Source organism: Glaciihabitans arcticus, from assembly GCF_004310685.1.
Lineage (GTDB): Bacteria > Actinomycetota > Actinomycetes > Actinomycetales > Microbacteriaceae > Conyzicola > Conyzicola arctica.
Genome location: NZ_SISG01000001.1, coordinates 1,809,027 through 1,864,731, shown reverse-complemented (window position 1 = coordinate 1,864,731; position 55,705 = coordinate 1,809,027). Strand labels below are relative to the sequence as shown.

Here is a 55,705-nt window from a genome sequence, read left to right as displayed (position 1 = left end):
GTCTCGGCCGCCGAGGCGGTGGCGCTCGGCCTGCTGCTGGGCGTCATCCCCGGCCTGCTGTCGGTGTATCTCGGGCGCGCCTTCGAGTGGATCACCCTGCGGCTCATGGACAGCCTCATCACGCTGCCGTTCCTCGTATTCGCGATCGCGCTCACCGCCCTGCTCGGCAACGGGCTGCACCAGGCGATGTTTGCGGTGGGCATCCTCGTGGCGCCCGGCTTCTACCGGGTGAGCCGCGCGGCAGCGCTCGCTGTCGTGAGCTCGCCGTACGTCGAGGCCGCGCGGCTTGTCGGCGCATCCCCGCTCTGGGTTCTGCGCACCCACCTGTGGTCGAAGGTCGCACCGACGGTCGCCGTCACCACCGCCAACATGATGGGTGCCGGGCTCGTGATCGTCTCCGCCCTGACGTTCCTCGGCATCGGGGTGCAGCCGCCCGAACCGACCTGGGGCGGCATGCTCGCGACCGACCTCGGCTACCTCTACCAGCGGCCGTACGGGCCGTTCATCCCGGCCGCGCTCATCATGCTCACCGTCGGCGCCTTCAATGGGCTCGCCGATGCCCTGCAGGACTCCTCCCGCGACTCGCGCACCGTCGTTTCCAGCACCGTCGCCCGCATCCGAAAGGTCGCCCATGTCTGACCCGTTGCTCTCCGTTGCTGACCTGCGTATCGCCCTGCCGAACGGCACCGAGCTCGTGCGCGGCGTCTCCTTCTCAGTCGAACGCGGCGGCTCGCTCGGCATCGTCGGCGAATCCGGCAGCGGCAAGTCCCTCACCTGCCGCGCGGTGCTCGGCATCGTCCCCGAGGGGGTGGCCGTGACATCCGGCGACCTCGCATTCGACGGCGTCGACCTGCGCTCGCTGTCCTATGAACAGTGGATGCCGCTGCGCGGGCGTCGCATCTCCGCCGTGTTCCAGGACCCGGGTTCGTATCTCAACCCCTCGATCCCCGTCGGCAGGCAGCTCGCCGAGGCTCTCCGCGCGTCGTCCGTGCTCACGCGGAAGGAGGCGCGCACCCGCGCCGTCGAACTGTTCGCCTCGCTCGGGCTGCGCGACCCGCACCGCGTCGCCGGCCAGTACCCGCATGAACTCTCGGGCGGGATGCTGCAGCGCGTGCTCATCGCCATTGCCATCTGCGCCGACCCGCAGCTGCTCATCGCCGACGAGGCGACCACCGCGCTGGATGTCACGGTGCAGGCCGAGGTGCTCGATGTGCTGGCCGACCTCGCCGTCACCCGCGACCTGGCCATCGTGCTCGTGTCGCACGACCTCGCCGTCGTGGCGCAGGTCTGCGAGAACGTCGTGGTGATGCGCGACGGCGTGATCGTGGAGGCGGGGCGCACGGCCGAGGTGCTCGGCAACCCGCAGCACGAGTACACGCAGCTGCTGGTCACCGATCACGAGCGCTACGGCATTGAGAATTACCTCGCCGCGCGGGAGCTGCTGCATGTCTGAGCTCCTAGAGGTCTCCAACCTTCGCGTCTCACTAGGCCGAGGCCGGGCGCGCACTCAGATCCTGCACGGCGTGGACCTCAGCGTTGCGTCTGGCGAGATCGTCGGGCTCATCGGCGAGACCGGATCCGGCAAGACCACGCTCGCGCGCACCGTGCTCGGGCTGGCACGCATCGACTCCGGTACCGTCTCGCTCGGGGGCACCGACGTCGGATCGATTCCCGGTCGGCACCTACGCGCCTTCCGCCGGGCGGGACTCGCCCAGTACGTCTTCCAGGACCCGCTGCAGAGCCTCGACCCGCAACTCACCGTCGCTGCGTCCGTCGGGGAGGGACTCGCTGTTCGCGGCGGACTCCGCCGTGAGCAGCTGAGCGCGCGGATGCTCGACGCGCTCGACCTCGTCGGCCTCGACCCGTCCTTCGCCGACCGGCTGCCCGCCGAGCTCTCGGGTGGACAGCGGCAGCGGGTCGCCATCGCGCGGGCCATGGTGCTCGAGCCCGGCCTGCTGATCTGTGATGAGCCGGTCAGCGCCCTCGACGCTGCCAGTCGTGGCCAGGTTCTGGAGCTGCTGGCCGGGCTGCCGTCCGTACGCGAGCTCGGGATGCTGTTCATCTCGCACGACCTCGGCTCCGTGGCATCCATCACCGACCGCATCGTTGTGCTGTATCGCGGAAACGTCGTCGAGTCGGGCAGCACCGAACGCGTGCTCAACGACCCGCAGCACCCTTACACGCGCTTGCTCGTCGGCTCCGCGCCCACCCTCGGCGGGGGTGCGGCCGACCGCGGCACCCGTGCACAACTGCGGGCGCTACTCGCCGACCACACCTGATCTTCAACAACAGCACAGGGAAAGAAGAAATGACCATTCGCATCGTCGGCGTCGCCGGGAGCCTCACCGCACCGTCGCGCACCATCGAACTCGTCGAGCAGATCGTCGCCGAGATCGGGCGGCACCTGTCTGTTGAATCGGAGATCGTCCGAGTCGACGAACTCGGCCCCGCCTTCGCCGGAACCCTGCACCGCCGCGACCTGACGAGCGAGGTGGAGCGGGCCGTCGTCGCGATCGAGACGGCGGATGTGCTCGTCGTCGCGAGCCCCGTCTACCGCGCATCGTTCACGGGACTGTTCAAGCACCTCTTCGATTTCGTCGACCAGTACGCGCTCGTCGACACGCCCGTGCTGCTCGCCGCCACCGGCGGAAGCGAGCGGCACGCCCTCATCATCGATCACCAGTTCCGGCCGCTGTTCGCGTTCTTCTCCGCGCTCACGTTGCCGCTCGGGGTGTACGCGCACGACTCCGACTTCACCGACTACCTCATCTCCAGCCCGCGGCTTCGCGAGCGGCTCGAGAAGGCGGTGGCGAAGGCGGTGCCGCTGATCCGCAGCAACCTGGCCGAGCGCGAGGAGATCGCGCGCACCCTCGCCGGCCTTGTCGAAGCTGTGCCGGAGCGCGATCCGCGGGCGCCGGTGCGGTTGTTGGCGTGAGCTAAGCGTGCAGCACCTTGCGGATACGCTGCACCGACACCGGTGCCGACGTCGGAAGGTGCTGGGCGAAGAGGCTCAGGCGCAGCTCCTCGAGCATCCAGCGCGCCTGCCGCAGGAAGTCGGCGGCGTTCGGCTGCAGGGGCAGGTCACCGCCGGCGGTCAGGTAGAGCTGCGTGGCATCCTCGATCTCGGCGAGCCAGGCGCGGTCGCGTCCGGGGTTCTCCTGCAGCTTCGCCACGCGGTGCGTGATGGCGCTCAGGTAGATCGGCAGGCGCCGCAACTGCGCGAGGCCGGTTCGGCCGACGAAGCCGGGGTGCACGAGCGATGCCAACTGGGCGCGGGCGTCGGCGAGGGGCGCCATGAGCTGCACGGAACTCGCGCCGCTGATCGCCTTGTCGGCTTCGCGGGCCTTCGCGAGAATCGTGCCGACCTGGCTCACCGCCTGGAACATCGCCTCGACGAGCCCGGCTGACACCGTATCCCGTGCCTTCTCGAAGTCGGCGCGGGTGAAGATCGTCGCCTTGTCCACAACGGCGTCGATGCAGGCCACCATGCAGTCCTCGAAGAGTTCCGCATTCGAACGGTACGGGCTCGTTGCGAGGGCGAGTTTCTCGGCGGAGGTCAGGTGCTGCTGGATGTAGGCGGTCGGTGCGGGGATGGCGAGCAGGAGCATCCTGCGCACACCGGCACGGTGCGCGAGACGCTGGTCGGCTTCGGTCGCAAGCAGGCGGATATCCACGGTCTTGCCCGCATCGACGAGGGCGGGGAAGGCGCGCACCACACCGCCGCTGTGGCGGGTCTCGACGCTACGCGGGAGGGCGTCGAAGTCCCAGCCGGTGAGTCCCTGTCGTTCGAGGGCATTGCGCGGTGCAGCCGCCACGGGCACCGCAGTAACCCGCGCCACCGAGTCCCGCGTGCGGCGGGAGAGCTTGAGGCGCAGCGACGAGAGATCCTTGCTGCGGGCGACGATCCCGCCACGCTCGTCGACGACCGCGAAGGTCGCTCGCAGGTGGTCGGGCAGCCGGTCGATGTCGAAGTCCTCCGGGTCGACGGGCGTGTAGGTCTCGGAGCGGATACGGCCGGCGAGAAACTCGACGAGCGACATCTCGTCCACGTCGGGGTCGGCGGGGATCGCATCCACGAACTTGCGTGCCCAGTCGTTCGCGGGCACAACGTTCCGGCGAATCGGCTTGGGCAGCGTCTTGATGAGTGCGGCGACGAGTTCCTCCCGCAGCCCCGCGACCAGCCAGTCGAAGCCGGTCGAGCGCACGGAAGCCAGTAGTGGCAGGGGGATCAGCACCGTCACTCCGTCATCCTCTGCCCCCGGTTCGAAGCGGTAGGTCACGGCGAGGCGCTGCTCGCCCTGCCGCCACTCGCTCGGGAACTCGCGCTCGTCGATGACCGGCACCGACTCCTCTTCGACGAGAAGGTCGCGCGTGATCGTGAGGAAGTCGGGCGCGTCAGCGCGAGCCGTGCGCCACCAGGTGGTGAACGCCGTGAGGCTCGCGACATCCCGGGGTATGCGCTCGTCGTAGAAGCGGTAGATGGACTCGTCGTCGAAGAGAATGGTGCGACGGCGGGTGCGCTCCTCGAGTTCCTCGAGTTCGGTGCGCAGCGCGCGGTTGGCACGATCGAACGCGGTCAGGCGGCGGTCGGTGCGGGAGAGGTCCCAGTCGCCGTCGACGAGCGCGTTGCGAATGAACAGGTCGCGCGCGTACGGCAGATCGATGCGCGCGAACTGCACGGTGCGCTTCGGGATGATCGGCACGCCGTACAGCGTCACCCGCTCGTTCGCGACCACCGCGCCCTGCTTCTTCTCCCAGCGGGGCTCGCTGTAGCTGCGTTTGACGAGATCCCCGGCGATCGACTCGGCCCACGCCGTGTCGATCGATGCGTTCGTGCGCGCGAACAGGCGGCTGGTCTCGACGAGTTCGGCGCTCATGATCGCGTTCGGCTGCTTCTTGGCGAGCGCTGAGCCGGGGAAGATCACAAAGCGGGCCTGGCGGGCGCCGACGTAGTCCTTCTTCTGGAGATCCTTGATGCCCAGTTGGCTGAGCAGCCCCGCGAGGATCGAGCGGTGGATGCCGTCGGGGTTCACGTGCGGCTCTCCGACGTGCAACCCGAGCGGTTTGGCCATGCGGGAGAGCTGACGGTAGACGTCCTGCCACTCGCGCACCCGCACGAAGTTGAGGTACTCGCTCTTGATCAGCTTGCGGAACTGGTTGCCCGAGAGCTCCCGCTGCTTCTCCTCGAGGTAGTTCCAGAGGTTCAGCAGGGTAAGGAAGTCGCTCGTCTGGTCGGTGAAGCGGGCGTGCTGCTGGTCGGCCTGCGGGCGGCTCTCGAGGGGGCGCTCTCGTGGATCCTGGATGCTCAGCCCCGACACGATGGCCATCACCTCGCGGGTGGTGCCGTGCTGCTTCGACTCGAGGATCATGCGGGCGAACCGCGGGTCGATCGGCAGCTGCGTGAGCTGCTTGCCGATGCGGGTGATCTTCGCCTCGCCCTCCACCGCCGACCCTCGGTCGCTGGCTCCCTCGGCGCTGGGGTCGCGCAATCGCTGGCGCGATTGTCCTAGCTCCACCGCGCCGAGCTCCTTCAGCAGGTCGAGGCCGTCCTTCACGCCGCGGGAGTCCGGCGGCTGCAGGAAGGGGAAGCGCGCGATGTCGCCCAGCCCGAGCGAGATCATCTGCAGGATGACCGCAGCCAGGTTGGTGCGCAGGATCTCGGGCTCGGTGAACTCGGGCCGTTTCTCGAAGTCCTGCTCGCTGTACAGGCGGATCGCAATGCCGTCGCTCGTACGACCGGAACGCCCGGAGCGCTGGTTCGCGCTGGCCTGGCTGATCGCCTCGATCGGCAGCCGCTGGATCTTCGATCGCACGCTGTACCGGCTGATGCGCGCCGTGCCCACGTCGATCACGTACTTGATGCCGGGAACCGTGAGGCTCGTCTCGGCGACGTTGGTGGCGAGCACGATCCGGCGGCGGGTGCCCGCGCTCGCGGAGGGCTGGAAGACCTTGTGCTGGTCGGCGGTGCTGAGCCGCCCGTACAGGGGGAGGACCTCGGTGCCCGGGAGGTTCCTGCCCTTGATGGACTCTTCGGCATCCCGAATATCGTTCTCGCCGCTCAGGAAGACCAGCACGTCGCCGTTGCTCTCGGCCGCCAGCTCGTCGAGGGCGGCGTTGATGCCGTCGAGCGGGTCGATGGCGGCGGTGGGAGCGTCGACGGTGTCATCGTCCGCCTCGACCGCGTCGGGGACCAGCGGCCGGTACCGGATCTCCACCGGGAACGTGCGGCCCGAGACCTCGATGATCGGGGCGTCGTCGAAGTGGCGGCTGAACGACCCTGGATCGATGGTCGCCGAGGTGATGATGACCTTGAGCTCGGGCCGCCGGGGGAGCAGCTGCTTGAGGTAGCCGATCAGGAAGTCGACGGTGAGGCTGCGCTCGTGCGCCTCGTCGATGATGATCGCGTCGTATTTGCGCAGCTCGCGGTCGCGGTGGATCTCGTTGAGCAGAATTCCATCGGTCATGAGCTTGATGCGGGTGTTCTTGCCGACCGCGTCGGTGAAGCGCACCTGGTAGCCGACGAGGCCGCCGATCTGCTCGCCCAGCTCCTCGGCGATGCGCTCGGCAACCGTGCGCGCTGCGATGCGTCGCGGCTGGGTGTGGCCGATGCTGGTGAATCCCGACTCGAGCAGCATCTTCGGGATCTGCGTTGTCTTGCCCGAGCCGGTGGAGCCGGCGACGATGACGACCTGGTTCTCCGCGATGGCGCGCAGGATGTCCACGCGCCGCTGGCTGACCGGCAGCTCAGGCGGGTAGGTGATCTCGATCGGGATCTCGGGCTGGGACATAGCCTTCCATCTTAAGCCGCGGCGGCTTGGTGCGCTGTCGCTGGGCGAGCAGCACCCCGCCGAGCACCAGCGCGACACCGATGAGTTGCCGCCAGCCAAAAGCCTCCGAGGCGAGGATTACGCCGAGCGCGACCCCCGTAACCGGATTCAGCAGGCCGATGATGCCGACGCTCGCCACCGGCAGGTTGCGCAGGGCGACGAGCCACGCCACGTTGGCGACGGCCGTCGCGACGATGGTCACGTAGAGGAAGCCGAGAATGGCGGGCGGCTCGAGTGCCGGCGGTGCGCCCTCCACGAGCGCGGCGACGGGAAGCACGAGCGCGGCACCGGCTATGAGCTGCCAGGACGTGAGCGCCAGCGGATCCACCCCGGCGCCCCACTTCTTCGCGAGGATGAACCCGACCGACGACATGATCATGGCCGCGAGCGACGCGAGGATGCCCCAGGGACTTAGGGCAGTGACATCCGACAGCAGCATGATGCAGACGCCGGCGATGCCGATCACGGCACCTGCGATCGACACGAGTCGCGGGCGCTCGCCGAGCAGCGGCCAGGCGAGCAGGGCCATCACGAGAGCGGCCAGAGCCATGAGCGTCGAGGCGATGCTCGAGGGCAGCAGCTGGGCGGCAACGTAGACGAGGATGAAGAACGCGCCGACGTTGAGGAAGCCGAGCACCACCGACTTCCACCACCACGAGCCGTGCGGCAGCTTGCGCGCGATCAGCAGCAGGATGAGACCAGCCGGCAGCGCGCGGATCACGGCGCCCCACAGCGGTACATCGGCGGGCAGGAGTTGGCGAGTCACGAAGTAGGTGCTGCCCCAGGCGATGGGGGCGATGGCTGCGACGAAGATCCAGCGCCATTTAGTTTCCATGGAAGGTATTATACCTTCTGTGGAAGATATTATGGGGGTATGGACCATGTCTCCCGCATCCAGGACGACTGGCGCCGCGAGCGCCCCGACCTCGACGTCGCCCCGATCGGCGTCATCGGCCGCCTGCACCGCCTCGCGAACGCGCTCACCGAGGAGCTCGTCGCCGTCTATCGGGAGTTCGGCCTGAGCGAGGGGGAGTTCGACGTACTCTCTGCGCTGCGTCGCGCCGGCGCCCCGTTCGAGCGCGCACCCGGCGATCTCGCCCAGCACACCATGGTCACGACCGGCGCGATCACCAAACGCATCGACCGGCTGGTGTCGGCCGGGCTGGTCACGCGTCGCCAGTCCGAATCCGATGGCCGTGGCCGGGTCGTCGCGCTCACGCCCGAGGGTGTCGAGCTCATCGACCGCGCGGTCGAGGCGCACCTGGCCAACGAGAGGCGGCTCGTCGACATGCTCGGAGCGCCCGGGCCCTTCGAGCAGACTCTCACCGACTGGCTCTCACACTTCGAACAGCGTTGATGCCCGCAAACAGGCCGAAGGCGTTCAACGCAGCGCTGGTCTCGTTCGTCGAGTCGCTCTAGAAGGCCTTGCCGGGGTTGAGGATGCCATTCGGGTCGACGGCCGCCTTGATGGCGCGGTGCAGATCGAGCACGCGTGGGCCGAGTTCGTCGCGCGCTCCATCGAGCTTGAGGAGCCCTACGCCGTGCTCCCCGCTGACGGTGCCGCCGAGGTCGAGGCAGTCGCGGATGATCTGGTCGAACGCGGCTTTGGCCCTGACCTTGACGTCGTCGTCGCCCTCGGTGGCGATGATGAGCGGGTGCAGGTTGCCGTCGCCGGCGTGCGCGATGTTGGCGATGACGACGTCGTGCTCGGCGGCGGTGGCCTGGATGCGGCGCAGCATCTCGGGCACGGCTCCGCGCGGCACGCAGACGTCTTCGGTCAGCACCGGGCCGAGTCGTTCGAGCGCCGGATAGGCGAGGCGTCGGGCGAGAAACAGGTCGTCGATCTCGCTGCCTTCACCGGACCCATCGGCGCCGCGGCGCACGTCGAGGCTGCCGGCGGCGGCGAAGATCTCGGCGATGCGGTCGGCGAGAGCGGAACCGGTGTCCCCGGTCTCGTCGACGGTGGCGAGCAGGAGGGTGTCGGCGTTCTCCGGCAGTCCGAGGCCCTGCCACTCGTCGACGGCCTTCAGGCACATGCTGTCGATGAGTTCGAGCGCTGACGGGATGATGCCGGCTCGGCTCACGTCGGCGACGGCGTCACCGGCGGTCTGCAGTGAGGGGAAGTAGCCGATGACGGCACGCTGCTCGCGCCCGGCGAGGGGGAGGAGGCGCAGGGTGAGTTCGGTGATGATGCCGAGGGTTCCTTCTGAGCCGACCATGAGCCCGGCGAGGTCGTAGCCGGTGACGCCTTTGGCGGTGCGGTGGCCGAGGCTGACGATCTCGCCGTCGGCGAGCACGACTGTCATGCCGAGCACGTAGTCACGGGTGACGCCGTATTTGACGCAGCAGAGTCCGCCGGCGTTGGTGGCCGCGTTGCCGCCGATGGTGGAGATGCGATGGCTCGCCGGGTCGGGCGGATACCAGAGCCCTTCCTCGGCGACGGCCTCCCTCAGGTCGTTGTTGAGTACGCCGGCCTGCGCGACGACGTATCGCTCGGCCGCGTTGATCTCGGTGACGGCGGTCATTCTTTCCAGCGAGAGGATGACGCTGAGCGCGGTCGCGTTGGCCCCGCCGGACAGGCCGGTTCCGGCGCCGCGAGCGATAACGTGAATGCCGGCCTTCGCGGCGAGCTTGACCACGCGCGAGACGTCGTCGTTGCTCTCTGCCAGCACCACCGCCAGCGGGAGCGCGTACTCGGCCCACTCGGCATCGTCGTGGCTGTAGCGCTCGAGCTCCTCGGCCTCGGTGAGGACCTGGTCGACTCGAAGAATATTGCGCAATGCGACTGCCACAGATGGAACCGTGCTCATCTTTCGACCGTACACCGCCGCCCGGGCGGCATCACCTCGCGCCCAGCTTCGCGCGCGGCACAGTTGATTTTCCCACCGACCGCTCGCTCCATCCAGCCCCCGCGGATCACGGCGCGGTTCCCGCCCGGCAGCCGCGATTTCCGTATCCCAACTCTCCTTTACCTAAAGACGAGTTGGGATATGGGAATCGCAAGTACCTCGCTCCCGCCAGCGTCTCCTTCACAAGCGCGTGGGGACCGCGACCGACCCCAGAACTGTTGTCGGCCGACCGGTTCTCCGCGCGCGCGGTTAGAAATGATGGATGAACGTGTTCGAGGTTCTCGCTCACCCAATCCGGCACCGGATTGTCACGATCCTGGCGTCGGGCGAGCACACGTCGGGCAACCTCGTGGACGTCATTTCGCACGAACACCGAGTGACGAAGGCGGCGGTGTCGTGGCACCTGGCCGTGCTGCGCGACAGCGGGTACGTGATCGTGCGGCAGGAGTACACGGAGCGGTGGTACCGACTGGATGAAGACGTGATCCGGAGACTGAGGAAGGAGGTGCGCACGATCGTGAAGGTGTGGAGGCGGCGCATCGGAGACGTCGACGGCACAGACCCGCTCGCCGCATTCTCGCGCAAGCGTATACAGAAGGCTCGCAGAACGGCAGGCGACACGTCTAGAGTGGGGGCAATGTATACACAGGGCGTGATCTAGGGATGCGCGCGAGTGATGTTGCCTACGAGAGCCTGCGCCGGGACATCCTGCAGCTGGTGCTCGAACCGGGCGCCGCGCTCGCAGAGGTCGAGCTGAGCACGCGGCTCGGCATCTCCCGCACGCCCGTGCGCGAAGCCCTCGCCAGGCTCGTCGCCGAAGGGCTTGCGGAACCGGTCGGTGGCCGGGGGCTCATCGTGTCGCCGCTCAGCTTCGACAACGTGACCGAGCTCTTCGAGCTGAGGCAGGCGCTCGAGCAGCAGGCGGCATCCCTCGCGGCAGAGCGCCGCGACCCCGCGGCCTTCGAGGCGCTGCGCGACGAACTGGCGACGATCAACACGACCGATCTGCCCGCCTACTTCGAGGCGGTTCGCGCTTTCGACGCGGCCGTCGACGCGGCGGTCGCCAACCCCTACCTCGTCGCCGCTCTCACCAGCGTGCGCACCCACCTCAGCCGCATCCGCCGCCTGTCACAGGACAACCCGGCGCGCCTCGCCGAGGCCGCCCGCGAGCACCTGCTCATCATCGACGCCATCATCGCCGGAGACGCCCGCCTCGCCGCGAGCGCCACCAGCGTGCACCTCACCCGAAGCCTCCGCTCCATCCTTGAAACTCTGACGGTTAGGACCCCATGAAGAATCACCCCGTACGCGTACACCGCAGCGACGAGAACCTCGCCCGCGAGGGCCAGCTCGCCTGGAAGATCGCCGAAGTCGCGAGTGAGAACGTCGCCGTGAGCGACGACGTCACCGACATGGTCATCAACCGCATCATCGACAACGCCTCGGTCGCCGCGGCATCCCTCACGCGTGCGCCCGTCGTCGCCGCGCGCGCACAGGCGGAGGATCACCCGTACCAGCCCGGAGCGACAGTCTTCGGCGTGACCGGCCGCTTCAGCCCCGAGTGGGCCGCCTGGGCGAATGGCGTCGCCGTGCGTGAACTCGATTACCACGACACCTTCCTCGCCGCGGAGTACTCGCACCCGGGCGACAACATCCCGCCCATCGTCGCCGTCGCCCAGCACACCGGACGCAGCGGAGCCGACCTGCTGCGGGGCATCGTCACCGGCTACGAGATCCAGGTCGACCTCGTGAAGGCGATCAGCCTGCACAAGCACAAGATCGACCATGTCGCGCACCTCGGCCCGAGCGCCGCCGCCGGCATCGGCACCCTGCTCGGCCTCGACACCGAGACGATCTTCCAGGCCATCGGGCAGGCGCTGCACACCACCACTGCCACCCGCCAGTCCCGCAAGGGCGAGATCTCCACCTGGAAGGCGCACGCCCCCGCCTTCGCAGGCAAGATGGCCGTCGAGGCCGTCGACCGGGCGATGCGCGGCCAGACGAGCCCCACCCCGATCTACGAGGGCGAGGACGGCGTGATCGCCTGGCTGCTCGACGGACCGGACGCCGCCTACGAGGTTCCGCTGCCCGAGCGCGGCGAGACGCGTCGCGCGATCCTCGACAGCTACACGAAGGAGCACTCGGCCGAGTACCAGGCGCAAGCCTGGATCGACCTCGCGCGCAAGCTCAAGCAGCAGTACCCGCACCTGAGCGCCGAGACCATCTCCAGCGCCGTGCTGCATACCAGCCACCACACCCACTACGTGATCGGTTCGGGCGCGAACGACCCGCAGAAGTACGACCCGACGGCCAGCCGCGAGACGCTCGACCACTCGATCCCGTACATCTTCACGGTCGCGCTACAGGACGGCGAGTGGCACCACGAGCGCTCCTACGCTCCCGAGCGTGCGGGCCGCCCCGACACCGTCGCGCTCTGGAATCGGGTGACCACACAGGAGGACGCCGAGTGGACGCGCCGCTACCACTCGCTCGACCCTGCCGAGAAGGCGTTCGGCGGTCGGGTGGAGATCGAACTCACCGACGGCACCCGCATCGTTGATGAGATCGCTGTGGCGGATGCGCATCCGCTCGGCGCTCGCCCCTTTGCGCGGGCCGACTACATCACCAAGTTCCAGCAGCTCGCCGCGCCGGTGCTCGAGAGCACAGAGATCGAGCGCTTCCTCGATGTTGCGCAGCGCCTGCCGTACCTCACCGCTGGGGAGCTCGCCGGTCTCACGATCACCCCGGCGACACCGTTCGCCCCCGGCCCGAAGGGACTCTTCTAATGCTGTACGCCTCCACCCCCGCTCACGAGAAGCGCCGCCTGTTCCGCGAGCGTCTCGCGGCCGGCGAGCTGTTGCGCTTCCCGGGCGCGTTCAACCCGCTGTCCGCGAAGCTCATCCAGGACAAGGGGTTCGAGGGCGTCTACATCTCGGGCGCCGTCATCTCCGCCGACCTCGGCCTGCCCGACATCGGCCTGACAACGCTGACCGAGGTCGCGACCCGCGCGCAGCAGATCGCGCGCATGACCGAGCTCCCCGCCCTCGTCGACGCCGACACGGGATTCGGCGAGCCGATGAACGTCGCGCGAACCGTGCAGACGCTCGAGGACGCGGGGGTGGCCGGCCTGCACATCGAGGACCAGGTGAATCCCAAGCGCTGTGGGCACCTCGACGGCAAGGCCGTTGTGGACGAGGACACGGCGATCAAGCGCATCCGCGCGGCGGCGGACGCGAGGCGCGACCCGAACCTGCTCATCATGGCGCGCACGGACATCCGGGGCATCGACGGCCTGCAGGCCGCGATCGACCGCTCGAAGCAGCTGGTCGACGCGGGGGCCGACGCGATCTTCCCCGAGGCGATGACGAGCCTCGAAGAATTCGAGGCCGTGCGGAACGCCGTCGACGTGCCGATCCTCGCCAACATGACCGAGTTCGGCAAGAGCGAGCTGTTCACCAACGAGCAGCTCGCGAACGTCGGGGTGAACATCGTGATCTACCCGGTCAGCCTGCTGCGCCTCGCGATGGGTGCGGCTGAACGCGGCCTCGATACCCTCGTCGCCGGAGGCACTCTCCAGCCTGAGGTGGGTAGCATGCAGACGAGGGCTCGCCTCTATGAACTGCTCGACTACGAGGCCTACAACTCGTTCGATTCGTCCATCTACAACTTCAAGGTGCAATCATGACCGAGATCCACAAGGGCCTCGCGGGCGTCGTCGTCGACACCACCGCGATCTCCAAGGTGAACCCCGAAACCAATTCGCTGCTCTACCGCGGCTACCCGGTGCAGGAGCTCGCCGCGAACTGCACGTTCGAGGAGGTCGCCTACCTGCTCTGGCACGGCGAGCTGCCGACGCCCGTGCAGTTGGCCGAATTCGAGACGCTCGAGCGGTCGCTGCGACCGCTCGATGCCGCGGTCAAGCGGGTCATCGACGAGCTGCCCCTCACCGCGCACCCGATGGACGTCGTTCGCACGGCCGTCAGTGTGATCGGGGCGATGGATGCAACGCTCACCGAACCCGGCGGCATCGCGGATCCCGAACTCAACCAGAAGCGCGCGATCTACCTGTTCGCCCAGCTGCCGACGATCGTCGCGTACGACCAGCGGCGCCGCCGCGACGAGCAGCTCATCGAGCCGCGGGAAGATCTCGGCTTCTCGGCCAACTTCCTGCACATGACCTTCGGTGATGTTCCCGACCTCGTGGTCGTCAACGCGTTCGACGTCTCGATGATCCTGTACGCGGAGCATTCGTTCAACGCGAGCACGTTCGCATCCCGAGTCGTCACCAGCACCCTGGCCGACCTGTACTCGGCGGTCACGGCGGGCATCGGCGCCCTCAAGGGGCCGCTGCACGGTGGAGCCAACGAGGCGGTGATGCACGTCTTCGAGGAGATCGGCACCGCCGAGCTCGTCGGGCTCTGGCTTGATCGCGCGCTCGAGGAGAAGCGCAAGATCATGGGCTTCGGCCACCGCGTCTACAAGAGCGGCGACTCGCGGGTTCCGACCATGAAGGCGGCGCTCGACACGCTCATCGCCGAGTACGACCGCCCCGATCTCATCGAGCTGTACGACGAGCTCGAGAAGCAGATGACGGAGCGCAAGAACATCCTGCCCAACCTCGACTACCCGAGCGGTCCCGCGTACCACCTCACGGGTTTCGACACCGAGATGTTCACGCCCCTGTTCGTCGCCGCCCGCATCACCGGCTGGACCGCTCACATCGCGGAGCAGCTCGCCTCCAACGCCCTCATCCGCCCGCTCAGCGAGTACAACGGTCCCGCCGAGCGTCACGTCACCGAAAGGTCACTCTAAGTGTCTGTCCCCACCATTGAACTGAACTCCGGCCACACGATCCCGCAGCTCGGCTTCGGCGTCTTCAAGGTCGACCCGGTCGAAACCGAGCGGGTCGTGTTCGACGCACTCGAGGTCGGCTACCGCCACTTGGACACCGCGCGCATCTACGGCAACGAGGCGGGTGTGGGTGCAGCGATCGCGAAGTCGGGCATTCCGCGCGACGAGTTGTTCATCACCACCAAGCTGTGGAACGACGACCAGGGCACGCAGTCCGCGCACGACGCCTTCGATCGCAGCCTCGAGCAGCTCGGCCTCGACCGGGTCGACCTGTACCTCATTCACTGGCCCTCGCCGAAGACGAACAAGTTCGTCGAGAGCTGGCTCGCGATGGAGGAGATGGCAGCAAGCGGCCGCACGACCTCGATCGGTGTCTCGAACTTCCTGCCGCACCACCTGCAGCCGGTTCTGGATGTCGCGACCGTCGTTCCCGCCGTGAACCAGATCGAGCTGCACCCGTACCTGCAGCAGCGCGACGCCGTGGAGTTCGGCGCCGCCAACGGAATCGCGACCGAAGCGTGGAGCCCCCTCGGCCGCGGGCACCTGCTCGAGGACGCCACCGTGGCCGCGATCGCCGAGGCGCACGAGCGCTCGATCGCCCAGGTGCTGCTTCGCTGGCACCTGCAGAACGGCTACATCGTGATCCCGAAGTCGACGCACAAGGAACGCATGGCCGAGAACTTCGACGTCTTCGGCTTCGAGCTCTCGGAGACCGAGATGGCCGGCCTCACCGCCCTGGAGCGCGACGGCCGCATCGGCAGCCACCCGAACGAGGTCGACTAGCACCGGGTCGACTAGAGCGTCACCGTCTCGCCACGCGGCGTTTCGACGAGCACCCCGGTGTCGCCGAACGCCGCCTCGAGCGACGCGCGGTTCTCGCTGAAGTGCTCCCAGTCGTCGGTGTGCAGACCGACGACGATGGGCGCGCGCAGCAGGGCTGCTGCGGACACGGCGTCGGCCGAGGTCAGGGTGAGGTTGGCGTCGATGCCGGGCACACGCGCGGCGCCCGCGAACAGGATGGCGATGTCGACACCGTCGAAGCGGTCGGAGATCTGCTCGACGAGCGGCAGTGACGCGTTATCCCCGCTCACATAGACGACCGGTTCGCCGGGTGCCTCGAGCACAAAACCGATGACGGGGCCGACGAGCGGTTCGCTGCCGGGAGGGCCGTGCAGCGCGGGTACGGCAGTGATGGTGACGGCGCCGATCTCGTGTGTCTCCCACGAGTCGAGGCCGACGACCTTTCCGCCGAAGAGGTCACTCGCGGCCTGCGGGGTGCTAAGGGTCGTAATCCCACTCGCAAGCAGTTCGAGGCCCTCCCAGTCGAGGTTGTCCTTGTGGCCGTGGTGACTGAGGAGCACGAGGTCGACGGTGCCGAGATCGCTGCGCTGGATGGCGGGACCGGCTGTCTTGACGAGCGTTGTCTCGCCCGGCTCGACGTAGGTCTGCGGGGCGTCAAAGGTCGGATCCGTCACAATGCGCAGTCCTGCGTATTCGAGGAGAGCTGTGGGTCCGCCTATCCAGGTGAGGGTCGTCGTCGACATACCCTGAGACTATGGCAAATCGTCTGGCCGCTGCTGTGAGTCCCTACCTGTTGTCGCACGCCGATAACCCGGTCGACTGGTTCGAGTGGGGGGAGGAGGCCTTCGCCGAGGCCGCACGCCGTGATGTGCCCGTTCTGGTGTCGATCGGCTACTCCACCTGCCACTGGTGCCACGTGATGGCACGGGAGAGTTTCAGTGATCCGTCGATTGCTGCGTACCTCAACGAGAACGCCGTCGCGATCAAGGTCGACCGCGAGGAGTACCCTGACGTCGACGCGAGCTACCTTGCCGCCGCGAGCGCCTTCACGCCCAATCTCGGGTGGCCGCTCAACGTCTTCGTGACTCCGGCCGGGCAGGCCTTCTACGCCGGAACGTATTGGCCCCCACAGCCGCTCGGGCAGCACGTGTCATTCCGGCAGATTCTCGACAGTGTGTTCGACGCCTGGGCTAACCGTCGCCCCGAAGTCGACTCCAACGCCGCGCACGTCACGGCCGCGCTGACCGCCGCCTCCGTTCGCACCCCCGGAATCCTCCCGCGCGAGTTCGACTCGATGGTGTCCCGGCTCGCCGCGCAGGAGGACACCGCGCACGGTGGCTTCGGCGCGGAGCCCAAGTTCCCGGTCGCGACGGTGCTGGGCTTCCTGCTGGACGCTCCGGATGCCTCGGCTCACGCCCTCGCGCTGCGCACCCTCGACGCCATGGCGGCCTCTGCACTGCGCGACCCCGTGGAGGGCGGGTTCTTCCGCTACTCCACGCGTCGCGACTGGACCGACCCGCACTACGAGCGCATGCTCTACGACAACGCGCTGCTGCTGGACGCGTACGCACGCGTGGGGCGGGCGGAGGTGGCATCCGGCATCTCACGGTTCCTCATGGACACACTTCGGCGGCCGGCCGGCGGCTTCGCGTCGGCGCAGGACAGCGAGAGCGTGATCGATGGGCGGCGTAACGAGGGCGGCTACTACGGGGCCTCTGCTGACGAGCGGCTCGGGATGCAGCCACCCGCCATCGACGGAAAAATCCTGACCGGCTGGAACGGTCTCGCCATCGCGGCTCTCGCCTCGGCGGGGGCGCGGCTGGGGGAGCCCTCGTGGATCGCGGCCGCTCGTGAAGCGGTGGAGTTCCTGCTGGCCAACCACTACCGCGACGGTCGACTCGTGCGCGCCTCGATCGACGGACGACTCTCGCCCGCCCCGGCGACCCTCGAGGACTACGGGATGTTCGCGGGCGGGCTGCTCGAACTCGCGCTCGCGACCGGCGAGGTGCGCTTCGCGGTTGCGGCGCGCGAGTTGGTGGACGCGTGTCTCAGCGACGACGGCTTCACCGTTCCGGGGGGCGCGGAAGCGCTGCTCGCCAGCCAGGGCCTCGCGGTCGAGACCGACCCGAGCGAGGGCGCTTACCCGAGCGGAACGTCGGCGATGGCCGCGGCCGCGCACCAGCTGTTCCTGCTCACGGCCGACCGCCGGTACCTCGACGCGGCAACGCACGCGATGGAGCTTGTGTCCACATTCGCGGTGCAGCAGCCGATCGCGTTCGGGGCGGCGTTGTCGGTGATGGTCGGGCTCGCGGCTCCGGCCCGACAACTCGTGGTCGTCGGCGACTCCCCGGAGATTGTCGCCGTGGCGCGGGCCGCCGAGACCTCGATCACGGCCGTGGTCACTGCCGAGCAGAGCGCAGCATGGGCTTCTGCCGGGTTCGAGCTCTTCGAGGGGCGTGGCGCGGCAGAGGGTTCCACGACCGCCTACGCCTGCACGGACTTCGTTTGCGCCCTGCCCGTCACCTCCGCGGAGGCGCTGCGCGGGCTGATCGGGTAGCGAGCCGTGAGGCTAGGCGCTCGCCACAACGGGCGCCGCTGCATCCGCCACCCACTCGGAGAGCGAGCCGTCGTACACGGCGACGTTGTTGTGCCCGAGCAGGGTGAGTGCCAAGGCGTCAGAGGTAGCTGCGATGCCGGCCGCGCAGTAGACGACGATGCGGGGCTCGGTGAGCACCGGGGCGAAGGTCGAGCGCAGTGCGTCCTCGCCGAGCAGGGCGTTGCTCGCGCGATCCACGAGGCGGCCCGCGGGTGCACTGATGCTGCCCGGGATGTGCCCGAGCCGGGCGCGGTGGCCGGCTTCCCCGCTGAACTCCTGCGGGGGCAGGCCGCACACCAACCCTGCGTTCTCCGTGCCTGCCACAACCCCCTCGACAAAGGCCTTGTCGACCCACAGGTCGGGACGCTCGGAGGCGGTGAACACGGCCGGGACCGGCTCGACGTGGCCGACGTCGGTCTCGCGCTCCTCCGTCGTCCATTTGGTGAGTCCACCGTCGAGCACCGCCACGTTGTCGTAGCCGAAGGCGCGGAACAACCACCAGACGCGGGACGCCCACTGGCCGACCGCCGAGTCGTAGATGACGACCGTCGTCTCGTTGGAGACTCCGACGGATCCGGCGGCGGCAGCGAACAGTTCCGCGTCGGGACGCGTGAACGGGAACGCCCCGGTCGGGTCGGAGAAGACGTCGAGGAGGTCGGCAAAGACCGCTCCGGGCAGGTGCCCGTTGAGCAGGTACTTGTCGAAACCGCTCAGGTAGGTGGGCTTGCCGCTCGGCAGGACCGAGGGAACGACCGTCGCGTCGAGCACCACGAGGTTGTCGGCTCCGAGGTGATCGGCGAGCCACTGGGTGGAGACGAGAGGGGAGGAAACGGTCATGCACTCACGGTAACGAGAGGCGGGGACATCCGCCTCCGAACCAGCAACCTGACGTAATGCTCACCTAAGGTGAGGGCATGAAGCGACTGATCGCGGCCCTCACGCTGACCCTGGTGCTCGCAGGCTGTTCCGTATCGACCGGCCCGAACCCGCTCGGCCTGAACAACAAGGCCGAGCCGCAGACCTACGACTGCAGCGGCGACGACACGACGTTCAACGAGCCGGGCGTTACCTATGTCGTGAACGGCAGGTGCGGTGTGGTGACCGTCGAGGGCGAGGGCATCAGCGTGGGCATCGCTCGCGCAGAGCGCATCAACATCCGTGGGGATGACAACGAGGTGACCGCGGGAATCGTCGGCTCCGTGCTGATCAACGGACAGGGCAACGAGGTCGACGCGGGTGGCGACGACACGATCACGGCCGTGGAGATCGCGGGAGACGGCAATCGGGTTTCTGCGGTGACCATGATCGAGTCGGTGGTCGTGAACGGCAATGACAACCTCACCGAGTCGCAGAACGGCATCGGCACCGTGGCCGACAACGGCACCGGCAATTCGACCGACTAGAGCGTGTCGCAGGACTGCGACACGTCGGCGCTCGCGCTGCGACATCCCCTCAATAGGCTCGGAGACATGAAGAAGACACCCGCCCCCCTGGCCATTGCCGCCCTTATCGCCGCGACCCTGAGCGGGTGCGCGTTCCAGTTGCGCGACCCCTCCGAAGTGCCGGCAGGTGGTAACACCCCGATCGAGCAGAACGAAGAGAGCGAGAATCCCGGCATCGCTGCCAGCGGCGCGTGCGACGACCGCGCCATCGTCGTCGACCAGGATGGCGCTCGACTCGTGCTGACCGGCCACTGCGCCTCGGTGACGATCACCGCCACCGACGTCGCCGTGAATATCGAGACGGCCGACAGCGTCACCATCTCGGGCTCTGAGATCACGCTGCTGGCCGAGGAGATCGGCGACGCCGAGGTGACCGGGATGAACGTGGCAATCAATCCCGATCGGGTCGAGTCCATCGACCTCGGCGGTGAGTTCAACACGCTCATCACGAAGTACGCGGGCACCGTCACGATCTCGGGCGACAACAACATCGCCAACTGGGACGAGGGCGCTGGATCCGCGACGGACACCGGCACGGGCAACACGATCGTCGGCCCCTAGCGCCAGCCGAACTACGCCAGCGGCAGCCGCACCGTCGCAACCGTGCCCTCACCCGAGCGCGATCGCAGGTCGACCGCCCCGCCGTGGCGTTCGATGATCGCCTTCACAAACGGCAGGCCGAGCCCGGAGCCGGGCTGGTCGATCGCCTCGCGTCCGCGGGAAAGCTCCTCCCACACACCGCTCAGCTCGTCGTTCGGGATGCCCCGGCCCGTGTCCGCGACCTCCAGGGTCACCCATCCCGCCCCCTCGGCTCCACGGATCTCGATGTCGTCCCCGGCGGCCGAGTATTTCACCGCGTTCGCGACCAGGTTGTACAGGGCCAGGTACAGCAGGTCGTAATCGCCGCGCACGGCAGGCAGCGGTCGCGGTGCTCGCGGGAAGCCGAGCGTGATGGACCGGGCATCGGCGCCCGGGAGGTCCAGCGCGGCATCCCGAACCTCGGCGGCGACGGCCGCGAGGTCGATCGGGGAGAGCTCGAGCTCTACGGCGCGCACCTCGGCCAGCTTGCGCAGGTCGGTGATGACGCCGGAGAGGCGCACGGCCTGCCCGGTGATGCTCGCCACCACCGGGTCGGCCGCGTCGAGGTTGGAGAGCCCGGCGCGGATCGCGGTGAGCGGGTTCTTCAGCTCGTGGTCGAGACGGGAGAGGAACCGGCCCTGGTTTTCGCGCTGGCCATCGGCTCCGGCCCGAAACGCGCGCTCGACGGCACGCGCACGCGAACGCTGCAGCAGGATGACGCCCAGCAGCGCGACGCTCGCGAGAAGCCCGACCCCGAACCACAGCCACGGCACCGAGTGCACCACCACGAGTTCGCGCCGGTCGCCCACGAGCAGCGCATAGACGGTGATCGCGGCGCCGAAGATGACGGGCAGAAGGGCGAGCAGGATTCTCACGCGCGCTCCACCCGTCCCACGAAGCGGTACCCCAGCCCCTGTGCTGTTTCCAGCCAGCGTGGTGCGGAGGAGTCGTCATCCAGCACCCGGCGAAGCTCCGCGACGCGGTGATCGACGGCGCGGCTGGTGACGGGGAAGTCGAAGCCCCACACGGAGGCGAGGAGGCGGTCGCGGCTGAGCACCTCGTCGGGGTGGGTCATGAGGTACTCGAGCAGCGCGAACGCCTTCGGGGTGAGGGTGACCTCGACGCCCGCGAGCCAGGTGCGCCGGGACATCCGGTCGACCGACAGGTCTCCCGAGACGAGACGCTGCGTGCCGGCGAGGGACGATACGCCCGCTGCGGTGCGACGCAGAATGGCGCGGATGCGCGCGACCAGCTCCTGCGGGTCGAACGGTTTGTTGAGGTAGTCGTCGGCGCCCTCCTCGAGAGCCGCGGCGCGCTCGTAGCTCTCGCCGACCTGGGTGAGCAGCACCACCGGCGTCCAGTGGTCGGCGGCACGCAGGCGCCGCAGCACCTCCCGGCCATCAAGCCTCGGCATCATCACGTCGAGCACAACGAGGTCGGGTGAGAGGGTGGCGACGGCCTCGAGGGCGAGTTCGCCGTCCGCCGCCAGCGAGACCTCGAAGCCCGACCGCTCCAGGAACGGCCCGAGATTGTCGCGGATCGCCGCCTCGTCGTCAACGAGTAGCACGCGGGGGCGGGTGGTCACGCAGCTAGGTTAGCGAACGGCGAGACGTTCGGCCCGAACGCGGGCGAGCACGAGCGCGACCCCGCCGACCGCGAGGCAGACCTGCCCGAGCACGCCGAGCGGGAAGAAGATGTGCCGGGTCAGGAAGAGAAGGGCGCCGATCGCGATGATGATGGTGCCCGGGATGGCGCGCAGCCCACTCGTGTAAATCGTGAACCCGCCCGCCACGAGAACCCCCGCGAGCAGGAACACGCTACCGACGAGTCCGAGCTGGTCGCCGAGCTCGTAGACGGTGCCCTTCGCCATGTCCATGCCGGCATGCTGCAGGCCACCGGCGCCAATGCCCGCGAGCACGTCGAGGCCGGTGTAGAACGCCGCGTAGAGGAAGCCGAGCACGCCGGCCACCCAGCTGACGACGGCGTTGCGTCCGCGCACGATCAGCCACGGGATGAACCCGAGCAGCGGGAACACGGCAAGGATTCCGATGTGCAGGTCGCGCCAGTACAGCGCCGAGGCGTCGTTGAGCGTCGTGGGGTGCGTGATGCCGACGACCGCGAGCACAAGGGTCGGAACGGCGATCGCGAGGCAGGTGAGGAGCGTGCGGCGGGTCATCCTCGCATCGTAGTTATCGAAGCTGCGCGTCAGCGAACCGTCTTGCGCGCCGTGATGACGCCGGTGTCGAAACCGAGCAGGTGCAGTCCGCCGTGGAAGCGGGCGTGCTCGATCTTGATGCAGCGGTCCATGACCACGGTGAGGCCCTGCGATTCGCCGTAGATCGCGGCTTCCTGGTTCCAGATGCCGAGCTGAACCCAGACAGTCTTCGCGCCGATGGCCAGCACCTCGTCGATCACGGCCGGGATGTCGCTGCCCTTGCGGAACACGTCGACGATGTCGGGAACCTCGGGCAGGTCGGCGAGCGACTTGTACGACTTCTGGCCGAGGATCTCGTCAACCATCGGATTCACGAAATAGACCCGGTAATCGCTCGACTGCAGCAGGTAGGTGGCCACGAAGTAGCTCGAGCGGGTCGAGTTCGGCGAGGCGCCGACGATCGCGATCGACTTGGCGGCGCGCAGGATGCCGAGACGCTCCTTCGCGGTCGGACCCTGCCAGGTGCGCTGCGTCTTGAGCAGCTTGGCGAGGGGGGAGTCGGCGGGCAGCTCGCAGCTCAGTCCGTTGGCGAGAACGCTCGTGACTGTGTCCGGTGCAGTGATCGTCATGGGTCAGCCCTTCGTTGCCGCGTCGAGTGCCTGGTCGAGGTCGTAGATGATGTCTTCGGGATCCTCGATACCCACGCTAATACGAACCAGTCCCGGAAGTACGCCGGCCTCCACGAGCTGCTGCTCGGTGAGCTGTGCATGCGTCGTCGACGCGGGGTGGATGACCAGGGTCTTGGCGTCCCCGATGTTCGCGAGGTGGCTCGCGAGGTTGACGCTCTCGATGAAGGTCTGGCCACGTTCGCGACCCCCGGCAACGCCGAACGAGAACACCGAACCCGGACCCTTGGGCAGGTACTTGTTGGCGCGGTCGTGGTGCGGGTGCGCGGGGAGTCCGGCCCAGTTCACGAATTCGATGCGCGGGTCGGCGTCGAGCCATTCGGCCACGATGCGGGCGTTGTCGACGTGCGCCTGCAGGCGGAACGGCAGGGTCTCGACGCCCTGCGCGAGCAGCCAGGCCGAGTGCGGGGAGAGGGCCGGTCCGATGTCGCGCAGCTGCTCTGCGCGCAGGCGGGTGAGGAAGGCGTATTCGCCGAAGTTGCCGTGCCAGTTGAGGCCGCCATACGAGGGCACCGGCTGGTCGAACAGCGGGAAGTGCTCGTTCGCCCAGTGGAAGCGCCCGGACTCGACGACCACACCACCGAGGGTCGTGCCCGCGCCGCCGAGGAACTTGGTGGCCGAGTGAACGACGACGTCTGCGCCCCACTCGATCGGACGCGACAGGTACGGCGTCGCGATGGTCGAGTCGATGATGAGCGGGATGTGGTGCGCATGCGCGACGTCCGCGAGACCCTCGAGGTCGGCGACCTCACCGCTCGGGTTCGCCACGATCTCGGCAAAGATCAGCTTCGTCTTCGGCGTGATGGCTGCCGCGTAGTCGGCGGGGTCGGAGGAGTGCACGAACGTGGTCTCGACGCCGAAACGGCGGAGTGTGACATCCAGCTGCGTGATGGAGCCGCCATAGAGATTGGCGGACGCGACGATGTGGTCACCGGCGCCGGCCAGCGAGGCGAAGGTGATGAACTGCGCGGAGAGGCCGCTCGCGGTCGCAACCGCGCCGAGGCCGCCTTCGAGCGAGGCGACGCGCTCTTCGAACGAAGCGACGGTCGGGTTGCCGAGGCGGGAGTAGATGTTGCCGTACTTCTGCAGCGCGAAGCGAGCCGCGGCGTCGGCCGTGTCATCGAAGACGAAGGCGCTCGTCTGGTAGATCGGCAGGGCGCGAGCACCCGTCACCGCGTCGGGGATGTTGCCCGCGTGAATTGCCCTGGTGCGGAATCCGTACTCTCTGTCAGCCATGGATTCAGGCTACCGCCGGGCGGATGACGCCACGTGACGCCGTGTCACCCCACGTAACGCTCAGGTCGGGTCACTACCGTGCTGCACCATGCGAAAACTCGTCTACTACGTCGCGACATCCATCGATGGCTACATCGCGTCCCCGGCGGGCGACTTCTCGGCGTTCCCGATGGAGGGCGACCACTTCGCGACCATCTTCGGCGAGTTCGCCGACGCGCTGCCCGCCCCGGCCATCGCGGGCCTCGGGCTCAGCCCGACCGGCGAGCGCTTCGACACCGTGCTGATGGGCTGGAACACCTACGCTGTCGGACTGCCCGACCTGCCGGACCCGTACCCGCACTTGCGCCAGTACGTATTCTCGCGCAGTCATGGCCCGGCGGATGTCGCACCGGGCATCACCCTCGCCGCCGATCCGCGGGCTCTCGTTCGCGAGCTCAAGGCCGAAGAGGGCGGTTCCGACATATGGCTGTGCGGCGGCGCGCAGCTCGCCGCGGACCTGGTCGACGAGATCGACACCCTCATCCTCAAGGTGAATCCCGTGTTGTTCGGCAACGGCATCCCGCTGCTGGATGGCGTCTACCAGCCCGCGGATTTCGCGCTCGTATCGAGTCGGAGCTTCGAGTCCGGCGTGCTGATCACTACCTACGAAAGGGTCTAGCGCCAGGTCGGCAGCCACCAGTGCCCGGCGAGAAACTGGTAGTCGAGTTGGATGCCCGCCCAGAGCGGCCAGAAGTACACACTCACCACCACGGCGAGCAGCATAAACGCGCCGACGAGGGCGAAGCCGCGGTTGCGGTACCAACCCGGGTCCCGCGCGTCGCCGAGCACCAGCCCCATCTCGAAGACGAGACCGAGGATCATAAACGGCTCGAAGGCGATCGTGTAGAACTGGAACACGGTGCGCTGCAGGTACATCAGCCACGGCAGGTAGCCAGCGGCCATGCCGATGAGGATGAGCCCCACCTGCCACTCGCGGAAGCGCACCAGCCGGTAGAGAAGGAACAGGATCGCCGCGGTCGCCGCCCACCAGATCAGCGGGTTCGCGATGCCGGTGATCGAGGTGCCGCAGAGGTCGGTGATGCAGCCGTTCTGGCCCTTCTCCGCCCCCGAGTAGTACATGCTCGTCGGGCGCACCATAAACAACCAGCTCAGCGGGTTGGCCTGGTAACCGTGCGGACGCTGCTCGCCCACGTGGTAGTTGTAGGTGCTCACCTGGTAGTGCCAGAAGCTCTGCCACTCGAGCGGCACCCAGGCGAAGAACCCGGTCGCGGCGTTGCCGGGGTCGGTCGCCCACTGGCGGTAGTACCCGCCCGTCGTCGTGAACCAGCGCGTCCACGTGAGCAGATAGGTCACCAGCGCGATCGGGACTGTCAGCACAAAACTCGTGGGGGCCTGCTTGAGGATCGTACTCGTGGCCCAGAACGCGATGCCGGCGCGGCGGCGGGCGAGGGCATCCACCACCAGGGTGTAGATGGCGAACACGGCGAGGAAATACAGGCCGTTCCACTTGACCGACGTCGCGAGGCCGAAGGCCAGGCCGGCCGAGATCAGCCACGGGCGCCACCACAGCGCAGGACCCCAGTCGAGCGGTTTGCCGAGTTTCTGCCGCTGGGCGATCCAGGCCTCGAGCCGCCCGCGACTGTGCTCACGGTCGAGCAGCACCGCGCCGAAGCCGAGCAGCACGAAGATCATCACGAAGTTGTCGAGCAGCGCGACCCGGCTCATCACGATGGCATTGCCGTCGATCGCGAGCAGGCTGCCGGCGAGCACGGCGAGCAGCGTCGAACCCATGAGCTTCTTCGCGATGAGCATGATGAGCACGACCGCGAGAATGCCGACGATCGCCGTGCTGATGCGCCAACCGACGCTGTTGCCGCCGCCGAGCAGTGCCATGCCGATCGAGATGAGGTACTTGCCGAGCGGCGGGTGCACCACGAACGAGCCCTCGGTGAGGTAGCCGTCGGCGGTGCCCGAGGCGAAGCCGTCGTTGGCGCCGTCCGGCCACTTCGACTCGTAGCCGAGGTTGACGAGGGTCCAGGCGTCCTTCACGTAGAAGGTCTCGTCGAAGACGAGCTCGTGCGGGCTCCCGAGGTTCCAGAGGCGGGTGATGGATGCCACGAGCACCACGAACGCCGGAGCCCCCCAGTTCCACAGCGCGCGTGCCCTCGCGCCCACCGTCACGCGCTCCCACCAGTCGTCGACACGCGATCGCGGTTCGGGCGGCGCGGGCGGAGGTGGGGGAGCCCCCTCGGCCGACAGCAGTCGCCCGAACTCGCCGTCGCTGTCGCCGTTCGTCACACCGGCAATGCTACGGTCGGCCTCGCCCTCGCCCTCACTCACGCGGGCGCCTCCTCGATGACGGCGGCCTCGGGCTCTCGCCGCTCCCGCATGCGCACGGCGCCGATGGACGCGCAGATCACGAGGGCGATGCCGCCGGCCTCGAGCCAGCCGATGTGCTGCTGCAAAATGAGGAAGCCGGCGAGCGTCGCGATGCCCGGCGAGGTCGCCATCAGGACGGAGAAGGTGGCTGCGCTGATGCGCCGCAGGGCGATGAGTTCGAGGGCGTAGGGGATGGCGGAGGAGAGAAGGGCCACCGCCGCGCCGAGGCCGAGCACCGCGGGGTGCAGGAGGGTGGCTCCGGCCTGCGCTATCCCGAACGGCAGAACGGCGAGAGCGCCGATGGCCATGGCGATCGCGAGGCCGCCGAGCCCCTCGATGATCTCGCCGGTGCGTCGCGAGGAGAGGATGTAGAGCGCCCAGGTCACCGCGGCGCCGAGCGCGAAGAGCACGCCGACGAGATCGAGATCGTGGAAGCCGCCCGAGCCGAGCAGCGCGACGCCCGCGAAGGCGAGTACGGCCCACAGCCAGGCGATGGCGCGACGCGCGACGATCACGGAGAGCACGAGCGGGCCGAGCACCTCGATCGTGACGGCCGCGCCCAGGTCGATGCGCGAGATGGCCTCGTAGAAGAGCAGGTTCATGCTGCCCAGCACGAGTCCGAAGACGGTGATGATCACCCAACTGCGACCCGGGATGCCCCGCAGTCGCGGCCTCGCGACGGCGAGCAGGATCGCGGCGGAGAACACCAGCCGCAGTGTGACCATGCCAGCTGGCCCCACCTGCGGGAACAACAGCACGGCGATCGAGGCGCCCACCTCCTGGCAGGCGAGTCCGATGATCACAAAGCCGACCGCGCCCAGGGGCACTCGGGCTGTCGCGGTGGTCGGCACCCGGCAAGCCTAAGCTGGGCGGGTGATCATCCTCGCCGCGACGCCCATCGGCAACCTCGGCGACGCGTCGAAGCGACTCATCGAAGCCCTCACCAACGCGGAGGTCATCGCCTCGGAGGACACCCGCACCACGATCCACCTCATGCGCGCGCTCGGCATCGAGAACCGGCCCCGGCTGATTCCGCTGCACGAACACAACGAGACCGAGAAGGCCGTCGAGATCGTGGCCCTCGCTCGTGATCTGGACGTGCTTGTGCTCTCCGACGCCGGAATGCCCGCCATCAGCGACCCCGGGTTTCCGCTGGTCGCTGCTGCGGCCGCCGCGGGCGTGACGGTCACGGCGCTCCCGGGACCGAGTGCGGTGCTCACGGCGCTCGCCGTGTCCGGGCTGCCGACGGATCGGTTCAGCTTCGAGGGTTTCCTTCCGCGCAAGAGCCGCGTCACCTACTTTGCCGCTCTCGCGAGGGAGGAGCGCACCATGGTCTTCTTCGAGTCGCCCAATCGCCTGCCCGCTGCGCTCGCCGACATCGTCACGGCCCTGGGTGCGGATCGTCGCGTTGTGGTGTGCCGCGAGCTCACGAAACTCCATGAGGAGGTGTACCGCGGCACCGCCGCCGACGTGGCGCAGCACTTCGCCGAGGGCGCCCGAGGTGAGATCTGCATCGTCGTGGAGGGGGCTGAGCCCGCGACATCCGACCTGCCGACAGGGATCGCCCAGGTGCTGGCGCTCGTCGGCGGCGGGCTGCGACTCAAGGAGGCGGCCTCGGAGGTCGCGGAGCAGACCGGGCTCTCGAAGCGCGAGCTGTACGAAGGCGCGCTGGCTAAGAAATAGCTACGAGGTGCACTCTTCGGACTCGGTGTTGCCTCGGGAGAACCCGAAGACTCCCGTGGCCGTCCGGGTGTGGCTGATGCCGTAGTTGCCGATGTAGTCCACGGAGAAGTCGCGGGCCCTTCCCAGTCCGTCGTCGGTGGCGATACCGAAGACGACATTCGTTGTTTCCCCGGGCGGCACCATGGTGCCCCCGACGGGATGGAGCGCGTAGGTGTCCATGGCCTCGGGCGAGTACTCGACGCTGCCGACGTTGTTGCCCGAACCGTCGATCGGGTTGATCCACGTTCCCTTCACAGTGACGCCCTCGAGCGACTCGACTCGCGCCGACGTCAGTTCGATCGCGTCCTTGCTGTTGTTGCTGATCGGCATGCCCACCAGCACGTCGTCCATGTAGTTCGAGTCCGCGCACATTCCGCCGGCGTCGGCCTGCAGGTCGGACGGCGAGAACACGGTCGCGACGAACCCCGTCCCGGCCGCCAGCGCGAGCACGGCGCTGCCACCGACGATAACCCGACCGATGTTCATGATCGAAGGGTAGGGGTGAGGGGGATGATTTAGGAAGAGGCGCAGGCTCTCGCTAGTTGTATGTTGCCATTGCGTAGGAGCTGCTCGCGCAGGGCGTCATCAGGATCCACGGCGATGTGCTGCTCGCCGTAGACGTCCTCCCAGAGAACGGTGCTGGTCGAGCCCGCCTCGGTTCCGCTCTCGACAGGGAAAGCGAGAATCGCGGGCGAACCACTCTGCACCGGGGGAGTCGTGAGCGCTGGAAGTTCTGCACCACTCGGAACAAGAATGCAGGACACCCGGCGATCGCTGTAGCTGGCATCGGAACCCGCGACCGCGGCACCGACCAGCCACACGGCGCACGCCAGCACCACGAGCGTGATGCGCGGCAGCGTCGGCATGCCGTCAGCCTAGACCCGGTGTAACACGCGAGCCCCGACTTTCCTCGACCTTTAGGATGGAGCAATGGCCGCCGGAGACTCCTTCTATATCGCGACGCCCATCTTCTATGTCAACGACGTGCCCCACATCGGCCACGCGTACACAGAGGTTGCGGCTGACGTTCTCGCACGATGGCACCGCCAGTCGGGTGACGACACCTGGCTGCTGACGGGAACCGACGAGCACGGCCAGAAGATCCTGCGCACTGCCGTCGCCAATGACACGACGCCGCAGGCGTGGGCCGACAAGCTCGTCAACGAAGCCTGGCTTCCGCTGCTCGAGACGATCAACATCCAGAACGACGACTTCATCCGCACCACCGACGAGCGCCACGAGGCGGCCGTCACGATCTTCCTGCAGAAGCTCTACGACGACGGGTACATCTACTCGGGCGAGTACGAGGGCTACTACTGCGTCGGTTGCGAGGAGTACAAGCAGCTCGACGACCTGATGGAGACGCCGGACGGGGACTATGCCGGCCAGCTGGTCTGCAAGATCCACGGTCGCCCCATCGAGGTGCTCAAGGAGACCAACTACTTCTTCCGCATGAGCGACTTCCAACAGAAGCTGCTCGACCTGTACGCAGCGCGCCCCGACTTCATCCAGCCGGAGAGCGTGCGCAACGAGATCCTGCAGTTCGTCAAGCAGGGGCTCAGCGACCTGTCGATCTCCCGGTCGAGCTTCGACTGGGGCGTGAAGATCCCGTGGGATCACAGCCACGTCGTCTACGTATGGTTCGATGCGCTGCTCAACTACATCTCCGCGATCGGCTACGGCACCGACGACGAGACATTCAAGCGTCGCTGGCCCGCCACACAGCTGGTCGGCAAGGACATCGCCCGCTTCCACGCGGTCATCTGGCCGGCCATGCTCATGGCCGCAGGCCTCGAGGTGCCCAGGCAGGTCTTCGGACACGGCTGGCTGTTGGTCGGCGGCGAGAAGATGAGCAAGTCGAAGCTCACCGGTATCGCTCCGAGCCAGATCACCGACACCTTCGGCGTCGACGCCTTCCGTTACTACTTCATGAGCGCGATCAGCTTCGGGCAGGACGGCTCGTTCAGCTGGGAGGACCTCAGCGCCCGCTACCACTCCGAGCTCGCCAACGGTTTCGGAAACCTCGCCTCCCGTGTGATCGCGATGATCAACCGCTACTACGACGGGCTCGTGCCTGCGCCGGGTGAATACACGGAGGCCGATCTCGCCATCCAGAAGATCGTTCGGGATGCCGCGGACAAGGCGGATGCGTCGATCGAGAAGCTGGCGATTCACGAGGCGATCGCCGCGATCTGGACGATCGTCGATGAACTGAACGGCTACATCACCATCCAGGAGCCGTGGGTTCTCGCGAAGAGTGACGAGACGCGCGAGCGCCTCGGAACCGTTCTGTACACGACCGCGGACGGGCTGCGCGCCCTCGCCGTGCTGCTGTCGCCCGTCATCCCGGAGGCGACTGCGAAGCTCTGGACGGCTCTCGGCGCTTTTTCAGGTCTTGGAGAACTCACAGACCAGGTTGTGGTGGATGCGGGACACTGGGCCCAACTGCCCGTCGGGAGTCGAGTCGGCTCGCTCGACGCGCTGTTCCCACGAATCGAGACTGCAGGAGAGTGACCCCCATGGGCGAGCACATTCGGAATCGACACCTCTCGGAGGATCGGGACCTCGAGTATCCGCCCATCCCCGAGGCGCTGACCGTCGGTGTGTACGACAACCACACGCACCTGGAGATCGCCGACGGCGTGAACCCGATGGAATACCGCGAGCACCTCGATCGAGCGTCGAGCGTCGGCGTACGCGGTGTGGTGCAGGTGGGTGGCGACCTCGAGACGAGTCGCTGGTCGGCCGAGATCGCCGCTCACGAGCCGCGGGTGCTCGCCGCCGTCGCGATCCACCCGAACGAGGCGCCGCGCTACGAAGCAGCCGGTGAACTGGATGCGGCTCTCGCCGAAATCGACGAGCTTGCGGCCCGACCGCGGGTGCGGGCCATCGGGGAAACCGGGCTCGACTTCTTCAGAACCGACGAGAGCGGACGGGCGTCGCAGCACAAGTCCTTCGAGGCGCACATCGAGATCGCGAAGAAGCACAACCTCGCGCTGCAGATCCACGATCGCGACGCTCATGACGCCGTGGTCGAGACGCTCCTGCGCGTCGGAGCCCCCGAACGCACCGTCTTCCACTGCTTCAGCGGCGACGCGGACCTCGCTCGCGTGGCCGCCGACAACGGCTGGTACCTGTCGTTCTCCGGCACCGTCACGTTCAAGAACGCCGACAACCTGCGCGAGGCCCTCGAGGTGATTCCGCGCCACCTGCTGCTCGTCGAGACCGACGCCCCCTACCTCACGCCGACTCCCTTCCGTGGCCGGCCGAACTCCCCGTACCTCATCCCGTACACGCTGCGGGCGATGGCGAAGCACCTCGAGACCGACGTCTCGATGCTCGCCGCGCAGATCTCGTCGACCACCGAGTTCGTCTACGGACTCTGGGATGCGGAGCCCGTCACGGAACCGGTCTTCTCTTATGACCGTATTGTCGACTGAGTGAAACCTAAGAAACTCCTCGGGCCGGCCGAGATCCGGGATCTCGCCGCCCTGCTCGACATCCAGCCCACGAAGAAGCTCGGGCAGAACTTCGTCATCGACGCGAATACGGTGCGCAAGATCGTCGCAACGGCCGGCGTCGTCGGGTCGGAGACCGTCGTCGAGGTGGGGCCGGGGCTGGGGTCTCTGACCCTCGGGCTGCTCGAGACCGGGGCATCCGTCGTAGCAGTGGAGATCGACGAGCGCCTCGCCACCCAGCTGCCGCTCACCGTCGAGCTCATGCAGCCCGGCGCGAAACTCACTGTGATCACCGCTGACGCGCTGCGTATCCCTGCGCTTCCGGATGTGCCGAGCGTGCTCGTCGCCAACCTGCCGTACAACGTCTCCGTGCCCGTCCTGCTGCACTTCCTCGAGCACTTCGACTCGCTGAAGCGCGGACTCGTCATGGTGCAGGCCGAGGTGGGGGAGCGCGTTGCCGCAGCCCCCGGATCCAAGGTCTACGGCTCCCCGAGCGCCAAGGCCGCCTGGTACGGCACCTGGCGCACGGCGGGCAAGGTCAGTCGCCAGGTGTTCTGGCCGGTGCCGAACGTGGACTCGATCCTCGTCGGATTCGACCGGCACGAGCAGCCCGGCACCGAGGCCGAGCGGCTCGCCACCTTCGCCATCATCGACGCCGCGTTCCAGCAGCGACGCAAGATGCTGCGCCAGGCTCTCGCCGAACTGTTGGGCGGTTCAGCGACGGCATCCGCCCGCATCGAGGCGGCCGGCCTGCCGCCGACAGCCCGCGGCGAGGAGCTCAGCGTGCTCGACTTCCTGGCGATCGCGCGCACCGCCTGAGGCGGGAGCCTACCCGCTGCGGAGGGTGTCCCAGACCGTCTACGTCACTCGGCTAAGGTGTGATTCATGACCGTCGCGACTGCTTCTCCCGTCGTGCACGCCAGAGCGCCGGGCAAGATCAATGTGTTCCTCAAAGTGGGTGCCCTGCTGGAGGACGGCTACCACGATGTGGCCATCGCCTACCAGGCGGTCTCCCTCTACGAGGATGTGCGTGCGAGCCACGCGGACGACTTCTCGGTGGTCACCACGGGCACCGTCGACATCTCGCGGGTGCCGAGCGATGGATCCAACATCGCCATCAAGGCGGCCCGTCTCCTCGCCCGAATGACCGGGTACCGCGGCGGTGTGCATCTCGAGATCGACAAGCACGTTCCGGTGACCGGTGGCATGGGCGGCGGTTCGGCGGATGCAGCAGCCACCCTTCTGGCCTGTGACGCTCTCTGGGGCACCCAGGTTCCCCGCGAACAGATGCTCGACCTCGCCGCCCAGCTCGGCGCCGACGTTCCCTTCGCCCTCACCGGAGGCACGGCCATCGGTACCGGCCGCGGTGACCAGCTCAGCCCGGCCCTCGCGAAGGGGCAGTACCAGTGGGTGCTTGCCCTCGCCGACTTCGGGCTTTCCACGCCCGCCGTGTACAGCGAGCTCGACACCCACCGTGACCGCCACGCGCAGGACATCTTCCCGGCAACGGTCGCGCCGACCGTCGACTCGAACGTGCTGCAGGCGCTGCGCGCGGGCGACCCGCACATGCTCGCCGAGACGCTCTACAACGACCTCCAGGCTCCCGCGCTGCACCTGCAGCCCTCGCTCGCGGCCGTGCTCGAACTGGGTGAGCAGAATGGCGCACTCGCCGGCATCGTCTCCGGCTCGGGGCCGACCGTGGCCTTCCTCGCCGCCGACCTGGACAGCGCGCTCGAGCTGCAGATAGCCCTCTCCGCTGCGCGGCTCACGGTCGTGCGAGCGACCGGTCCGGTGCACGGCGCGCGCCTGGTCACGTCGTAGGGCTTCCTCACCGCTTGCGGACGTATTATTCGAGGATGAACCCGCGCGCGATAACCCTGTGGGCCGCGCTCGTCGGCGTGGTCTCCGCCGTTGTGGCACTTGCCGTGGCCGAAGCCGTCGCCCTACTGGTCGCCCCGAGCAGCGCCCCGCTCTTCGCGGTCGGCTCCTTCGTGATCGACATCGTGCCGCCGTGGGTGAAGGATGCCGCGATCGCCCTGTTCGGCACAGCCGACAAGGTCGCCCTGCTCGTGGTGCTGGGCGTCGTGGTGATCGCCCTCGCGTGCGCTGCGGGCATCGTCGAGTACCGCCGCCCACCGTGGGGCAAGGTGATCCTGCTTGCTGTGATCGCCGTCGCGCTCCTGGCCGTGCTGACCCGCGCCGAGTCGACCGCAATCTGGTCCGCCCCGACCCTTGCTGGGCTGCTCGCCGGTGGGCTCACCCTGCACCGCGTGACCCGTCGCCTGCATCGCTGGGAGGAGTCCTCGCCCGAACTGCCCCTCGGCGGACCGGACGAGACGACGCGCGGGCGCATCGACCGCCGCGGTTTCCTCACGATGGTCGTGGCGGTTGCGGGTGCCTCCGCGGTCGTCGGAATCGGCGCGCGCATGGTCAACGCGAGTGTCACGGCCGTCACCGCCATCCGAGAGGCCGTCACCCTGCCGAAGCCGGCCGTGGTCGCCCCCGGGGTTCCCGCGGGCGCAGAGCTCGGCCTCCCGGGCCTCAGCCCCGTGATCTCCGACAACGAGGGCTTCTACCGCATCGACACCGCCATCCAGGTGCCCTCCGTCGAGACCGCCGACTGGAAGCTGCGCATCACCGGCATGGTCGAGAACGAGATCGAGGTCACGTGGGATGAGCTGCTCGCTCTTCCGATGATCGAGACCTACGTGACGCTCATGTGCGTCTCGAACGAGGTGGGCGGCACCCTCGTCGGCAACGCGAAGTGGCTCGGCTACCCGATCCACAACCTGCTGGCGCGCGCGAAGCCGCTGGCCGGCGCCGACATGGTGCTCTCCACGAGCATCGACGGCTGGACGGCCGGCACGCCCCTCGAGGTGCTGCAGGACCAGGACCGCGACAGCATCCTTGCGGTCGGGATGAACGGCGAACCACTTCCCCTCGAGCACGGCTTCCCCGTGCGCATGGTGGTTCCCGGCCTCTACGGCTACGTCTCGGCCACCAAGTGGGTGACGGAATTGCGAGTGACGCGGTTCGACGACGAGAACGCCTACTGGACGAACCGGGGGTGGAGTGCTCTCGGGCCCGTCAAGACGTCATCCCGAATCGACGTGCCGCGCGACGGTCGCAGGATCACCGCAGGGACCGTTCCGATCGCGGGCGTCGCCTGGGCCCAGCACACCGGCATCGACGGCGTGGAGGTGCGCGTCGACGGCGGACCGTGGCTGGCCGCGAAACTCGCGACCGCGATCTCGGCCGACACCTGGGTGCAGTGGGTGTACGAGTGGGACGCGACGCCGGGCCAGCACGAGATCCAGGCACGGGCGACCGATTCCAGTGGCGGGGCGCAGAGCGGAGACGACTCGATCGGGGTGGTCCCGAACGGTGCCGAAGGCTGGCACACCGTGTCGGTCAGCGTGAGCTAGCGGCGCTCGAACCGCAGCACGTTGAGGTCGGCCATCGTCTCGCTCGAGACGAGGCGGAAGCCCTCGGCCTCGAGGAACTCCGTGGTCGCCGGGCGGCGATCCCGCGTGATGCTTGTGATCAGGTAGGTGACTTCCGCGCCGTCGAGCCGGTCGAGATGCTCGGCGAGCTTGCCGCGCTTCTCCCACAGGCGGTACGACTCGGCGGCCGGCGTCTCGAGCGTGACATCCACCGTGCCCTCGAATGCGGCGGGGTAGGCATAGGAGACGACGCGGGCCGTCGCGAGTGGGTGGCGCTTGAGATTGCCCCAGATGATCGCGGTGGTGGTGCCCGGCGCATCCAGTGCCCGCTCGGCGCCGACGGTGTCGGCAACCATCGACCACGCGGTGTTCTGCTTCGCCTCGACCTCTCGCAGCTCGCCGAGCTGCGGAATCGCGAGACCCAGGAGCGCCGCGATGGCGAGCACCGCGAGGCGACGTCGCGGGAGCCAGTCGATTGCGGCGCCGATCGTCAATGCCACGAACGGCATCGTCAGGGCGACATAGCGCGGTGAGTACAGGTCCATGTCGGTAAAAGCGGTGATGCCGAGCAGGATGATACTCGGCACCACCAGTACGGGGAGCAGCACGGCGGCGAGCGAACGGCTCGCGGCGGTGCGCAGGAGGGCGACGGCGCCCACGGCGAGCAGGATCCAGCCGACCCAGGCGAACGGTTCACTGTCGAAGAAGAACTGCTTGACGAACACGTAGTCGAGGGTGCGCTTGGAGATCTCGGGGATCCACTGCACCTGCGCGGCCTGGCTGCGCACGAACAGGATGAACGGCGACAGCACGAGCGTCGCGGACCCCGCTGCGATCACCCAGTCGCGCAGCACCGTGCCACGAAGGGCCGGCGGGCGACGCAGCCACCACACGGCCATCGTGATGGCGTGGGCGACGACGACGAGGGCGACGTAGACGAACAGCACGCAGGAGAAGACGACCACGACCGCGTAGACGATCCAGAGGCGGGTGCTGGGGCGACTGACGGCCCGCACGAGCAGCAGGGTCACGAGCACGGCCAGCGCCGTGGAGAGGGCGAACGAGCGGCCCTCGCCGCCCATCCAGATCGTGCGGGGCAGGATGGCGAAGACGAGGCCGGCGATCACGCCGAGCGTGGGGCGGCGGAACTCGCGGGCGAGCAGCACGATCAGTGCGGCGGCGGCTCCCACGGCGATGGCGCTCGGGGCGCGCAGGGCCAGGGGCGAGTAGCCGACCAGTTCGAAGACCGCGTGGATGATGAAGTAGTAGAGCGCGTGGACGGCATCCACTGTCTGCAGCATGTCCCAGAGCTGGGCCCAGCTACGTGTCGTCGCGGTGACGGTGGCCGCCTCGTCGTACCAGAGGGACGGGCGGGTGATGCCGATCAGCGAGACGAGGAGCGCGACGGCTCCGACCGTGAGCGGGGCGAAGGCCCGGTGACGGGATACCGCATCCAGCACCTCGATGGGGGTGCGACGGGACGGGGTGACGATGGGGATGGAACGTGTCTCACGCTCGAGCAGGCCGGTCATGTCGGACCCTTTCGTTGCGTGAGGCGGATGTGAAGCGGAGGAGACGCACTATTCGAGGCTAAGTGACGAAAGGCCCGCTCCACGTATGCGGAGCGGGCCTCTCAGGCAATGGTGCAGATTACGCTGCGGCCTTTGCGGTGATCTTCGCGATGCCGACGACCAGCTGGTCGGTGACTGCGTCGGTGCCGTAGGTCTCGTTGAGGAGAGCTGCAGCGTCCGGGCTGATCAGAACCGTGGTGCCCTCGAGCACTGCGTTGCCGTCAGCGTCTTCGGCCAGCGGGTTCAGCGTGGTGCCGTCGAGGTTGAAGAGGTAGACGTCGTTGCCGACGAGCTCTCCGTTGGCCTCAACCGTTGCGAACAGCTGCGACGTTCCCGGGTCGATGCGGAAGTCGGTCAGGTCAACCTTGATCGTTCCGTTGTCGAGCGAGATACCCGAGCCGTCGTGCTCGATGGAACCCTGGACGTAGGGACGGTAGTCCTCGGCCGGGTCGTAGTAGTCAACGTTTCCACCGGTGATCGGGAAGGCGAGGACGCCCTCTGCGCTCAGCGTTGCGTCGCCGATGACTCCGGGGGTGAGGCCGAGCGAGGTGATTGCTTCGAGGAAGCCTGCGTCGAGCGTGACCTGGGTGTCAACACCGGCGAGCTCGGGGATCGAGGCCAGGGGCGTCGGGTCTGCCTCAGCGGCGGGAGCGTCGGGGGTGTCGGTCTCGGTGTCGGCCGGAGTCGAGCAGCCGGCGAGGCCGACAACCAGAAGGCTTGCGGCGGCGATACCGATGGAGAGCTTGTGGAACTTACGCATGATGTTCATCCTTTGTGAAGTGGTGACTGTCGGTGGTGATGGAGGTTCGCCGCCACCCCACAAAGGGTTTGGTGCAATGTAGCTCTGTTACCGTTTTGTTACCAAACCGGATTGTTCCGAATGTGCCCCGATGCCAGTAAACCATTGGGGTCGGAGGCGATAAACGGTGACCAATCCGACTATCAGGATTGCCCCAATCATGCTCCAGCGGGCCACATCCACGGTGGGAAGCAGCAGGCGGGCGGTCAGTGCGAGGGGCACCGCGAGCCACTCCCAGCGTCCCGACATGGCCACCATCGGCACCAGCAGCAGGGCGTACCAGGGGTAGCGCGGGGTGACCGCCATCAGCACAACGCCGATCATGATGGTCTGGCCCAGCCACGGGTTGGTCGGATCGGTTTTCCACCAGACGAGCGCCGCCGTCACCGCGACGATGAGGCCCACGATGATGACGCCGGCGATCCCGTCGGCGAACCAGGAGAACAACACGAACCGGTCGCCCGACTCGTAACCCTCCTCGCTGAGGTAACCGGGCAGGTAGCCGAGCACGCTCGGCCCGCTCGCGATCACATAGGGAACGTAGAGAACGGCGAAGGCCGCGATCGACCCGACGATGACCTTCCAGCCCTGTCCGCGCAGCAGGGCGGGCGCACCGATCACCGGGATGAGCTTCGCGGCGATCGCGGCACCGAGTGCGATACCGCCCCGCCAGCGTCGTCCCTGCGACACGAGCACTGTCGCGACGACGAGCAGGAACGCTCCCACGATGTCGATATGCGAGTTCGTCACCGCCTCGGTCGCTACGAGCGGGCACCACGCCCAGAGCGCGGCCCAGCGCACGTCGAGCTCGCGCCGGCGCAGCTCTCGCACGAGCAGCGCCGTCATCGCGATGCTGAGCAGGGCGCCGAGCGCCTGCATCGGCCAGTATTCGGCATCCGGGCTCACCAGCGCCCGCACGCCCGCGAACACCAGCTCGCTCGTCGGCGGGTAGATGGTCGGCACCGGCGCGCGATTGAGAGCCGTGCAGAGGATGTCGCCGGTACCTACCTCTGTGGAGGTGAGAATACGCGACCCCACACACTCGAGCTCGCCGTCCGCGCCGGTGACCGGTGCGGGGAACAGCCACTCGGGCCGCAGCCCCTCCAGTGCCGGGTCGGCGGGCACGTACTCATAGGGCGAGTGCCCGGCGTTCTGCACGATGCCGTCCCACGCGTAGCGCGCCGAGTCCGTGCTCGTGTTCGGAGGCCCGAACATGGCGGCACCCGAGATAGCGATCGATCCGGTGATGATGAGGATGACGGCCGCGCGCGCGGGTACTGCCCGCAGCGCGAGCACGGCGAGGGCGAACACGATCCAGAGCCCGGCTGTGACGTAGACGATGGGTGCGACATCCCCCTTCTTCTCGTCATAGAAGGGGAGGAGGGTCACCGAGAGCGCCGTGCCGACCGCGAGGGCGGCGACGAGGATCCCTGTCAGGAAGGTGCGCACACTTCCTATACTGTCGGAATCGCCCTCGGTTCCGAATAGCCTGAGAGACAGCACGACGAACGAGGGGCGTAACCGGATGATCGCGTGGCGAGTGCAGAAGCTCCTCCACCAGATCCGCAGCGCGCTCGCGGCTCCCTCCCGTAACGCCCGTACGGCCGTCGTCATCGGCCGCCTGCTCGGGCTCGCCTTCCTGATCTGCTTCGGTACGGGAATCTTCAGCCACTTCCTGCAGGAGCCGCTGCCCTGGATGGTGTTCCCGACCAGGCCGATCTTTATCTACCAAGTGAGCCAGGGCATCCACATCACGGCCGGCATCCTGTGCTTCCCGCTGTTGTTCGCGAAGCTGTACTCGATCTTCCCCGAGCTGTTCCAGACGCCGCCGATCCGCTCCTTCCCGCAGTTTCTCGAACGCGCCTCGATTGCCGTCTTCGTCTCCACCTCGATCGTGCAGATCGTCACCGGTCTTCTGAACACATACCAGTGGTACGCGCTGTTCCCCTTCCCGTTCCGCCAGACGCACTACGCGCTGTCGTTCGTGATCATCGGCTCGCTCGCGATCCACATCGCCGTGAAGCTGCCCACGATCCAGAAGTACTGGCGCCGCAAGGACAACGTCGACGAGAAGGGTGCGCTCGTCGTGCACCAGGAGTATGTCGACCAGCCCTCGCCCGGATCCGACGTGCCGAGCCGCGGCCTCACCGGCAAGCTCTTCAGGTGGATCGACGAGAACCCCGAGCCGGCACCCGAGACCAACCGACGCGGCTTCCTCGTCATCGTCGGCATCGCCAGCGCCGCCGTGGTGACCTTCACCGCCGGACAGTCCTTCCGGGTGCTCGACGTCGCCAACATCTTCGGCCCGCGCAAGAACGGCATCGGACCGAACGCGCTGCCCGTGAACCGCACGGCCAAGGCGGCGAAGGTGACCGAGACAGCAGTCGCGGCGAGCTGGGTGCTGAGCATGGTGAACGGCGACGTCATCCGCACCTTCACGCGCGAGGAGCTGCACAAGCTGCCGCAGTACGAGGTCGAGCTGCCGATCGCCTGCGTCGAGGGCTGGAGCCAGATGGCGAGTTGGAAGGGGCCGCGCCTGCGCGACCTCGTCGCTGCCGTCGACGGCAAGGCAGGCACGAGCATTCGCGCCACGAGTCTGGAGCAGGACAGCAACTATGCGGTGATGGACATGCCACCGGAGTACGTACAGGACGAACTGACCCTCGTCGCCCTCGAACTCAACGGCGAGGAACTCGACCTCGACCACGGCTACCCCGCCCGCATGATCGCCCCCGGACGCCCCGGTGTGCTGCAGACCAAGTGGCTCAGCAGAATCGAGATGACCTAGTGAGCTCCACCCGGAAGATCCAGATCGCCCTCATCGTGGTGGGGGTCGGGCTGCTCGCGGTCGGCGGCCTCACGCTGCTCGATGACGTCAACCCCAAGCGCTACCTCGGCCTGGCCACCTGGTTGCTCGGCGCGCTCATCGTTCACGACGGCATCATCGCGCCCACCGTGTTCGCGATCGTGCTGCTGTTCCGCCGGGCGAGCAAGAGTGTGCCGGTCGTGCTGCTGCTGATCGTGCAGGGTGCGCTCGTCGTCGGCTCGATCATCGTGCTGATCGTGGTGCCCGAGATTCTCAAGAAGGCCATCGGCTCCGCCAACGCGACACTGCTGCCGCTGGACTACACACTGAACCTCGTGCTGTTCCTCGCGGTGCTCGCCGTGCTCACGGCCGGAGCGGCCGGCGCCTACCTCGCGCTGAGGCGGCAGAAGGCGCGTTCGCCGCTGACCCAGGACTGACGAAGCTCGAGCCCGTGGCGGGCACCGAGTTCGACGATCGCGTCGAGTCCGATCTCGGCCCACGGGAACGACTCGCTCTCGCCTCCGCGCGTGTCGAGAAGCGTGGCGGTGAACTGGATGTCCCGGCTCTTGTCGGAGTGCAGCTCGACCACGAGGTCGCCGGTGGGCGTCAGAAGCTGGGTACAGCGCTCGAGGAGCGCCGAGACATCCCCACCGATGCCGACGTTGCCGTCGACGAGCAGAGCCGTCTGCCACTCGCCCTCGCGGGGGACCGCCTCGAAGATGGAGCCGTGCAGTACGTCGAGCCCGGCCTCGCGGGCGATCTCGATGGCCGTCGCGGAGACGTCGATGCCGAGCACCTCGAGTCCGACGTCGCGCGCGGCGCGCACCATACGTCCGGGGCCGCAGCCGATGTCGAGAAGTGGCCCGGTCGCGGCGCGCAGCAGGCTGAGATCCGCGTCGTCCGCCTCGGCGTTCCACCGCGAGACGTCCATGGTGGTGCGGGTCAGCAGGGAGCCCTGCGACTCCTGCTTGACCAGGGTCACCGGGGCGTTGCCGCGTAGGGCGTTCGCGTAGGGCTCGTCCCCGCCGGAGCCGAAGGTCGGCTGGGTCGGGTAGGTGGAGTCGTCGTAGCTGGTCACGAGAGCTGCCCGAATCCCGCCAGCGTTGCAGCGAAGGTTCCGTCGGGTGCGATGCGCGCCACCTCGCGCGCGGAGATGATCGTGTCGACATCGGTGAGGGTCGGCAGCAGGGACACCCTGAGGCCGGCATCCGCGAGTCTTTGCTGCTGGATAGCGCCCGTGTCATCCCGCGACATCGGAACGCCGCGAATCAGGTCACCGCGCGGGTCGGCCATGCCGAGCGCCCAGAAGCCGCCGTCGTGCGCCGGGCCGTAGAAGGCGTCGACGTCATCGGGCCAGGCGTCGAATGCCGGGGCGAGGTCGGAGGCGCGAACCTGCGGGGTGTCCATGCCGATGAGCAGCGTCGGGCCGTCGCTCGCGTCGAAGATCGCCGCGAGTCGCTCGTCGAGGGTGCCTGAAGGTTGAGGTGTCATTTCGTAGGGTTCGGAGCCGAGGGGCTGCCGGTTGCCATCGAAGAAGAGAATTCTGCGAGTTGCCTGCAGATCGGCCATCGCGGTGAAGGTATCGGCGAGTGCGGCGGCCGCGACGACCGCTGCCTGCTCGAGGGAGAGCGGCGGATGCAGCCGCGTCTTGACCCGGCCGGCGATGGTTTCCTTGGCGATGATGATGAGCGTGGTCACGACGTCACTCCCGTGCGGCGGCTGCGCTCCTCCGCGAGCAGACGGGACATGTCGGTCACGGCGGTGATGGTTCCGCGCACCGTGCCGGTCACCTTCGAGCGGCCGACCCGCGGCGCGTACGGGGCGTCGATCTCCCGGATGCGCCAGCCCGCCGAATTCGCGCGCAGCACCATCTCGAGCGGGTAGCCGCTGCGGCGATCCTGCAGGTCGAGGGAGAGCAGCGCCTCGCGCTTCGCTGCGCGCATCGGACCGAGGTCGTGCAGGTCGAGCTTCGTCGCCCTGCGCATGAGAAAAGCGAGGCTGCGGTTGGCAATACGGGCGTGCAGGGGCCAGGCGGAACGGGTCGTGGGGCGGCGGCGGCCGAGCACCAGGTCGACCTCTCCGGCGGCCACCGGGTCGACGACGAGCGGCAGGTCGCGGGTGTCCATCGAGGCATCCGCGTCGCAGAAGGCGACGATGGGCGCGGTCGCGGCGAGCAGGCCCGCGTGGGCCGCGGATCCGAAGCCGCGGCGTTCTTCGGTCACGACAAGAGCGCCCAGGCTGCGGGCTACCTCGGCGGAGTCATCGGTGGACCCGTTGTCGACGACGATCGCGCGGTACCCCTCGGGAAGGCGGGCGAGGATCCACGGCAGAGCGCGTGCCTCGTTGAGACACGGCAGAACGATGTCTACGCGTGCGTCGGATGTCCCCATCCCAAAACCCTATCCGCCGAATGTGACCGTCTTGTGTCAGCCGCCGGGCTGCACCGCGGCGCGCAGGGGTGCGGTCGCGAACTCGCGCATCCCGTCATCGAAGCTCACGGTGGGTGACCAGCCGAGTTCGGTGCGCAGGCGCTCGGACGACGCCGTGATGTGCCGCACGTCGCCGAGGCGGAACTCGCCGGTCACAACGGGCGGCAGTCCTCCGGCGTGCTCGCTGAGCGCCGTCGCGAGGTCGCCGATGGTGTGCACAACGCCGCTGCCCACGTTGAAGGCGCGCGAGTAGCCGGGAGCGGTGGTCGCCGTGTGGTCGAGGGCTGCCAGATTGGCCGATGCCACGTCCCGCACGTGCACGAAGTCGCGCCTTTGGGCGCCGTCCTCGAACACGCGCGGTGCCTCGCCGCGTTCGACGGCCGACCGGAACAGGGAGGCGACTCCGGCGTAGGGAGTGTTCTGCGGCATGCCGGGCCCGTACACGTTGTGGTACCGCAGGGCGGCCACGCTGCCGCCGGTGGACCGCGCCCACGAGGTGGCCAGGTACTCCTGGGTGAGCTTGGTGATGGCGTAGACGTTGCGTGGGTCGAGCGGGAAGGTCTCGTCGATGAGCTCGGGCTCGAGTGGCTCGCCGTCGGTGCCGAGCGGATCGAATCGCCCCGCCTCGAGGTCGGCCGCGGTGCGAGCGGGGGGCTGCGTGACGCCGTTCGGGCCGCGGTAGGCGCCCTCGCCGTAGACGACCATCGAGCTCGCGAGCACGAGGCGTCGCACGCCGGCGTCGGCCATGGCGGTGAGCAGCACGGCCGTTCCGAGGTCGTTGGAGGCCACATAGTCGACGGTGTCGGACATGTCGACGCCGAGCCCCACCTTCGCGGCCTGGTGGCAGACCACGGTGACGCCCGCGAGGGCACTCGCCACGACCTCGGCGTCGCGCACGTCGCCCTCGACGAAGTCGACGCGGGGGTCGGGTTTCGCAGAGTCGCCGTGCACGTCCGCACGCAGCGAGTCCAGCACGCGCACCGTCTCGCCGCGCTCGAGTGCCGCCTCGACGATCGTGCCGCCGATGAATCCGGCGCCGCCGGTGATGAGCAGGGTCACTTCACGCTCCGGCCGAGTACCGTCGCGACCTCCGTGGGGCTGATGAGCTCGCGCGGTGCGAAGTCGGCGGGCAGCGCGCGGATGATCTCCTCGATCGCGGCGACGATGCGCGGCTGGGCCTCGGCGAGGCGGGCGAAGACGAGTTCTGCGCTGACCTCTTCTTCGCCTCCCGCCGCGGGCGCAAGGCCGGCGTCGCTGTCCGTCACGAACGCGAGGGTGACCGTCGCGATGTTGAGCTCGGCGGCGAGCGGCACCTCGGGGTAGAGCGTCATGTTGACGAGATGGGCACCCGCCGCGCGGAACCACAGCGATTCGGCGCGCGTCGAGAACCGCGGGCCCTGGATGACGACGACCGTGCCGGAGTGCACAACGGCATCGCCGAGCGCCCCGGCCGCGATCCGCAGCAGCGTCGGATCAAAGGGGTCGGCCGCCGCAAGGTGCTGCACCGAACCCTCGTCGTAGAAAGTGTCGGCGCGACCCGAGGTGCGGTCGATGAACTGATCGACGAGCGCAAGGGTTCCCGGCGGGTAGTCCGGGCTCACGCCTCCGACGGCGGCGCTGGAAAGGATGACCCTCACGCCGAGCGAGGCGAGCGCCCAGATGTTGGCGCGGTAGTTGATGAGGTGCGGAGCCGCAGAGTGGTCGACACCGTGGCGGGTCAGGAACGCCACCCGACGCCCGGCGAGCTGCCCGAGCGTGACGAGGGCCGGACCGTACGGGGTCTCGATGCGTTGCTGCTCGCTCTCGGCGGGATCGAACAGCGTGTAGAGGCCGGAGCCGCCGATAACAGCCAGTGAAACGTCAGTCATGCCTCAAGCATGCCGCATGCGCAACTCGGCCGGGCCGACGCTCAGGGTGCCGTCGCTCAGCGGTTCGCAGCGCATGCCGCCGCGGCCGCGCAGCGCCTGGAAGGCTCCGGGTGCGAGCGTGACGTTCATCCACGCGCACGGATTCGCCGGGCGGTTAGCCACGAAGGAGACGGGGCCGGATCCCGAGTCGAGGGTGAAGATGCTGCCGCCCATCTCGTCGATCGGCATACCGCGCACGATGATGTTGCGCCGCGTGTTCTCGGCGAGTGGGTGTTCGAGCAGCCCCAGGGAGTCCTGCACCCAGTCCAGCGATTCGGCGGCCATGATCGTGACCGAGGCCTGGCGGTGCGCGCGCTGCCCGAAGTAGCGGTCGCCCACCACACCGAGCCCGGCGCGCAACTGGATGCTCTCGAACACCTCCCGCGTAGTGGCCGGCAGCGGTCCGTCTCCGGGGCGTCCCTCGTAGCGGTGCGTGGGGGAGGAGAGCAGCAGCTCGATCGTCACCTCGCTCGCCTGCCCCATGCACTCAACGGTAAGCCCCAGACGGTAGTCTCGAACCTCTATGGCACACCTTCTTGGCGCTGAAGCGCTGCACCTCGAATACCCGACCCGCGTGATCTTCGACAAGGTCACGATCGGCCTCGACGAGGGCGACCGCATCGGCATCGTCGGCCGCAATGGCGACGGCAAGTCCACGCTGCTCAAGCTGCTCTCCGGTCTGCTCGAACCCGACTCCGGCCGTGTCACGCGCCGCAACGGCGTCACCATGGCCGTGCTCGACCAGGCCGACAACCTCGACGACGACCGCACCGTGCACCAGACCATCATCGGTGACATCGACGAGCACGTCTGGGCGGGCGACCCCCAGGTGCGCGACGTGATCGCCGGGCTCGCGAGCGACATCCCTTGGGAGGCCAAGGTCAGCGACCTCTCCGGTGGCCAGCGCCGCCGGGTTGCGCTCGCCGCGCTGCTCATTGGCGACCACGACATCATCTTCCTCGATGAGCCCACCAACCACCTCGACGTCGAGGGCATCACCTGGCTCGCGGGTCACCTCAAGCGCCGCTGGTCGACGAACGCGGGCGCCCTCGTGGTCGTCACTCACGACCGGTGGTTCCTCGACGAGATCTGCACCGCCACGTGGGAGGTGCACGACCGCCTCATCGAGCCCTTCGAGGGCGGCTACGCGGCGTACATCCTGCAGCGCGTCGAGCGCGACCAGATGGCCGCGACCATGGAGTCGAAGCGCCAGAACCTCATGAAGAAGGAGCTGGCCTGGTTGCGTCGCGGAGCTCCGGCCCGCACCGCGAAGCCCAAGTTCCGCATCGATGCGGCGAACGAGCTCATCGCGAATGAGCCGCCGGTGCGCGACTCCGTGAGCCTCGCGAGCATGGCCATGCAGAGACTCGGCAAAGACGTTGTCGATCTCGAAGACGTGACCGTCACCTATCCGCCGAGCGGCACGAGCGCCGTGCCGAAGACGGTGCTCAAGGACGTGACCTGGCGTATTGCGCCGGGCGAGCGCACGGGCATCCTCGGAGTCAATGGCGCCGGTAAGAGCACGCTGCTCAGCCTGGTCGCGGGAAGCCTGCTGCCGACCGAGGGCCGGGTGAAGCGCGGCAAGACGATCAAGGTCTCCACCCTCACCCAGCAGCTCGCCGAGCTCGAGGACGTCTGGAACGACCGCGTGAGCGAGGTCATCGGACGCCACAAGAGCACCTACGTCGCCGGTGGCAAGGAGATGACCCCGACACAGATGCTCGAGCGGGTCGGCTTCCAGAGCGCGCAGCTCTCCACGCCGGTCAAGGACCTCTCGGGTGGCCAGAAGCGCCGCCTGCAGCTGCTGCTCATCCTGCTCAGCGAGCCGAACGTGCTGATCCTCGACGAGCCCACCAACGACCTCGACACCGACATGCTCGCCGCCATCGAAGACCTGCTCGACACCTACCCGGGCACGCTGCTCGTCGTGAGCCACGACCGGTACCTTCTCGAGCGGGTCACCGACCAGCAGTACGCGGTCATGGACGGCGGGTTCACGCACCTTCCGCGCGGCGTCGACCAGTACCTCGAACTGCGCGCGAAGCAGCAGGCCGGGCAGACCACGGTCGCCAAGACCACCGGACCGGGGGATGCCGCGGCACCCGTCAAGAAGACGCCGTCGCTCGGCGGCGCCGAGTTGCGCAACGCGCAGAAGGAGTTCGCGGCCGCCGGTCGCAAGCTCGAGAAGCTTGCCGCAGAGATCGCCGCGCTGCACGAGTCCCTCGCGGTGCACGACCAGTCCGACTACACCGGGCTTGGCGCGATCACGACGCAGGTCTCCGACCGCCAGGCGCAGATCGCGACCCTCGAACTGCGCTGGCTCGAACTCGACGAACTGCTGAACTGACCGGGCCAGTAGGCTTCCTCGGGTGTCTGCCTCTTATCTAGCCGGTCTCGGCGTCTTCCTGCCGGAGCGCACGCGCTCGACGAAGCAGACGGAGCTCGATCTGCGCGCGGGCAACCCGACGCTCAAGCTCGCGACGGGGCTGATCCACCGACTGACCGGTGTGGAGAGCGTTCATATCCGGGAGGAGGACTGGCAGACCTCCGACCTCGCGCTCGCCGCGGCCCGCACGGCCCTCGAGGAGTCGCCAGGCCCCATCGACCTCGTGATCTTCGCGAGCGCCAGCCAGGACCTCATCGAACCCGCGACCAGCCACATCCTCGCCGCGAAGCTCGGCTTCGACTGCCCGGTCATGGACGTCAAGAACGCCTGCAACAGCATGCTCAACGGCATCCAGGTCGCCGACGCGCTCATCGCCTCCGGCCAGTACCGGCGTGTGCTGGTCGCGAGCGGCGAGGCTCCGACGAGTGGCGTGCGCTGGCAGCTGGCCGACCACAACCAGTTCATCCGCTCGTTCCCCGGCTACACGATGAGCGATGGCGGTGCGGCCGTCATCCTCGAAAAATCCGATCGAGAGGATGCCACAGCTCCCGGCATCGTCGACTCGGAGTTTCTCGCCGTCTCGAAGCACTGGGACATCGGTACCCTGCCTACCGGCGGTTCGGTGAACCCGCGTGGAGGGGACGACTCGTTCTTTGACATGGACGGCGCCGGCCTCCAGGCCGCGTTCCTCGAACTCGGACCGCAGCCGGTCATGGACCTGCTCGAGCGCAACGGCCTCGGCTGGGACGACTTCGATCTGGTCGCGATCCACCAGGTCGCGCTGCCGTACCTGCCGCCGATCTTCGAGCGGCTCGGCGTCGCCGGCGACAAGTCGGTCGTGATCGTGGCCGAGCACGGCAACCTCGCCTCGGTCGGGCTGCCGCTGCAGTTGCAGCTCGCGCGCGAGCAGGGCAAGGTCGGGCCGGGCAGCCTTGTGCTGCTCATCGGGCTCGCGGGCGGCATCAGCCTCGGGCTCATGGTGGTGCGGCTGTGACACGTCTTGCTATCGCCGTCCCCGTCTTCAACGAGTCGAAGTGGATTCGTCCGACCCTCGACGCGCTCGCCGGGCAGGACGACAAGGACTTCGACGTCGTGTTCGTCGACAACAACTCTTCGGATGACTCCCGCCAGGTGATCGAGGAGTACGCGCGGTCGCACGGCTTCGAGCGCTGGCGCGTCATCGACGAGCCGGTCAAGGGCACCGGGGCCGCGGCCGACACCGGCATGCGCGCCGCGATCGCCGCGGGGGCCACGCTGCTCGCTCGCACCGACGCCGACTGCCTGCCCCGCAGGGACTGGACCGCCAAGGTGCGCGCCGCACTGACAACCGATGGGCTGCGACTCGTCGGCGGCGAGCTCGTGCCGCGCCATGACGAGGGTCTCTCCGCCTGGACGCGTGGCACGCTGCGCGGCGCCGTCTATCTTGCCGAGGCCTTCGGGCGCGTGCGCAAGGCCAACCAGCGCCCGGGAGACCAGGGTCCGTACATGATGGCCGCGGGCTGCAACATGGCGATCACGTCCGAGCTGTACGAACTCGCCGGCGGTTTTCCGCGCACGAAGATCGAGGACCTGCACGAGGATCGCGCGCTCGTCAACGCCGTTCGCCTGATCACCGGCCAGTACGCTCGCCGTCGCGACGTCGTCGTCTACGGCTCGTCACGCCGGGTGCAGGCGTGGGGGCTTAAGAACACGCTGCTGTGGTACAAGGATCACCAGTACCGTCCCGATCACGTGGATATCCGATGACCACGACGCCTCATGCAACAGCAATGCTCTGGGAGGAGCGCGTGATGCGTGCGGCGCATCCCGTGGCCTATCGCGCACTGAAGGCGGCGAAGAAGCCGGTGCTGCGGGTGCCTGGGCTGGGTGTGCTCGTGACAAACGCGACCCTGCTGCGCGGGGTGCTGATGGACACCGAGCACTTCTCCAAGAAGGGTCCGGGCGCGTCGAGCGAGCTGTGGACGCCGATCCTCGGACCGAGCCTGCTGCTCAACATGGACGGCGCCGACCACATGACCCTGCGCCGCAAGCTCGGGCCGCTGTTCTCGCCGAGCTACGTCGACGCCCTTGCTGCCGCCTCGCTGACCGACGCCGTCGCGAGTCTCGGTGAGCGCCTCCGTGCCGGTGAAGCGGTCGACGTCGTCGCCGAGGTGCGTCGCTGCGCGAGCCTGATGATCGGGCAGCTCGTGGGTGTGCCCGTCGAGATGCTGGATGACGACCTCTTCGCCCGCGTCTCCGCGATCACCGGTTTTGTGAAGCTCTCGAAGCCGCGCTTCACTCCCGCCCAGGTCGAGATCGCGCGCGCCGTGCTCGGCGAGCTCACCGCGCACTCCGTGGTCGCCTACCGGGAAGGCGGCACCGACACCGTGCCCGGCCGGATGCGCGAACTCGGTCTCACCGAGGACGAGGCCATGGGCGCCGTCGGTGCGTTCGTCATGGTCGGCACCGAGACGCTCGTCTCCTATATCCCGCGCCTGGTCGCCGTGCTCGTCGACAGCGGCTGGTTCCCGCAACTCGCTGCGGATCCCTCGCTGGTCGAGCCGGCGATCGCCGAGGGGCTGCGGGTCACCACGCCCTCACCCGTGATGCTGCGCTCGGTGGTCGGGGCGGCAGCCATCGGCCCGGTCGCGGTGCGAACGGGGGAGCGGGTCATCCTCGCCACTTTTGCGGCAAATCGCGCGCTCGGCCCGTTCGATCCGTCGACGAATGTGGCCTCGACGATGCGGCAGCTGTGGTTCGGCGCCGGCACCCACTTCTGCCTGGGGGCGCCGCTCGCGATGGCGCAGATACGGCTCGTGACCGACGCGCTGCTGTCGGCCGGCGACGTTCGAATCGTGTCGCGCACCGCGTCGCGCGGCGTGATGATCCCGTCGTACTCGACGCTCGTGGTCCAAAAGAAATGAGCGTCGATCTCCTCGTCGCCGTACTCGAGGCCGCCGAGCGCACCCCGGCAGCCCCGGCGATCTCCTCGGGACGCGTGACCCTGACGTACGAGGAGCTGCGCCGTCGCATCCTCGCCGTCGCTGGTGGGCTGCAGGCCGAGGGCTTCGAGCCCGGCGACCGTGTGCTGTTCTCGGTGCGCCCCAACCTCGACGGCATCGCCCTTGCCCTCGGGGTGATCGTCGCGGGCGGCACGATCGTGTTCGCGGATCCGGGTGCTGGCGAAGCGATGTTCCGCGCACGCGCCGAGTTGGCCGCCCCGCGCTGGGTTGCTGCCGAGTCGCTGCTCTACCTCGCCTCGACCGCACCGCTGCGCCCGATCGCGCGTCGCCGCGGCCTCGAGCTGCCGCCCTATTCGTGGGTGGTTCCGGATGCCCGGCACATCCTCGCCGGACGCTGGCTGCCCGGCGTGCCGCGCGGTGCACTGCGGCTCTCGGCGCTTCTCGACGCCGCCCCCGGTCGTCTCGTGGGTGACCCCGCCGCGGAGGCGCTGATCATCTTCACGTCCGGAACAACCGCCGACCCGAAGGCCGTGGTGCACTCGCGCCTCTCACTCGGAACGGGCCTCGCCGGGTACTCGCAGCACGTGCGGTTCGTGGAAGGCGAGCGGGTCGTGACCGACCAGCTGATGATCGGCATCCCGGCCCTGATCGCCGGCGCGCACTGGCTGCTGCCGCCGCACGGCGCGAATCCGGGCGCGCAGCCCGACGCCTACCTTGACCTGCTGCCCGGGGCCGACGTGCTGTTCGCGGTGCCTGCAGCGCTCGACGCGATCCTCACGCAGCTTCTCGCGAAACCGGAGAAGACGCCCTCGCTGCGGGCCGTGCTGCTCGGCGGAGCGCCGGTGCTGCGTCCGCTGCTCGACCGCGTCGCCGCGCAACTGCCGGGCACCCAGGTGCTGGCCATCTACGGGATGACGGAGATGCTGCCCGTCGCGATCGCCGATGGCGCTGACAAGCTCGCGTTCGACGAGCCCGGGGACTACGTGGGGGAGCTGCTGCCCTCGGTATCGGCCCGCATCGACGACTCGGGCGAGCTGGTGCTCTCGGGGGACGGCCTCGCGCTCGGGTATCTCGGCAAGGAGCCGCTCTCCGAATTGCGATCGGGCGATCTCGGCCGGATCGTCGACGGTCGACTGATTCTCTCCGGGCGAAGCAAGGACATGTTCATCCGGGGTGTGACCAACGTCTACCCGGGGCTGTACGAACCGGTTATCGCCGGGCTTCCTGGGGTGTCGGATGTCGCGATGATCGGGGTGCCGAACGAGTTCGGCGACGACGCGATCGTGCTCGTGGTCGTGCCGCTCGAGCCGGTCGCGGGGCTGTCCCGTTCCCATCCGCTGGTCGACTCGCTCGCGAAGGCGCTGCCCGGGCTGATCGATGCCGCGGTGCTGCCGGACACCATCCTCGTCATCGACGCCGTGCCGCGATCCGGACGCGGCCGCAAGCTCGACCGCGCCGCGCTCACCTCTCTCGTTACAGCCTTCCTGTCATGAGGATGGCAAGCGCATGAGGATCGCGGTCACCGGCGCGAGCGGTTTCGTCGGCGGAGCCGCGGCGACGGCGCTCGCCGCGGATGGCCACAACGTTGTCGGATTCGGGCGCACCCCGAATGGCTGGGCGGGCGACTACCACGTCTGGGATCTCGCCGACGGGCCCGCATCACACGGCACCTTCGACGCGGTGGTGCACTCCGCCGCGCTCGCCGATGACTGGGCGACCTACTCGACTGCGCGGGCTGCGAACGTGGACGGCACCCGCGCGGTGCTCGAGTGCTTCCCTGAGACACGGTTCGTGCACCTCTCCACCTCAAGTGTCTACGACGCTCTCACCCCGACCATCGATGCCCGGGAGGATTCTGCCGAGGGTGCTCGCTATCTCAGCGCATATTCGCGAACCAAGGCCGAGGCCGAGCAGCTCTTCGCGGGCCTGAACGCCGTGATCCTGCGCCCGCATGCCGTCTACGGCCCGGGCGACACCACCCTGCTGCCGCGCATCCTCGCCGGCGTTCGGCGGGGACGTCTTGTCCTCCCCAGCGGTGGTCGCGTGCTGCACACCCTCACGCACATCGATAACCTCGTCGCCGCGATCCGGCTCGCCGTATCCTCGGACGAACGAGGCACCTTCAATGTCGGCGACGCCTGCCCGGTTCAGCTCAGCGACGTGCTGAGCGAGCTGCTGGCGAAGCAAGGCCGGCAGGATGTCGCGCTCACGAGCATCCCGTACTCAACGGCGTTTGCTGTCGCCGGAGGCCTAGAGCGGCTCCACCGCATCACCGGTGGCAGGCCGCGCCTCACGCGCTACGCCGTCAGCCAGCTCGGACTGGAGCGCACACTGGGCCTCGACGCCGCGCGCGAGCGGCTCGGGTTCGACCCGTTCGCGACGACCCTCGACGGCGCCGAGCTGTGGTGAGCACAGTGCTGGTAGTCAGCTCACCAGCAGCCCCGACACCGAGTCGAGCGCGCCAGGGACGAGGGCGAAGTAGGCCCACTTGCCGCGCTTCGAGCGGGTGAGGAATCCCGCATCGACGAGCACCTTGAGGTGGTGCGACACGGTCGGCTGGGAGAGCCCGAGCGGCTCTGTCAGGTCGCAGACGCAGGCTTCGTGGTCGGCGTGTGCGGACACCATGGAGATGATGCGCAGGCGGGTGGGATCGGCGAGCACCTTGAGGGTGCGAGCGAGATCCTCGGCTTCGCGTGCCGGCAGCACCTCGCGGGTGATCGGTGAGCAGCACGCGGTCACATCGATCACCGGCAGCAGTTCCATCGTGGGCATGATCCGATCGTAGCGAACATATTGACAGCGGTCTATGTGACAGGTGATACTTTCGGAAGATACATCGACCACCATCAATGCGAGGTTCCCATGGCTGAGGCCCCCACCGTCCTGTTCGTCTGCGTGCATAACGCGGGACGCTCCCAGATGGCCGCCGGCTACCTCCGCGCACTCGGCGGTGACCGCGTCGAGGTACTCTCCGCGGGTTCGGAGCCCGCCGACCAGATCAATGCGGTTGCGGTGGCGGCGATGGCCGAGGAGGGCATCGACATCGCCGGGCAGGCGCCGCGCATCCTGAGCACCGAGTCGGTTCGACAGTCAGACGTCGTCATCACCATGGGCTGCGGCGATGTCTGCCCCATCTTCCCGGGCAAGCGCTACGAGGACTGGGAGCTGGACGACCCGGCCGGCCAGGGTATCGAGAGCGTGAGGGTCATCCGCGACGACATCAAGCGTCGCATCGAAAAGCTCCTCGAGGAGATACTGCCCGCCTGACGTCCGAGAGGAGGTTTGCCATGGAGTCATCAACTGGTTGCTGCAGCGGAGGTTGCTGCTAGAAGGTGCGGGCCGGTTCCTTCGGGCCGGCCCGTTCGTCTGTCAGTCGAAGTCGAGACTCAGCTTGCGCAGCAGGCCCGCGAGCTTCTCCTGGTCCCCGGGGGAGAGGCCGTCGAGCAGCTCGGACTCGGCCACCATCAGCTCGCTGATCGCGGCATCGACGCGGTCGCGGCCCAGTGCCGTCATCAGTACGAGGATGCCCCGGCCGTCGCCCGGGTCGCTCCGCCGCTCCACGAGCTCGCGTTCCACAAGCCGATCGATGCGGTTGGTCATCGTGCCGCTCGAGACGAGCGTCTGCTGCAGCAGCGCCTTGGGGCTCAGCTGGTACGGGTCGCCGGCGCGACGCAGAGCGGACAACACGTCGAACTCCCACGACTCCAGCTCTGACACCGCAAACGCCGCGCGCCGGGCGCGGTCGAGGTGGCGGGCAAGACGGCCGACCCGCGAGAGCACCTGCAGTGGTGCGAAGTCGATGTCGGGACGTTCGCGTTCCCAGGCATCGACGATGCGGTCGACTTCGTCGTGTGCGGGCATCCGTCCATTATCCCGGCACAGCCGAGCGTGTGACCCAAAACGAAGGAGTTCAGCGCGCATCCGACCTCGAACCGCCGTTCGGCAACAGATCGCGTCTGATCTCCTTCGTTTTCGGCTCTACCCGCGGTCTGGCAGACTTGACCGCGCGTTGGAACTTACGGTTGCACGCGGTCCGCCTTGGTGTAATGGCAGCACGACAGCCTTTGGAGCTGTTAGGTCTAGGTTCGAATCCTGGAGGCGGAGCTCAGAGGGGTTCCGATAACTCGGCGGCTCGGGTTCCGATAACTCGTCTTCGATAAGTCGAGCCACCTTAGGTCACCTCCCCCCAACTGGGGTAGAGCGTGCCTGCCATCTGCTCGATACATTGCATGAGCAAGAGTCATCACCTGACGTTTCTGGCGATGTCCAGCCGGGACGACCGTCTCGGTCCCCTCCAGAAACTTGGCCTCGACGAGTGCGAAAACATAAGCGTTGGTGTGTCAGTCGGCAGCAACATCCGCACTACTCGGAGGCATAAATGGCACGATCTCGGGATAGATCAACATTGTTCGAAGTCAGCCGCGCTTGGGTGGGCGGGACTGCCGCGTCAGCTCTTGTGTTTGGCATGCTAATCGTCAGTCCCGCGGCTTCTGCGATCGCCGACACGCCTTTGTTGTGGCCGCAGAGCAGCCTCGCCTTTGAGCACTCCTACCGCACTCTGTATGGCATCAATGTGCAAACTTCTGAAATCTCTCTGTCCGTCGAGTCAACTGATGCGACGCGGGCTGACAACGACTATCCGGACTATGTGTACGAGTTCGAAATTGTCGAGGCAGTGGTGCCGTTGAGCGCTTTCGCCGCGGGTTCATTCGCGAGTACGTCTAGAGACAATGAAATCTCTGTCGGCGAGTGGGCAACCCAGGATTTGCAGTTCGTCACCGACGACTCTTACAGAGTCCGCATACGCCTGCTTGCAGATGGACAGATCAGCCCATGGAGCGCGTGGGAAGAAATCCTGGTGCTTGGGCTTGACGATGCTCCACAGGTGATCGGGCCAAGTGACCAATCCCGAACGCAGAATGTGCCGACGCTTGAAGTTGCGGTTGCCGCACCTACAACTCCGATGTTTGCGGAATTTCGGGTCGAGACCTTGTGGGAGGAGGGTGCGCCCGTCGTTCTCGATGAAGGCGTCGCTGAAGCGAATCAATTCGGGCGCGCGCAGTTCGAACCAGACTTATTCGTCGACTCTGAGTTGGATGGCCGTTTCCGCTGGCAATCTCGGTCCTTTACATCTGAGGGCCGGTTCTCGGTGTGGTCCGATTTTTCTGAATTCGAGGTAGTTAGTCTCCCGCCAGCGATTTCAGGAATTCACGCTAACCAATACCGCAACACGTTGACAGTGATGTGGGACTGGCCGGAACCGTTAATTGTTGAACCCACCGAGACCCTGGAGGTGACCCTCAGCCCGGGCGATCAGATCTTCGAAATTAGCGCCTATCAAAATAGTGTCGACTTCGAGAATATGGAAGTCGGGGAGTATGAGTTTTCGATAACACCAACCAATGCAATCGGCGACGGTCCCACAACCCGGCATGAACTCACGTTTGAGGCGACACCCGCAGATGCTCCTCGAGACCTACTGGTTAACGTCGCAGGTACGGCGATCACCGCGACGTGGAACGCTCCTGACTACGACGGCGGAAGCTCGGTTCTCGAATATCGCGTCACAGTCACTGATTGTTATGGCGAAGCTTTGACTACAGTCACTACGGCAAGCATGACGGCGTCGTTCTCAGGTCTTGAACCAGGATGCTGGCCTCACGTGCGCGTCGTGCCTATTACGGGCATTGGAGATGGCAGCGCTGCCATCGCCTGGTTTGGCACGTACTCCGCGCCTGATGCGCCGCAAAATCCAGAGGTCCGAATCGGTGACTCATTCCTCGATGTCTACTGGGATGCACCTGCATCTGACGGAGGCGGCAACATTTCCCACTACGTGAT

Annotated in this window: 56 protein-coding genes and 1 tRNA gene (2 of these 57 only partly in view); 32 read left to right on the top strand and 25 right to left on the bottom strand. The window is 67.7% G+C overall.

Annotated elements, in window-relative coordinates; translation table 11 throughout:
* The 4 genes in view from EYE40_RS08980 to msuE are tightly spaced (at most 29 nt apart) and all read left to right on the top strand, a layout consistent with a single transcriptional unit that may run on beyond the window.
* On the top strand, positions 1-639 hold the 3' portion of the coding sequence (locus EYE40_RS08980; RefSeq protein ID WP_130982868.1) for an ABC transporter permease. The gene continues 225 nt to the left of window position 1, outside the view; 639 of the gene's 864 nt are visible here — the last part of the coding sequence; the start codon falls outside the window, past its left edge; it ends in the stop codon at positions 637-639.
* Positions 632-1,453: an ABC transporter ATP-binding protein gene (locus EYE40_RS08975; RefSeq protein ID WP_240034777.1), complete on the top strand. Its 822-nt coding sequence runs from the start codon at positions 632-634 to the stop codon at positions 1,451-1,453. Before EYE40_RS08980 ends, EYE40_RS08975 begins: the two co-directional genes overlap by 8 nt.
* The gene (locus tag EYE40_RS08970) at positions 1,446-2,279 is read left to right on the top strand and encodes an ABC transporter ATP-binding protein (protein WP_130981620.1); all 834 of its coding nucleotides are present in this window, start codon (positions 1,446-1,448) and stop codon (positions 2,277-2,279) included. The genes EYE40_RS08975 and EYE40_RS08970 overlap by 8 nt, the downstream gene beginning before the upstream one ends.
* Before the next feature lie 29 nt (positions 2,280-2,308).
* Positions 2,309-2,935, top strand: coding sequence for an FMN reductase (msuE, locus tag EYE40_RS08965; protein WP_130981619.1), 627 nt, complete (start codon positions 2,309-2,311; stop codon positions 2,933-2,935).
* 1 nt (position 2,936) lies between these two features.
* Here msuE and hrpA read toward each other — a convergent pair whose 3' ends face one another.
* A complete protein-coding gene (gene hrpA / locus EYE40_RS08960; RefSeq protein ID WP_193554498.1) occupies positions 2,937-6,788 on the bottom strand; it encodes an ATP-dependent RNA helicase HrpA in 3,852 nt (1,283 codons plus the stop codon).
* Positions 6,745-7,662: a DMT family transporter gene (locus EYE40_RS08955; RefSeq protein ID WP_130981618.1), complete on the bottom strand. Its 918-nt coding sequence runs from the start codon at positions 7,660-7,662 to the stop codon at positions 6,745-6,747. Before EYE40_RS08955 ends, hrpA begins: the two co-directional genes overlap by 44 nt.
* Positions 7,663-7,701: 39 nt before the next feature.
* Between EYE40_RS08955 and EYE40_RS08950 the strand changes: the two genes are divergently transcribed.
* Positions 7,702-8,184: a MarR family winged helix-turn-helix transcriptional regulator gene (locus EYE40_RS08950; protein ID WP_130981617.1), complete on the top strand. Its 483-nt coding sequence runs from the start codon at positions 7,702-7,704 to the stop codon at positions 8,182-8,184.
* Between the two features lie 58 nt (positions 8,185-8,242).
* Here the strand turns inward: EYE40_RS08950 and EYE40_RS08945 are convergent, their stop codons facing one another.
* On the bottom strand, positions 8,243-9,619 hold the full coding sequence (locus tag EYE40_RS08945; RefSeq protein ID WP_240034776.1) for an FAD-binding oxidoreductase: 1,377 nt from the start codon (positions 9,617-9,619) through the stop codon (positions 8,243-8,245).
* A gap of 319 nt (positions 9,620-9,938) precedes the next feature.
* Here EYE40_RS08945 and EYE40_RS08940 point away from each other — a divergent pair, with 319 nt between their 5' ends.
* From EYE40_RS08940 to EYE40_RS08915, 6 genes are read left to right on the top strand one after another with little or no spacing between them, the layout of a single operon-like run.
* A complete protein-coding gene (locus EYE40_RS08940) occupies positions 9,939-10,337 on the top strand; it encodes an ArsR/SmtB family transcription factor (RefSeq protein ID WP_130981615.1) in 399 nt (132 codons plus the stop codon).
* Between the two features lie 2 nt (positions 10,338-10,339).
* Positions 10,340-10,969, top strand: coding sequence for a GntR family transcriptional regulator (locus EYE40_RS08935; RefSeq protein ID WP_130981614.1), 630 nt, complete (start codon positions 10,340-10,342; stop codon positions 10,967-10,969).
* A complete protein-coding gene (locus EYE40_RS08930; protein ID WP_130981613.1) occupies positions 10,966-12,462 on the top strand; it encodes an MmgE/PrpD family protein in 1,497 nt (498 codons plus the stop codon). Before EYE40_RS08935 ends, EYE40_RS08930 begins: the two co-directional genes overlap by 4 nt.
* Positions 12,462-13,361: a methylisocitrate lyase gene (gene prpB, locus EYE40_RS08925; protein ID WP_130981612.1), complete on the top strand. Its 900-nt coding sequence runs from the start codon at positions 12,462-12,464 to the stop codon at positions 13,359-13,361. The genes EYE40_RS08930 and prpB overlap by 1 nt, the downstream gene beginning before the upstream one ends.
* Positions 13,358-14,488, top strand: a complete 1,131-nt coding sequence (locus tag EYE40_RS08920; RefSeq protein WP_130981611.1) for a bifunctional 2-methylcitrate synthase/citrate synthase — start codon at positions 13,358-13,360, stop codon at positions 14,486-14,488. Before prpB ends, EYE40_RS08920 begins: the two co-directional genes overlap by 4 nt.
* Positions 14,489-15,310: an aldo/keto reductase gene (locus EYE40_RS08915; RefSeq protein ID WP_130981610.1), complete on the top strand. Its 822-nt coding sequence runs from the start codon at positions 14,489-14,491 to the stop codon at positions 15,308-15,310.
* A gap of 11 nt (positions 15,311-15,321) precedes the next feature.
* Here EYE40_RS08915 and EYE40_RS08910 read toward each other — a convergent pair whose 3' ends face one another.
* Positions 15,322-16,071 carry an MBL fold metallo-hydrolase gene (locus EYE40_RS08910; protein WP_130981609.1) on the bottom strand — a complete coding sequence of 250 codons (750 nt, stop codon included), beginning with the start codon at positions 16,069-16,071 and terminating at the stop codon, positions 15,322-15,324.
* A gap of 11 nt (positions 16,072-16,082) precedes the next feature.
* Here EYE40_RS08910 and EYE40_RS08905 point away from each other — a divergent pair, with 11 nt between their 5' ends.
* Positions 16,083-17,885: a thioredoxin domain-containing protein gene (locus EYE40_RS08905; RefSeq protein ID WP_130981608.1), complete on the top strand. Its 1,803-nt coding sequence runs from the start codon at positions 16,083-16,085 to the stop codon at positions 17,883-17,885.
* Positions 17,886-17,897: 12 nt separating this feature from the next.
* Here the strand turns inward: EYE40_RS08905 and EYE40_RS08900 are convergent, their stop codons facing one another.
* Positions 17,898-18,761 (bottom strand): sulfurtransferase, encoded by an 864-nt coding sequence (locus EYE40_RS08900; RefSeq protein WP_130981607.1) that lies wholly within the window; start codon positions 18,759-18,761, stop codon positions 17,898-17,900.
* 77 nt (positions 18,762-18,838) lie between these two features.
* Here EYE40_RS08900 and EYE40_RS08895 point away from each other — a divergent pair, with 77 nt between their 5' ends.
* Together EYE40_RS08895 and EYE40_RS08890 are read left to right on the top strand one after the other, a co-directional pair.
* Positions 18,839-19,327, top strand: coding sequence for a membrane lipoprotein lipid attachment site-containing protein (locus EYE40_RS08895; protein ID WP_130981606.1), 489 nt, complete (start codon positions 18,839-18,841; stop codon positions 19,325-19,327).
* A 66-nt stretch (positions 19,328-19,393) separates the two neighbouring features.
* Positions 19,394-19,927: a DUF3060 domain-containing protein gene (locus tag EYE40_RS08890; protein WP_130981605.1), complete on the top strand. Its 534-nt coding sequence runs from the start codon at positions 19,394-19,396 to the stop codon at positions 19,925-19,927.
* 11 nt (positions 19,928-19,938) lie between these two features.
* Here EYE40_RS08890 and EYE40_RS08885 read toward each other — a convergent pair whose 3' ends face one another.
* Genes EYE40_RS08885 through EYE40_RS08865 form a run of 5 tightly spaced genes read right to left on the bottom strand, consistent with a single transcriptional unit; the run spans position 19,939 to position 24,022 of the window.
* Positions 19,939-20,820, bottom strand: a complete 882-nt coding sequence (locus EYE40_RS08885) for a sensor histidine kinase (RefSeq protein WP_130981604.1) — start codon at positions 20,818-20,820, stop codon at positions 19,939-19,941.
* Complete coding sequence (locus EYE40_RS08880) at positions 20,817-21,530, bottom strand: response regulator transcription factor (RefSeq protein ID WP_130981603.1); 714 nt, start codon at positions 21,528-21,530, stop codon at positions 20,817-20,819. The genes EYE40_RS08885 and EYE40_RS08880 overlap by 4 nt, the downstream gene beginning before the upstream one ends.
* A 9-nt stretch (positions 21,531-21,539) precedes the next feature.
* Positions 21,540-22,121, bottom strand: coding sequence for a hypothetical protein (locus tag EYE40_RS08875; RefSeq protein WP_130981602.1), 582 nt, complete (start codon positions 22,119-22,121; stop codon positions 21,540-21,542).
* 29 nt (positions 22,122-22,150) lie between these two features.
* On the bottom strand, positions 22,151-22,729 hold the full coding sequence (locus EYE40_RS08870) for a CoA-binding protein (protein ID WP_130981601.1): 579 nt from the start codon (positions 22,727-22,729) through the stop codon (positions 22,151-22,153).
* Positions 22,730-22,732: 3 nt separating this feature from the next.
* Positions 22,733-24,022 (bottom strand): O-acetylhomoserine aminocarboxypropyltransferase/cysteine synthase family protein, encoded by a 1,290-nt coding sequence (locus tag EYE40_RS08865; RefSeq protein ID WP_130981600.1) that lies wholly within the window; start codon positions 24,020-24,022, stop codon positions 22,733-22,735.
* Between the two features lie 88 nt (positions 24,023-24,110).
* Between EYE40_RS08865 and EYE40_RS08860 the strand changes: the two genes are divergently transcribed.
* A complete protein-coding gene (locus EYE40_RS08860) occupies positions 24,111-24,680 on the top strand; it encodes a dihydrofolate reductase family protein (protein ID WP_130981599.1) in 570 nt (189 codons plus the stop codon).
* On the opposite strand, the gene EYE40_RS08855 is transcribed toward EYE40_RS08860, so the two are convergent.
* Positions 24,677-26,362, bottom strand: coding sequence for a dolichyl-phosphate-mannose--protein mannosyltransferase (locus EYE40_RS08855; protein WP_240034775.1), 1,686 nt, complete (start codon positions 26,360-26,362; stop codon positions 24,677-24,679). The two genes, EYE40_RS08860 and EYE40_RS08855, sit on opposite strands and share 4 nt — an antisense overlap.
* A complete protein-coding gene (locus EYE40_RS08850; RefSeq protein ID WP_240034774.1) occupies positions 26,359-27,252 on the bottom strand; it encodes an EamA family transporter in 894 nt (297 codons plus the stop codon). The genes EYE40_RS08855 and EYE40_RS08850 overlap by 4 nt, the downstream gene beginning before the upstream one ends.
* A gap of 22 nt (positions 27,253-27,274) precedes the next feature.
* Here EYE40_RS08850 and rsmI point away from each other — a divergent pair, with 22 nt between their 5' ends.
* The gene (gene rsmI, locus EYE40_RS08845; RefSeq protein WP_130981598.1) at positions 27,275-28,084 is read left to right on the top strand and encodes a 16S rRNA (cytidine(1402)-2'-O)-methyltransferase; all 810 of its coding nucleotides are present in this window, start codon (positions 27,275-27,277) and stop codon (positions 28,082-28,084) included.
* On the opposite strand, the gene EYE40_RS08840 is transcribed toward rsmI, so the two are convergent.
* On the bottom strand, positions 28,085-28,609 hold the full coding sequence (locus EYE40_RS08840; RefSeq protein ID WP_130981597.1) for a hypothetical protein: 525 nt from the start codon (positions 28,607-28,609) through the stop codon (positions 28,085-28,087). It lies immediately after the preceding gene.
* 29 nt (positions 28,610-28,638) lie between these two features.
* Positions 28,639-28,989: a hypothetical protein gene (locus EYE40_RS08835; protein WP_130981596.1), complete on the bottom strand. Its 351-nt coding sequence runs from the start codon at positions 28,987-28,989 to the stop codon at positions 28,639-28,641.
* Between the two features lie 64 nt (positions 28,990-29,053).
* On the opposite strand from EYE40_RS08835, the gene metG reads away from it, so the two are divergent.
* The 5 genes from metG to EYE40_RS08810 all read left to right on the top strand — a co-directional run bounded on the left by metG (position 29,054) and on the right by EYE40_RS08810 (position 35,006).
* Positions 29,054-30,637: a methionine--tRNA ligase gene (metG, locus tag EYE40_RS08830; RefSeq protein ID WP_130981595.1), complete on the top strand. Its 1,584-nt coding sequence runs from the start codon at positions 29,054-29,056 to the stop codon at positions 30,635-30,637.
* Positions 30,638-30,642: 5 nt separating this feature from the next.
* A complete protein-coding gene (locus EYE40_RS08825; RefSeq protein WP_130981594.1) occupies positions 30,643-31,563 on the top strand; it encodes a TatD family hydrolase in 921 nt (306 codons plus the stop codon).
* Positions 31,564-32,400 (top strand): 16S rRNA (adenine(1518)-N(6)/adenine(1519)-N(6))-dimethyltransferase RsmA, encoded by an 837-nt coding sequence (gene rsmA / locus EYE40_RS08820; RefSeq protein ID WP_130981593.1) that lies wholly within the window; start codon positions 31,564-31,566, stop codon positions 32,398-32,400. It begins immediately after the preceding gene.
* A gap of 66 nt (positions 32,401-32,466) precedes the next feature.
* Positions 32,467-33,402, top strand: a complete 936-nt coding sequence (locus EYE40_RS08815; protein WP_130981592.1) for a 4-(cytidine 5'-diphospho)-2-C-methyl-D-erythritol kinase — start codon at positions 32,467-32,469, stop codon at positions 33,400-33,402.
* Between the two features lie 35 nt (positions 33,403-33,437).
* Entirely contained in the window at positions 33,438-35,006 is a 1,569-nt protein-coding gene (locus EYE40_RS08810) for a molybdopterin-dependent oxidoreductase (protein ID WP_130981591.1), read from the top strand.
* On the opposite strand, the gene EYE40_RS08805 is transcribed toward EYE40_RS08810, so the two are convergent.
* The 3 genes from EYE40_RS08805 to EYE40_RS08795 all read right to left on the bottom strand — a co-directional run bounded on the left by EYE40_RS08805 (position 35,003) and on the right by EYE40_RS08795 (position 38,843).
* A complete protein-coding gene (locus EYE40_RS08805; RefSeq protein ID WP_130981590.1) occupies positions 35,003-36,556 on the bottom strand; it encodes a glycosyltransferase family 39 protein in 1,554 nt (517 codons plus the stop codon). The genes EYE40_RS08810 and EYE40_RS08805 overlap by 4 nt on opposite strands.
* 118 nt (positions 36,557-36,674) lie before the next feature.
* The gene (locus tag EYE40_RS08800; RefSeq protein WP_130981589.1) at positions 36,675-37,355 is read right to left on the bottom strand and encodes a hypothetical protein; all 681 of its coding nucleotides are present in this window, start codon (positions 37,353-37,355) and stop codon (positions 36,675-36,677) included.
* 87 nt (positions 37,356-37,442) lie between these two features.
* A complete protein-coding gene (locus EYE40_RS08795; RefSeq protein ID WP_130981588.1) occupies positions 37,443-38,843 on the bottom strand; it encodes a glycosyltransferase family 87 protein in 1,401 nt (466 codons plus the stop codon).
* Positions 38,844-38,919: 76 nt separating this feature from the next.
* Between EYE40_RS08795 and EYE40_RS08790 the strand changes: the two genes are divergently transcribed.
* Both EYE40_RS08790 and EYE40_RS08785 read left to right on the top strand, forming a co-directional pair.
* Entirely contained in the window at positions 38,920-40,182 is a 1,263-nt protein-coding gene (locus EYE40_RS08790; protein WP_240034773.1) for a molybdopterin-dependent oxidoreductase, read from the top strand.
* Positions 40,182-40,637 carry a hypothetical protein gene (locus EYE40_RS08785; RefSeq protein ID WP_130981587.1) on the top strand — a complete coding sequence of 152 codons (456 nt, stop codon included), beginning with the start codon at positions 40,182-40,184 and terminating at the stop codon, positions 40,635-40,637. The genes EYE40_RS08790 and EYE40_RS08785 overlap by 1 nt, the downstream gene beginning before the upstream one ends.
* Here the strand turns inward: EYE40_RS08785 and EYE40_RS08780 are convergent.
* Genes EYE40_RS08780 through EYE40_RS08755 form a run of 6 tightly spaced genes read right to left on the bottom strand, consistent with a single transcriptional unit; the run spans position 40,586 to position 45,019 of the window.
* Positions 40,586-41,278, bottom strand: a complete 693-nt coding sequence (locus EYE40_RS08780) for a class I SAM-dependent methyltransferase (protein WP_130981586.1) — start codon at positions 41,276-41,278, stop codon at positions 40,586-40,588. The two genes, EYE40_RS08785 and EYE40_RS08780, sit on opposite strands and share 52 nt — an antisense overlap.
* Positions 41,275-41,898 carry a TIGR04282 family arsenosugar biosynthesis glycosyltransferase gene (locus tag EYE40_RS08775; protein WP_130981585.1) on the bottom strand — a complete coding sequence of 208 codons (624 nt, stop codon included), beginning with the start codon at positions 41,896-41,898 and terminating at the stop codon, positions 41,275-41,277. The genes EYE40_RS08780 and EYE40_RS08775 overlap by 4 nt, the downstream gene beginning before the upstream one ends.
* A complete protein-coding gene (locus EYE40_RS08770; RefSeq protein WP_130981584.1) occupies positions 41,895-42,590 on the bottom strand; it encodes a glycosyltransferase family 2 protein in 696 nt (231 codons plus the stop codon). The genes EYE40_RS08775 and EYE40_RS08770 overlap by 4 nt, the downstream gene beginning before the upstream one ends.
* Before the next feature lie 36 nt (positions 42,591-42,626).
* Positions 42,627-43,688, bottom strand: coding sequence for an NAD-dependent epimerase/dehydratase family protein (locus tag EYE40_RS08765; protein WP_130981583.1), 1,062 nt, complete (start codon positions 43,686-43,688; stop codon positions 42,627-42,629).
* Positions 43,685-44,497 (bottom strand): MTAP family purine nucleoside phosphorylase, encoded by an 813-nt coding sequence (locus tag EYE40_RS08760; protein ID WP_130981582.1) that lies wholly within the window; start codon positions 44,495-44,497, stop codon positions 43,685-43,687. Before EYE40_RS08760 ends, EYE40_RS08765 begins: the two co-directional genes overlap by 4 nt.
* 3 nt (positions 44,498-44,500) lie before the next feature.
* Entirely contained in the window at positions 44,501-45,019 is a 519-nt protein-coding gene (locus EYE40_RS08755) for an MOSC domain-containing protein (RefSeq protein WP_130981581.1), read from the bottom strand.
* A gap of 40 nt (positions 45,020-45,059) precedes the next feature.
* Between EYE40_RS08755 and EYE40_RS08750 the strand changes: the two genes are divergently transcribed.
* The 6 genes from EYE40_RS08750 to EYE40_RS08725 are packed head-to-tail and all read left to right on the top strand — an operon-like array spanning position 45,060 to position 52,273.
* Positions 45,060-46,883, top strand: a complete 1,824-nt coding sequence (locus EYE40_RS08750) for an ABC-F family ATP-binding cassette domain-containing protein (protein ID WP_130981580.1) — start codon at positions 45,060-45,062, stop codon at positions 46,881-46,883.
* Between the two features lie 22 nt (positions 46,884-46,905).
* A complete protein-coding gene (locus EYE40_RS08745) occupies positions 46,906-47,916 on the top strand; it encodes a 3-oxoacyl-ACP synthase III family protein (RefSeq protein WP_130981579.1) in 1,011 nt (336 codons plus the stop codon).
* Positions 47,913-48,668, top strand: a complete 756-nt coding sequence (locus EYE40_RS08740; RefSeq protein WP_130981578.1) for a glycosyltransferase family 2 protein — start codon at positions 47,913-47,915, stop codon at positions 48,666-48,668. Before EYE40_RS08745 ends, EYE40_RS08740 begins: the two co-directional genes overlap by 4 nt.
* A complete protein-coding gene (locus EYE40_RS08735; protein ID WP_204742232.1) occupies positions 48,665-49,825 on the top strand; it encodes a cytochrome P450 in 1,161 nt (386 codons plus the stop codon). Before EYE40_RS08740 ends, EYE40_RS08735 begins: the two co-directional genes overlap by 4 nt.
* A complete protein-coding gene (locus tag EYE40_RS08730; protein ID WP_130981577.1) occupies positions 49,822-51,357 on the top strand; it encodes a class I adenylate-forming enzyme family protein in 1,536 nt (511 codons plus the stop codon). The genes EYE40_RS08735 and EYE40_RS08730 overlap by 4 nt, the downstream gene beginning before the upstream one ends.
* A 13-nt stretch (positions 51,358-51,370) precedes the next feature.
* Positions 51,371-52,273: an NAD-dependent epimerase/dehydratase family protein gene (locus EYE40_RS08725; protein ID WP_130981576.1), complete on the top strand. Its 903-nt coding sequence runs from the start codon at positions 51,371-51,373 to the stop codon at positions 52,271-52,273.
* Between the two features lie 15 nt (positions 52,274-52,288).
* Here EYE40_RS08725 and EYE40_RS08720 read toward each other — a convergent pair whose 3' ends face one another.
* Positions 52,289-52,636 (bottom strand): ArsR/SmtB family transcription factor, encoded by a 348-nt coding sequence (locus tag EYE40_RS08720; protein ID WP_130981575.1) that lies wholly within the window; start codon positions 52,634-52,636, stop codon positions 52,289-52,291.
* Positions 52,637-52,726: 90 nt separating this feature from the next.
* Here EYE40_RS08720 and EYE40_RS08715 point away from each other — a divergent pair, with 90 nt between their 5' ends.
* On the top strand, positions 52,727-53,131 hold the full coding sequence (locus EYE40_RS08715) for an arsenate reductase ArsC (RefSeq protein ID WP_130981574.1): 405 nt from the start codon (positions 52,727-52,729) through the stop codon (positions 53,129-53,131).
* Between the two features lie 102 nt (positions 53,132-53,233).
* Here the strand turns inward: EYE40_RS08715 and EYE40_RS08710 are convergent, their stop codons facing one another.
* Positions 53,234-53,725 carry a MarR family winged helix-turn-helix transcriptional regulator gene (locus EYE40_RS08710; protein WP_130981573.1) on the bottom strand — a complete coding sequence of 164 codons (492 nt, stop codon included), beginning with the start codon at positions 53,723-53,725 and terminating at the stop codon, positions 53,234-53,236.
* 171 nt (positions 53,726-53,896) lie between these two features.
* On the opposite strand from EYE40_RS08710, the gene EYE40_RS08705 reads away from it, so the two are divergent.
* Positions 53,897-53,968: transfer RNA gene (locus EYE40_RS08705), tRNA-Gln, on the top strand.
* Between the two features lie 301 nt (positions 53,969-54,269).
* Positions 54,270-55,705 carry the 5' end (the start) of a fibronectin type III domain-containing protein gene (locus tag EYE40_RS08700; RefSeq protein ID WP_161972366.1) on the top strand. It continues 3,241 nt past the right edge of the window, so only the first 1,436 of its 4,677 coding nucleotides appear in the window; it begins with the start codon at positions 54,270-54,272; its stop codon lies off the right edge, out of view.

What these genes read in the sequence shown, in the direction of transcription:
- EYE40_RS08975 (WP_240034777.1), top strand. Translation starts at nt 632, where the DNA reads ATGTCTGACCCGTTGCTCTCCGTTGCTGACCTGCGTATCGCCCTGCCG.
- EYE40_RS08970 (WP_130981620.1), top strand. Translation starts at nt 1,446, where the DNA reads ATGTCTGAGCTCCTAGAGGTCTCCAACCTTCGCGTCTCACTAGGCCGA.
- msuE (WP_130981619.1), top strand. Translation starts at nt 2,309, where the DNA reads ATGACCATTCGCATCGTCGGCGTCGCCGGGAGCCTCACCGCACCGTCG.
- hrpA (WP_193554498.1), bottom strand. Translation starts at nt 6,788, where the DNA reads ATGTCCCAGCCCGAGATCCCGATCGAGATCACCTACCCGCCTGAGCTG.
- EYE40_RS08955 (WP_130981618.1), bottom strand. Translation starts at nt 7,662, where the DNA reads ATGGAAACTAAATGGCGCTGGATCTTCGTCGCAGCCATCGCCCCCATC.
- EYE40_RS08950 (WP_130981617.1), top strand. Translation starts at nt 7,702, where the DNA reads ATGGACCATGTCTCCCGCATCCAGGACGACTGGCGCCGCGAGCGCCCC.
- EYE40_RS08940 (WP_130981615.1), top strand. Translation starts at nt 9,939, where the DNA reads ATGAACGTGTTCGAGGTTCTCGCTCACCCAATCCGGCACCGGATTGTC.
- EYE40_RS08935 (WP_130981614.1), top strand. Translation starts at nt 10,340, where the DNA reads ATGCGCGCGAGTGATGTTGCCTACGAGAGCCTGCGCCGGGACATCCTG.
- EYE40_RS08930 (WP_130981613.1), top strand. Translation starts at nt 10,966, where the DNA reads ATGAAGAATCACCCCGTACGCGTACACCGCAGCGACGAGAACCTCGCC.
- prpB (WP_130981612.1), top strand. Translation starts at nt 12,462, where the DNA reads ATGCTGTACGCCTCCACCCCCGCTCACGAGAAGCGCCGCCTGTTCCGC.
- EYE40_RS08920 (WP_130981611.1), top strand. Translation starts at nt 13,358, where the DNA reads ATGACCGAGATCCACAAGGGCCTCGCGGGCGTCGTCGTCGACACCACC.
- EYE40_RS08910 (WP_130981609.1), bottom strand. Translation starts at nt 16,071, where the DNA reads ATGTCGACGACGACCCTCACCTGGATAGGCGGACCCACAGCTCTCCTC.
- EYE40_RS08905 (WP_130981608.1), top strand. Translation starts at nt 16,083, where the DNA reads ATGGCAAATCGTCTGGCCGCTGCTGTGAGTCCCTACCTGTTGTCGCAC.
- EYE40_RS08900 (WP_130981607.1), bottom strand. Translation starts at nt 18,761, where the DNA reads ATGACCGTTTCCTCCCCTCTCGTCTCCACCCAGTGGCTCGCCGATCAC.
- EYE40_RS08895 (WP_130981606.1), top strand. Translation starts at nt 18,839, where the DNA reads ATGAAGCGACTGATCGCGGCCCTCACGCTGACCCTGGTGCTCGCAGGC.
- EYE40_RS08890 (WP_130981605.1), top strand. Translation starts at nt 19,394, where the DNA reads ATGAAGAAGACACCCGCCCCCCTGGCCATTGCCGCCCTTATCGCCGCG.
- EYE40_RS08875 (WP_130981602.1), bottom strand. Translation starts at nt 22,121, where the DNA reads ATGACCCGCCGCACGCTCCTCACCTGCCTCGCGATCGCCGTTCCGACC.
- EYE40_RS08870 (WP_130981601.1), bottom strand. Translation starts at nt 22,729, where the DNA reads ATGACGATCACTGCACCGGACACAGTCACGAGCGTTCTCGCCAACGGA.
- EYE40_RS08865 (WP_130981600.1), bottom strand. Translation starts at nt 24,022, where the DNA reads ATGGCTGACAGAGAGTACGGATTCCGCACCAGGGCAATTCACGCGGGC.
- EYE40_RS08860 (WP_130981599.1), top strand. Translation starts at nt 24,111, where the DNA reads ATGCGAAAACTCGTCTACTACGTCGCGACATCCATCGATGGCTACATC.
- EYE40_RS08840 (WP_130981597.1), bottom strand. Translation starts at nt 28,609, where the DNA reads ATGAACATCGGTCGGGTTATCGTCGGTGGCAGCGCCGTGCTCGCGCTG.
- EYE40_RS08835 (WP_130981596.1), bottom strand. Translation starts at nt 28,989, where the DNA reads ATGCCGACGCTGCCGCGCATCACGCTCGTGGTGCTGGCGTGCGCCGTG.
- metG (WP_130981595.1), top strand. Translation starts at nt 29,054, where the DNA reads ATGGCCGCCGGAGACTCCTTCTATATCGCGACGCCCATCTTCTATGTC.
- EYE40_RS08825 (WP_130981594.1), top strand. Translation starts at nt 30,643, where the DNA reads ATGGGCGAGCACATTCGGAATCGACACCTCTCGGAGGATCGGGACCTC.
- EYE40_RS08815 (WP_130981592.1), top strand. Translation starts at nt 32,467, where the DNA reads ATGACCGTCGCGACTGCTTCTCCCGTCGTGCACGCCAGAGCGCCGGGC.
- EYE40_RS08810 (WP_130981591.1), top strand. Translation starts at nt 33,438, where the DNA reads ATGAACCCGCGCGCGATAACCCTGTGGGCCGCGCTCGTCGGCGTGGTC.
- EYE40_RS08805 (WP_130981590.1), bottom strand. Translation starts at nt 36,556, where the DNA reads ATGACCGGCCTGCTCGAGCGTGAGACACGTTCCATCCCCATCGTCACC.
- EYE40_RS08800 (WP_130981589.1), bottom strand. Translation starts at nt 37,355, where the DNA reads ATGCGTAAGTTCCACAAGCTCTCCATCGGTATCGCCGCCGCAAGCCTT.
- EYE40_RS08790 (WP_240034773.1), top strand. Translation starts at nt 38,920, where the DNA reads ATGATCGCGTGGCGAGTGCAGAAGCTCCTCCACCAGATCCGCAGCGCG.
- EYE40_RS08770 (WP_130981584.1), bottom strand. Translation starts at nt 42,590, where the DNA reads ATGGGGACATCCGACGCACGCGTAGACATCGTTCTGCCGTGTCTCAAC.
- EYE40_RS08760 (WP_130981582.1), bottom strand. Translation starts at nt 44,497, where the DNA reads ATGACTGACGTTTCACTGGCTGTTATCGGCGGCTCCGGCCTCTACACG.
- EYE40_RS08755 (WP_130981581.1), bottom strand. Translation starts at nt 45,019, where the DNA reads ATGGGGCAGGCGAGCGAGGTGACGATCGAGCTGCTGCTCTCCTCCCCC.
- EYE40_RS08750 (WP_130981580.1), top strand. Translation starts at nt 45,060, where the DNA reads ATGGCACACCTTCTTGGCGCTGAAGCGCTGCACCTCGAATACCCGACC.
- EYE40_RS08735 (WP_204742232.1), top strand. Translation starts at nt 48,665, where the DNA reads ATGACCACGACGCCTCATGCAACAGCAATGCTCTGGGAGGAGCGCGTG.
- EYE40_RS08730 (WP_130981577.1), top strand. Translation starts at nt 49,822, where the DNA reads ATGAGCGTCGATCTCCTCGTCGCCGTACTCGAGGCCGCCGAGCGCACC.
- EYE40_RS08725 (WP_130981576.1), top strand. Translation starts at nt 51,371, where the DNA reads ATGAGGATCGCGGTCACCGGCGCGAGCGGTTTCGTCGGCGGAGCCGCG.
- EYE40_RS08720 (WP_130981575.1), bottom strand. Translation starts at nt 52,636, where the DNA reads ATGCCCACGATGGAACTGCTGCCGGTGATCGATGTGACCGCGTGCTGC.
- EYE40_RS08715 (WP_130981574.1), top strand. Translation starts at nt 52,727, where the DNA reads ATGGCTGAGGCCCCCACCGTCCTGTTCGTCTGCGTGCATAACGCGGGA.
- EYE40_RS08710 (WP_130981573.1), bottom strand. Translation starts at nt 53,725, where the DNA reads ATGCCCGCACACGACGAAGTCGACCGCATCGTCGATGCCTGGGAACGC.